Here is a 57671-nt window from a genome sequence, read left to right as displayed (position 1 = left end):
ATCATGGCGCGATTGCCTGCAGCCAGAGCCGAAATAAGCGGGCCGACGGATAGCATGATCGGGAAATTCCACGGGGCAATAATCCCGACGACGCCTTTGGGTTGATAAACCACCTCAACACGAGAGGTTGAAAGTAATGGTCCGGAATGACGAATTGAAGATGTTGACCAATGAGGCAAACACTCAATGCTGTGATCAATATTTCCGATACAAGGCAATATGTCAGCCATCAAAGTGTCTTGTCGGCTGCGGTGACCATAGTCCTCACTCACGGCTACACACAAACGATCTGTGTAATCGATTAGCGCAGATTTAAGTGCGAGCAGCTGCTCAATTCTCTCCGATATCGCTGGCATCGGTTTCTGTGCAAAAGCTCCCTGCATGCTGTTCAACGTCATGGTCATTTGTGTTGGCGTCAATTCGTGTTTCATACATCACCTCGTGGTTAAGATGAGCACACAATAATACACAACAGACCGGTCGGTCTAGTGTTTTATTGTCAGAGAATCGTCAATGGAGTTTTGATTACAATCCAATGAGGCGGCTACAAACGGGGCAAAAAGTCAGGGGGGATTTAAAATAAGAAGGCGTAACTAATACGCAGGGCAAATAGAGAATTTTAAATGACAGGATCAAAAATGGCCGCTTAGTGCGACCATTTGACAATTATTTAAGTTGTTGTTCTAAATAAATAATTTATAAATAAGGTTAGCTCTTGGCTACGTTTGCAATGCCTTCAAGTTGAAGTACTGGAGCGGCGTCGATGTCTTCTGCGTTCATCATTGATGATACTCGCTGCATTGAAGAAAGCAGTAAGCTTTGCTCCCACGGCTCTAGGTTTTGGAATTTTTTAACGAAGTTATCTTGCAGCGGTGGCGGCGCATTGTTTAGCAACTCTTGACCTTTTTCAGTCAGGTTTGCGTGTACTTTGCGTCGGTCTGACGAGCTGCGAACACGTTGTACATAGCCATTCAGTTCCAAGCGATCGATGATCGTGGTTGTGGTGGCTTGGCTTACATTGGTGTGATTAGACAATTCTTTGATCGTCACATTACCCATTTCTTGGATTGCTCTCATTAAGATTAATTGAGGGCCAGTCAAACCATACTCTTTACTCAGCTTTTTCGAGTGTAAATCGATAGCGCGAATAATTTGGCGAATAGCGACCAGGATTTCGTCATGTTTGTCCAAGATGCAGACCTTTGTACTAATATACTGTGAATGGTTTTACAGCGTTGAAGCGATGATATGTCCTGATTATTTACGTCAGGTGAGCTCGAATTACACTGTAAATTGATAAATTACTTCATTGATTTTTCCGCATTGTACTGATGTTCATACTATTCTCAATCTTTTATATGCCTCTGAATTTGCGCATGGCAACACTTTTGTACAATGGGCAGCGATATTCAGTCTTAAAGTGGCGAACAAGGTAAGAAAAAGCAAGAAGTTGATAGTAAATAAAAAGCCTGTTAGGTCATATAGGTAGCAAGATTTTAAACACCTCACTACCTATTTATTCGTTAGAGAACGAATTATTTCAGTTCAAACCACTAAGCGGCATTATTGAGTTGAAAATTACCCGTTAGTGCGTTGTAAAACTCGCTGTTATCCAAAATACCAACCAGTTGATTGTCTTCAACGAGAAGAATTGGGTGGTTACTGATCTGCTTGAGCTTAATCGCATCACGCATGCCAATTTCCGGACTTGCCACGACCACACTCGACGCGCTGATCGCGGTTAGGTCGTCAGATTCGCTCCACTCGACAAGCGCCAAAGTAGATTCACCTTTTACTGATAAAGCACCTTCGCTCTGTTCAATCCAGAGATCTTTAGAATCGCAGATCTTCCAGCTTTCATTCTCTTGCGTCAGTGAATCAAGAGGCTGCATCAAAGAGCGACCTTTAAGTACATTCAGTGGGTTGGTGTGAGCAACGAAGTCTTTTACGTATTCTGTTTTTGGCGTCAATACGATCTCTTCAGGCTTACCGTGTTGAATCAGTTTGCCGGACTCCATGATCGCGATGTTGTTACCAATCTTCAGTGCTTCATCTAGGTCGTGACTCACGAACAGAATCGTTTTGTTGAGTTTGTTTTGCAACGTGATCAGTTCATCTTGCAGTTGAGCACGAATCAATGGGTCAAGCGCCGAGAACGGTTCATCCATTAACAGGATATCGGTGTCCATTGCAAACGCACGTGCCAAACCAACACGTTGCTGCATGCCGCCAGAAAGCTCATGAGGGAATTTAGTTTCCCACTCCGCTAGGCCGACCATTTCTAATTGCTCACGCGCTTTTGCACGACGAACATCTTTTGCTACACCCTGCATTTCAAGGCCAAACGCCACGTTGTCTAATACGTTAAGCCATGGCATCAAAGCAAACTTTTGGAAAACCATAGATACACGGTGAGTACGAAGGTGACGCAGAGTCGCTTCATCACACTGTGCTAAATCGACTTGTTGGTCACCATCTTTGATTGTTAGTGAACCACGGCTGATCTCATTCAAACCGTTAACTGCGCGAAGCAAAGATGATTTACCAGAACCAGACAAACCCATCAATACACAGATCTCGCCTTCTTCCACCGTCAGCGACACATTGTCTACGCCGACAACTTGACCTGTTTCATCGATGATCTCTTGGCGAGTTTTACCTTGATCGAGTAGCTCAAGCGCTTGATTGGCTTTGTTACCAAACACAACATCAAGGTTTTTAATGGTAATCGCGTCCATTGCCTTTTGTTCCTGAGAGATAGACATGATTAAGCTTCCTTCTGGTTTGGTGTTTTGCACAAGCGGTCAAGGATGATTGCGACTAAAACAATCGCTAATCCGGCTTCAAAACCTTGTGAGATGTTCACTGTGTTTAATGCACGAACAACAGGTTTACCAAGCCCGTCAGCACCAACAAGAGCGGCGATAACCACCATTGAAAGCGACAACATAATACATTGGGTGACACCCGCCATGATGCTTGGCAGAGCGGCAGGCAGTTCGACTTTGAGCAGTAACTTCATGCGACTTGCACCAAAGGCTTTACCCGCTTCAATCAACTCTTCAGGGACTTTCGTTACCCCTAAGTAGGTCAAACGAATCGGAGCCGCGATAGCGAAAATAATGGTCGAGATTAAGCCAGGAACGATGCCCAAGCCGAATAAAACCAGAGTTGGAATCAGATAAACGAAAGTTGGAACGGTCTGCATTAAATCGAGAATTGGGCGCAACATCGTATAGAGCCAAGGACGGTGAGCAGCCATGATGCCAACCGGTACGCCAATTAATACGGAAATCGTTGTCGCCGCAAAGACGAGAACAAAGGTTTCCAGCATTTCTTGCCAGTAGCCGAGGTTAAGAATAGTCAGCAGTGCCGCGACCACAAAAATCACTAGCGAAGGTTTACGATGTAAGTACCACGCAATCGCAGCAGTAATCACGATTGGCAGTGCAGGCGGCATCCACTTAAATACATCGACTAAAAACATAATAACGGTTTCTAGAAAAATCGAAATAGCGTCAAAGAATCCTGCTGCATTGATTGTTAGCCAATCAACACCCGCTTCCATCCATTGTCCGACAGGGATTTTGTTTTCCGTAATAAAATTCACAATATTGCCTTTTATTATGGGTGGGCTACTTCAAGCCAATCGATAAATTGGCAAGCCCACCTTTATTATTTATGTAGCTGTTGAGATAGGTAGAACTAAGCTTTAACTTGTTTTAGGTATTCAGTAACCGCTTGAGTCGCTGATTCACCTTTATGCGTTTTTACGTTGTCTAACCAAGCTTCAACTTGTTGAGGGTTGTTGTTCAACCATTGTTGAGCCGCTTTTTCTGGCTTCACTTTTTGGTTAAGAATCTCTTCCATTAACTGGTTTTCCATCTCAAGAGTGAATTCTAGGTTTTGTAAAAGTTGACCAACGTTTGCACACTCAGACAGGTAGTTTGAACGAACGTTGGTGTAAACATTCGCGCCACCGTAGTTAGGCCCGAAGAAGTCGTCACCGCCTGAAAGGTATTCCATTTCAACATTGCTGTTCATTGGGTGTGGAGCCCAACCAAGGTAAACAATCCATTGGCTGCGACGTGCTGCACGAGATACTTGAGACACCATGCCCGCTTCGCTTGATTCCACTAAGCTGAAATCTTTCAAGCCAAACGCGTCAGAATCAATCATTGATTGGATTAGGCGGTTACCGTCGTTGCCCGGCTCGATGCCGTAGATGCGGTCTTTAAATTTGTCGGCATGTTTTGCTAGGTCTGCGAAGCTTTTCACACCAGAGTCGTACACGTATTTTGGTACGGCTAGTGTGTATTTTGCGCCTTCAAGGTTGGCACGAACGGTTTCAACCGTGCCCTCTTCGCGGTACTTAGCAATATCGCCTTCCATGGTTGGCATCCAGTTGCCTAGGAATACGTCAATATCGCCGTTCGCCATTGAAGAGTATGTCACCGGAACTGAAAGTAGGTCGGTTTTGGTTTTGTAACCAAGGCCTTTTAATAGTTCAGAAGTAACGGCGGTTGTAGCGGTAATGTCAGTCCAGCCTACATCAGCGAAGCGAACGTTTTCACATTGCTGTGGTTCTACTGAAGCATTGGCATAAGCACTGAACGCGAATGAACTGATTGCTAGCGTTACGAGCGCCTTTTTTGTAGCGGTTTGTTTATGTTGAGTCGTCATAATGATTCCTTTTTATCTTTCCTTTTTCTGCCCTAACTCATACTAATCAGGGCAGTTTTGCTGACTTTTGACTAATTTTGGATGTTACTTTTTTTATTTTTATTTCAATAACAGAGGCTTACGCATCTCTTACTGGTTTATTTAATCTTTGCTTGTCTTGCCATTCAGGTGCAATCCACACTGGAACGTCCTGCTCTTTGAGCATTGGCTTACCCAAAATCAAATCGGAAGCACGCTCAGCCACCATGATGGTCGGGGCGTTCAGGTTGCCGTTTGGAATAACTGGGAAAACCGACGAATCGACAACACGCAGATTATCAATACCGCGAACACGACACTCTTCATCAAGCACTGCCATTGGATCATCATCTGAACCCATTTTGCAGCCACATGAAGGGTGATACGCACTTTCCACGTTCTGTTTAACCCATTCGTCGATTGCTTCATCAGAAGTAACACTTAGACCCGGCTGAATCTCTTCGCCGCGGTAAGCATCCATTGCTGGTTGAGATAAGATCTCACGTGTCAGACGAATACAATCACGCCAATCTTGGCGGTCTTGCTCGGTCGAGATGTAGTTGAAAATGATCTCTGGCTTGGCATGCGGGTCAGCAGAAGTGATCGCAACCGTACCGCGACTTTCTGGCTTATTAGGCCCAACGTGTACTTGGAAACCGTGACCATCAAAGGCGGCTTGTCCGTCGTAACGCATCGCTGCTGGCAGGAAGTGATATTGAATGTTTGGCCACTTCAATCCTTTGCGAGAACGAATGAACGCGCACGATTCAAAGTGGTTAGTAGCACCCAGGCCTTTGCGAGTCAGAATCCATTCCGCGCCAATCATGCCCTTGCTGACCAAGCCAAGCTTGCTGTTGAGCGTGATGGGTTCGTTGCAGTGATATTGGAAGTACACTTCTAAGTGATCTTGAAGGTTTTCACCGACACCGCTCAGTTCATGTTTGAGCTCAACACCGGCCTTTTCAAGCACGGCTTTCGGGCCGATACCAGAAAGCTGCAGCAGTTGAACAGAACCGATAGAACCCGCAGAAGAGATCACTTCTTTACTTGCCACAGCCACTTGGGTATTGCCTGACTTTTCAAACTCGACACCAACCGCTTTCAAGCCCGATTGACCATTTGAGTCTTGTGCTTCAAGTAGGAAACGACGCGCCACGATGCCTTTCTTTAAGGTTAGGTTTGAACGCTTCAATGCTCGACGTAGATAAGCGTTAGAGGTTGAGGCTCTAACACCCTTATCTACCGTCATATGCATAGTGCCGAAGCCTTCTTGCTGGTAGCCGTTGTAATCGTTGGTTTCTGGATAACCGGCGTCTTTACCTGCATCGATAAACGCTTGGTAAAGCGGGTTGAGCTCCATATCGTTACCATTACATGTTCCTACAGGACCATTGTCGCCACGGTATTCATTACCGCCTTTATTCCATGATTCAGCACGGCGGAAATAAGGCAAGCATGCTTGGTAATTCCAACCCGCTGCACCCTCTTCTTCCCATTGGTCAAAATCACACGCGTGGCCACGAACATAAACCATACCGTTGATCGATGAGCTGCCGCCTAACACTTTGCCACGTGGGCAGTGCAGTTCACGTCCATCAAGACCCGGTTCTTGCTCTGTTTCAAATTGCCAAGCGTACTTTTCAGTATTCATTGGGTAAGAAAGCGCGGTTGGCATCTGGATAAAAATGCTCTTATCCGTACCACCAGCTTCCAGTAATAAAACGCTATGTTCACCGCTTTCCGTTAGCCTATCCGCTAACACACAGCCGGCCGAACCCGCGCCGACGATAATATAATCGTAGCGTTGTTCCATGTTTTGATTTCCCTGAGATGAGTCAGTAGGGCTAGCTCTGTTAAGCTAACCCATAAAATTGAGTGTTACGCGTTAGGCATAAGGGCTGGCGTAGTCGCCAAGTTCAATAAGAATGCTCTTAGTCTGCGTATAGTGGAGTAGAGTCTCTGGTCCATTTTCACGGCCAATACCCGAAAGCTTGTAACCACCAACTGGCATTTCTGCTGGTGAGTCGCCCCACGTGTTCACCCAACAAATACCTGCCTGCATTTGATGAATAACACGGTGCGCACGAGAAAGGTTTTGCGTGAACACACCAGCCGCTAGTCCATATTTGGTGTCGTTAGCGCGGCGAATCACATCGTCTTCGTCGGTAAACTTCAACACTGACATCACAGGGCCGAAGATCTCTTGTTGAACATGAGGCATGTTGTCTTCGCAATCCACAAACACGGTTGGGATAACAAAGTTGCCGTTTTCGAGGCCGTTATCTGTCACTTGATAGCCGCCCGTCAGCAAGGTTGCACCCGACTGCTTAGCTAGCTCAATTGCTTCAAGGACTTTTGAAAGGTGGTCTTTAGAAATCAACGCGCCGATCTGAGTATCCATATCCATTGGGTTACCAATGATCAGCTTCTCAGTGCGTGTTTTAAGTTGGTCGATGAATGCGTTGTAGATGTTTTCGTGTACATAAACACGGGTACCGTTAGTACACACTTCGCCTTGGGTGTAGAAGTTAGCCACCATAGAAGCCGACACTGCATCATCCAATTTCGCATCATCAAACACGATCATTGGTGACTTTCCGCCAAGTTCCATGGTGACTGATTTCAGCGTCTTAGCGCTATCTGACATTACCGCTTTACCGGTACCGGTTTCGCCCGTGAACGACACTTTAGCGATGTCTGGGTGCGCCGTTAGCATTTGACCTACACGGTAATCGCCCTGAACCACGTTAAACACGCCTTCAGGAAGACCAGCCTCGGTAAAGATCTCTGCAAGCTTTAGAGCTGTGAGCGGAGTCTCTTCTGAAGGTTTGAAAATCATCGCGTTACCCGCAGCCAATGCTGGAGCCGATTTCCACATCGCGATTTGAATAGGGTAGTTCCACGCGCCAATGCCCGCACAGATGCCTAGCGGTTCGCGGCGAGTGTAGAAAAATTGAGATTCACTCAGCGGCTGTTGATCGCCTTGTAGCGTTGGAGCCAAGCCAGCAAAGTATTCAATAACATCAGCGCCAGACGCCACATCCACTTCAATTGCTTCTTGCAGCGGCTTGCCCGTATCAACAACCTCAAGGTTTGCAAGGTCATTATTTCGAGCTCTAAGTATTTCCACTGCCTTCAACAGAATGCGGCTGCGTTCCACAGCGGTCATTGCAGACCATACCGCAAATCCGCGCTTCGCAGATTCAATAGCACTGTCGACATCTGCTGAAGATGCTTGGCCTAACGTCGCGATAGGTTCACCGTTGGCAGGGTTAATGCTATCAAAGGTTTCACCAGAGGTTGCTTTAACCGCTGCGCCATCGATGTATAACGAGTTCATTTCCATTTGAGATTCTGACTTAATTATTGTTGTTAGACTCTACTGGTCTATATGTGAGTATTGGTCGTTCTAGTGCTGTTCTAGTCCTAACATTGCGTTCTATTTGGTACTGCACGAGTAGAACGTAAGTTGTTTATCTAGATAATCATTGATGATGGCACGCGCCTTTTGAGCATCGATACCATCTGGGTTTAGTGTGCCTCTCAGCCACAAACCATCAATCAGAGACGCAATCCCGTGAGCAACGAGATCCGCTTGTTCATGATTCAAAATACCTTTCAACTCAAGACGTAAGTGTGAAATCAAACGTTTTTCATTCACACGCTGCAGTCTTTTCAGCTGCTCGTCATGCATTGAATATGACCAAAATGCCAACCACGCCTTCGCGACCTTATTTTCTGCTTGGTAACCTTCGAAGTTACCATCGATGATCGCGTTGATTCTCTGTTGGTGAGCATCAACAGGAAGCGCTTTTAGTGACGTGGTGATGGTATTAGAAAGTTGGCGAAGGATTTCACGCATGGTCTCTTCGAGCAGCCCATGCTTTCCACCAAAATAATGATTAATAATGCCAGTGGAGACTCCCGCTTCTTTGCTGATCAACGCAATACTCGCGGCATGCAAACCCACTCGATCAATCACCGTCATGGTGGCTTGAACAAGCTGTGGTTTACGTATATCAGGCATCCCAACCTTCGGCATTTCTCAGTCCTTTTATTTTATATTGAACGTTCAGTTAAATATAAAATGACAGAAATTTAGTTAGGGTTCAAATGATTATTTAAAACAAATCCGTAACAATACAGCATTCAAAACAACAAAAATCATTATAAAACAATAAATTAAATATCATTTAGAGCACTAACGAAAACAATTAAAGATTTGAGGTGTGATAGTTATTGGTCAAATGTTTTTGCTTATTCTGAACAAACTTCAACCGCTTATCTTTTGTGCCTAAACAGGGCGAGACACAGCGAATAGGCATCGTTATTTGTGCATTGGGAGGGAAAGTCGATGATGCGATTGATGAAGAGTAAAAATGAAAATCAGTTATAACGAGAGCACCATAAACGAGTTCGGTGCTCTCATTTTTATCGCCAATATTGAGATAATAAAGCGTGGTTGGTTCAACTAAAAAGCCAAGTGGTAACTATTGCTCGATTGATCCAGTGAAATTACCCAACTTTGCTCTTGTTCACTGCTGCTCATCGGCACCCAACGAGCGTAGATTTGATCCCAGTTCCCATTCACTTCTAATTCCACAACATCGATTTGAGTTGGGTATACCGTTGTGATTCTAGACAATGGGTCAGCGACAACATCACCGTTAGTCATCACAAATGCCGACTCGGAATACAAGTGCAGCGCTCCCGGAGTGGTTCCCGTGTAATCCATCGACAAACTGATCTTCTCACCGACATCAAACGAAAACCCAGCTTGCGCAACAATCTCCGAAGTGTCGGTTATCGCTGCAACGGCTGGCTGAGCAGGAGAAGCGGGCGTCTGAACCGGTGTTGGCGTGGCCGATGGTGTCTGAGCTGGCGCAGCACTTGAGCTTCCCCCACCACCTCCGCCGCCACAGGCAGCGACTAACAAAGGCAGAGAACTGATGGTGAATAGTTTGATTGTATAATTCATGGTGCTCTCCTACTCGTCCGTCGCTGAAATAACTTTATTGGTGGTCGATGCCTTGTACCACTCGCCATCTGTCTCACCACTACTGGTTACCCATGTAGGGAACGACGTATAAGCTTCACTGATGTCAATGTACTCGACAGGGTGGTCCCATTCATCACGGATGTTAATCACCCAAGGCATGTTGTTGCTGGTCTTAAACGATTCAGAGCCCGAAGAACGGTCATCGTGACTATTGAACAAGGCATTATTCATGTCACTGGTGCCAGAAAACGCTTTGAGGTGAGTTTGCCATGTCATACCTGGAGGAGTGCCAACAAAATCACCGTGGTACATATCTTCAGCCGCAAAAATGAATGAGTCATAAGGTGGATAGCCGATTTCATCACGCGATACTGGAGACGTAAACTCGACGTACAATTGATAGTTGAGAGCATCAGCATTTTGCTGTTCAGAGCAAGCGCTTTGTGTTCGGTAGAAGACACAGCTTTCGGTGAGTTCACCTAGGTTTTCTAGCTCCACTCTCAAATCTTCAGACACCATCAGAATCGTTTCGCTGCTCCCCTCTTTGAGAATAGTATGGCCAACGGCAACACCATTTCGAGTCAACGTTGTGGATGCCACGTTAGCAGGCAGAACGTTCGGCAGTTTCAATGCATAGCCATTGGAGTAACCAGCCCCCATCGCCTGAAGTGTGTAATCTATGGTTAAGTTTTTAAGCTCTCGCTGTCCATTGAGTTGCTCTGTCACTCGGTAACGCCACACCACATCATTGAAATCATAATCCCCTTTTAAGGGCCAATTATCTTCAAATGCGATCGTTGCGTAGCTGTTCGAGCTTGGATAGACCGATGTCACTGTCACATCCTCATTGTTCTCTTGCACAAGCACTTCGTATTTTGAATCTGTCGTGCCATCTTCATTGACCCCATCAACAGCCGCAAATGGCGTCACTTCAACAGTGAAGATCAAATCATTAAAGTCGTTGTCTCCGGTAGGGCGATAAATATCCTCAAAGCCAAGTACTAAGAACTCATTTTCTGTATCGAGGAAGGCAACATTGTGTCTTCGATATTCAGCGGTCGCCTCTGGGTTGAGCGATGGATAGCTGTAAAAAGGTGTTCCCCAACCGCCAAGCCACGGGATATTGTTATAAGAACCCTCCCAACCCCAACCATTAGAGATAATGAAGAAAGCCAATGTTTGACCAGCGGTAAGTTGGACACTTAGATCAATCGTGTCGCCTTCCTGCATCTCACCAACACTAGCAACGGACGTATTGGGAAACACAATCACATGCGCATTAATGTCATCTTTGGTCGCCGGTGGGTTGTTAGTGTCAAACACAAAATAACCGAGGGAATTTCGATAACCCGCCCCTTCATTCAAGAACGTGATTTTCGCCGTTGCGTACTCCGCACCATTCAACTCGTCGTCAATATCAATGCTCGAATAACGCTCCGGCGCAATAAATGCACTGTTCACCGTACTGCCTTCAGGGAGCATCGAATAGACGTTGGTCAGTACATCTTGTGGGAGTGAATCGGCTATTGAATAGGTATTGTTGGGTTTACCTTTTGCTGAATAGTTTGACGCATCTGCTCCAGATTCAAAGGTAAGATCTGCAGTTGTCAGCGCCATCGCAAAACACGGCATTAAACAACTGGGCAGTATGACTGAATTCCAATTTCTCATTATGTTCCCTCTTTCAACTAGCCATAAACGTGTAAAGAGGAATGGAGCAAGTATAGTGCCGAAAAATAAAACTATATTTAACAGAGGGTTATGATTATCTAGTTGAGAATTCTCATTTTGAGAATGAAGTTGAATGTAAAAACCGCTATTCAAATAGCGGTCTTAATTTGGGATGAATAGAAGGGTTAACAAAGTAACTAACTGCGGTTTATTCGCCTATAATCGGCATCGACTGCCAAGCTCTTTGATGCAGCATCTCGCAGCCAGATTCTGTGATGACGATGTTTTCCTCGTGCACTATCATGCGGTTTTTCGCAAATGCCATGCCCGGCTCAAGTGTTAACACCATACCCGGTTTTAAGATCACATCACCGTTAGGCACATGTGATGGCCACTCTGTAAGCTGCATACCTAAACCATGCCCCATACGACCCACATCGTTGCCGAGTGCGCCGTTCTTTTCGAGTACCGACCACATAGCTTGCCACACGTCTCCAGTGGTGCGTCCCGGCTCAGCAATCGCGAGCCCCGCTTCTGTCGATTGATAAACGGCATCGTAGGCAGCGATGGTATCAGGTGCTGCATGACCAAAGGCATAATTACGATCAAAGTCGCTGAAGTAACCATCAAAGTTAGCCCCCGTATCGATGATCAAAACATCCCCTTCAGAGAGTACACGATCCGTTGGCCCCATGATGATGTTGTCATAGCCACCTTGCCCGGATGCCGAGATCAAGTAAGGACACGCATCGGCACCCAAACGCAGCATTTCTAAATGCATGGCTTTACACGCCTGTCGCTCTGTCATGCCTATCGCTAAATTTTGGCGAAGATACTCAAAACCCGCCGCCGTGACTTGGCACGCAAAGCGTACTTTATCGATTTCGACTTGAGACTTAACACTGCGCATATCGCGAATCATCAGCGATACATCAACCACACTATGTTGGCTTAGCTTCTGCTGTAACAATGCATAGTTAGTGGCCGGCATACGCAGATGTGTTTCTGGGCCGACCATCGAACCGATTCGACGAGAACCTCTCGATACTTCAGACAACGTTGCCGCTAACAAAGAGATACCGTCGTCTTCTGGTCTTGGTGACGGCCAACTGCGCACGTCGTCAATCCATGTATCGTCGAAACCAGCGACACCAATCTCTGGCACCACGGCGATAGGCTTGCCAACCGCAGGAACAACCAAAAACCAAGGTCGAGTTGGACTTTCCCAGAACTGCGATTTGAAGCCACTGAAATAGCGAAATTCTGGTTCGGTCGTAAAGAACGCTGCATCGATGTTTTGAGCACGTAGACGTTGTTGTAACTCGACAGTACGTTGCTCTAGTTCTGCTGATTCAAACCCTCTCTGCGGAGGTGTTAACGGCAATATACTCATATTTCTATCCTTGATTGAATAAGGGTAACTCGACGAATTAATTGAATAAAATATCTCTTGGTAACAGTGCAATACTTGGGAAGAAAATCAGCAACGCAGACATCAATATCAAAATAAGGAAAAACGGTAATGTCCCACGGATCACTTCCATGTAAGGCCGCTCGAAAATCGCGATAGCCGTAAAGATGTCACAACCAAATGGAGGTGTTGCCGACCCAATGGCCATTTGCAGCGTTACCATCACACCGACCAAGATTGGATCGATCCCTGCGGCATTAACAATCGGCATGAAAATCGGCGTCAAGATCAGTAGAACGACCAATGAGTCCACGAACATGCAGCCAACAAAAAAAGTCAGTGCGATAACAAACAGAATGTATTCTGGTGAAGCATCTTCTAGATTAAGAGGAGCAAGTAACTCCTGAGGAATTTGTTCAAACGAGATGTACCAAGAAAACGCCTGTCCAACACCCACCAGCACAAAGACAACGGCAGTAATCAAACCGGTATTCAGCGCCGCGTCGCAGATGTCTTTTACGCCAAGTTTGCGATAGAAAATGCACTCAACAATGATTGCATACAACACGGCAAATGAAGCCGCTTCCGTAGGCGTGACCACGCCAGAATAGATACCACCGATAATCAAAGCAGGGAAGCCGAGAGGAAGAATCGCTTTCTTGATCGCTTCAATACGCTCAGCAGTGTTGGCCTTTTCAACCAAAGAGATGGTGTCGCTGTGTTTTACGCTGTAGGCATAGCTGTATAACGAGAACAGGCTAGCGAGCACTAAGCCCGGACCAATACCAGCAATAAACAACTCCCCTACACTGGCGTTGGCTAAAGTGCCGTATAGAATCAAGCCGATGCTCGGTGGAATAAGAAACGCGATGTCACTGGCATTGATGATCAACGCCATCACAAAGCTGTCTTTGTACCCTGCTTGCAGTAACTTAGGACGCATGATTTGCCCAACCGACACCACGGTCGCTTGAGTCGAACCGGAAACTGAACCAAACAAGGTACAGCTGATACACGTAGTAATCGGTAACCCGCCACGCAAGTGACCTACAAAAGCTTGAATCAAACCCAGTAGGTTATACGCAGTGTGACCACGCGTCATAATATCCGCAGCCAAGATGAACATCGGCACCGCAATCAATGCATTAGGCGAGATACCTGTCACCATTTGCTGAATCAGCACTCCCGGCTCAACCTGAGAGAAATGAATCAAGCCAATCAAAGCCCCAACCGCTAACGGAACAATCATAGGGAAGCTCAAAAACAGCAGAATCACCATCACAGAGACAAGAGTAAATGTGATGACATAAATATCTAATTCGCCGGCAATAATGTCCGAGAAAAACTGTGCAACATCGCTCATTCGAACTCACCTACTTTTGTATTTCTATTTTCAATTACGTCAAATGACACGTAGATCTCTTTGTGCAGCAGGTTCATCAAGAAACTCATGCTGTATTGCAGTCCGGCGATGAAAAAGCCGATAGGGATAATCGCGTATACCCAAAACACAGGGAATTGAAGAGCTGGGCTTAATCGATTGATGTCTTTCAACTCTTTGACGTAGAAGAACGCATGGTAGGTGAGATAGAACATCAACATGGCAGTGAGTAGCGCAATGATGGTTGTGAGAACTTTTTGAGCTTTTGTGCTTAGTGAATCGTAGACCGCAGTCATGCGTATATTTCGCCCTTGGCGCACTGCATAAGCGAAGCCAATAAAGGTCACAGACACAATCAGAAATTGATTGAGCTCTTCTGAAAAAAACAGGCTTTTGTTAAAAGCATACCGACCAATCGCATTGGCCGTAGAATTAATCATCATCGTGAGAATGGCGGTCATGATCAAAAAGCGCTCTAGCTTTTCCGTCACAACACTGATTTTATGTAGCAGTTCTTTCATAACAGGCAGTGCTCCATACTTCGTTCAGTGACAGGGGTCCATTGCCACAAATTGGAGAAGGTGGGAATAAGCTACCCGCCGCCAATGAACAGCGGATAGCATTCATCCTCACTAACGCTTTTTATTGCGTTGCTGAAGCAGCCTTCACTTCACCTAGGATTTCTTCGAGAATGTTTTTCGCACCCTCACGAGCTTCACTCTGCTGACCGGCTGGGTAGGCATTTGCCACTACGTCATAGTAGGTGGTGTGCAGTTTTTGGCTGAGTGTTTTAAAGCGCTCACGCTCTTCATCCGTCAACACAACCACTTGCATGTTTGGACGCTCTTTCAGGATCTTGTCCATGTTCTCTTTGTTGATGCGGATCTGGTAGTCATAAGCAGCTTGATCTGCGGCTTTGATCGCTTTGTCGACCATCGCTTGCTTCTCCTCTGACAAACCGTTGTACCACTTGCTGTTGGTCGAAACGGTGCTCACATAAGGTTGCTGACCTGGGAACATCAAGTAGTCTTGAACTTCATGCCACTTCGCGTTGTAGATGAAGTAGATAGGGTTAACCATGCTATCGATAGTCTTAAGTTGCAGTGAACCGTACACTTCCCCCCAAGAAAGAGGAGTAGGTGTTGCACCAAACGCTTTGTAGGTTTCAACAGGAATGGTTGAAGTGAAAGTACGGATTTTCTGGTTAGCAAAGTCCTCAGGTGTACGGATAGGTTTGTTACCACCCCACACCATTTCGCCTTCCGACATCATCGACAACAGCTTTAGGTTTACGCTCTCAAACTTGGGTGCCAACTTGTTGTAGATGGTTGGGCTTTCCGTTAAGACCTTATGCGTAATCGCTTCGTTAGTACCCAGCACATAAGGTAAGCTCACTGCCTGAACCTCGGGAACATAAGACCCTAAGTGACCCGCGCCTACAGACACGAATTGAATAGTGCCTTTAGCAGCCAATTCTACGATGTCGTTCTCTGTACCCAATTGTCCGTAGTAATAGATGCGAACACGGATATCGCCATCAGATTCCTTCTTAATCACTTCCGCAAATTTTTGCGCATAGATGTCTTGAACGTCTGTTTTGTCCTCTTCTGAAGCAAACTTCCATGTTTCGGCATGAACGCCAAAAACCATGCTCAAACTTAGCAGTGCTACGCCTAATCGTTTCATCCTGTCTTTCCTTTTATTATCCTAATTACGCGTTGATGACCCTGGTCACTTCACGCGCTTCAGTTTTGGCTGTGTCGACAATAAACTCCGTTTAAAGTCCGCCATCTTGCAGTGCCAAATGCGTCACTGCTGAATCTGTTTCTTTACTTATTGCTTCTAATTGAATTGTTACTTCTCATTGAGTTGCTTCTAATTCATTTTTCTAAATAAGTGTGTCTAAATTGATCTTGCCAAACGATCGTTCACCAACTGAATCCAGTAACTCGCACCGAGCTTTAAGATGCCGTCATTAAAGTCGTATTCAGGGTTGTGCAACGCGCAGCCACCGACCGATTCCGTACCGTTACCCAACAGCACATAACAGCCCGGTTTAACACGAAGCATGCTTGAGAAATCTTCCGAAATAGTCAGCGGGTCGCAGGCGTCATTAACGTTCTCTACGCCAAGCACTTTCTGCGCGGCGGCAACCGAATATTGGGTTTGTTGCTCACTATTGATGGTTGGGTAGAAGGTATTGATGAACTCGAAATCGTAAGTAGCGCCCGCAGCCTGACAAATGCCAGCCACAATCCTCTCCATGCTTTGTTTGATTCGATCGAGAGAAGACTCAGTGAAGCAGCGGCAGTCACCTTTAATGGTTACTTGGGTCGGGATAACGTTAACCGTGCCATCGGTAATAAACTCGGTCGCAGAGACTACAGCCGTGTCGTGGATCGCACTAAGGTTGCGAGATACTATGGTTTGCAGACCAAGGATGACTTGTGAGCCAACGACTAAAGGATCGACGCCTTGGTGTGGCAGAGCAGCATGTCCACCCACGCCATTGATGGTAATCTCAAAACTACTTTCACTGGCCATTAATGATCCGGGGCGAACCATCAATTCACCTTCCGCTAAGCCGGGGAAATTATGCACGCCATACACTTCATCAATCGAGAATCGCTCAAACAAGCCATCATCAATCATCGCTTGCGCGCCACAACCGTGCTCTTCATCGGGTTGAAAAATGAAATACACAGTGCCATCGAAGGTTGGGTTCCCTGCCAATAGGTTTTCTGCCAAATAGCTTGCAGCGCCAAGCAGCATTGCGGAGTGTCCATCGTGACCACAAGCGTGCATCTTTCCATCGTGTTGTGAGCAGTGTGCGAAGTTGTTTTGCTCGTGAATGTGCAGAGCATCCATATCAGCTCTCAGACCAATGCTCGCTTCACTCGATCCTGAACGAAGTATCCCAACTAATCCTGTTTTACCAATGTTACGCACCACCTCGATACCAAAACTGTGTAACTTGTCAGCGATAAAATCGGAGGTCAGATTCACATCAAAACCACACTCAGGGAAACGGTGTAAATGTTGACGCCACTCCGTCATGCTTTGAATAAGCTGCAAAGACAGTTGGTCTGGTTTGATTGAGAAAGTAGAAGGCATAGTAGTAGTCCCAAAGTGTCATTCTTTGTATTAACGTAAAATGTTGAGTTAGCTTGGCTGCTGAAAGTAAACACGAAGCAAGCAGCTTTAATCAAAGGTCGTTACAACGACTGTAACCTTCGGTAATTATCTGAGGTTGGCTCAAGATGGTGCTCTAGCAGTGCACCGAAACCTTTTATGGGTATGGGGTAGTTCATCAACTGAAGCGAATGCCAACCCAATACCTGATTGCTGCTAACAACGGGCTTATCTAATTCCACTTCAATGGATTCAATCACCGATGCTGCACGCAGTGCCGTGCAAGAGATAAACAGAAGATCCGCTTCAGGATCGCAAACTTGTAGTGCGGCATGTTTAATGTCCATTGGAGCAATGAACGTCATCGCGGTGTCATCTTCAAAGCCAAAACCAGCAATACTCAACACTTCAATGCCTTGCGATTCAAAAAATGCTGCGACGTCTTGATTCACGGCTTCGGTATAAGGCGTTAATACCGAGATACGCTTCGCTTTAAAGCAGTCGAAAGCCGCTAAGGCCGCAGTCACCGGATTCGTTACTGCCGCATTTGGGCAAGATTGATGAATAAGCTGGGTAATTCGTTCGCTGCCAATCGCTACGGTGCCGGAAGTACAAGCGTAAATCACCACATCCAATTCGGTACCCGGAAGGATGGTATCAGCGCAAGCAGCGATTCCTGGTTCCATCTTCCGCAGGTTCTCTATCGTCAATGGATTATAGTTTCGAACTCGGCTGGTGAACGACTGCACATCGTCTGGAAACAAGGTGTTTAAATCATGCTCAATATTGAAATCTGTCGCTAACGCAATCACACCGACGCGTCCTGCTGGTGCCAATTTTTCTAATTCAAACTGTAAAGTAGCAGTTGCAGATTTCATACTTTCCAACTCCTTGAGCTGCCAATATCAACACTCAACAAATGTTAACAACATGTATCACGCAAACTTCAAAACTCTGTCGATTTGAACTTTACATTTCGTTCACAAGGTTAATAATGCACCGATAACTTTAAGGATTATCATTAAACGAATACCTTATTGTGCGGAAATTCCGCATTTTTATTGCGTTATAGTGATTTTTTGTTCTCAAACCTCTGTGATTAATTATTGGAGCCAAATACCTTTAACTCGATCACACACTGGTTCAAAAGAAACAATTAATTTACAAATTGATACTGGGAAGTATGGGTATGACACAACAGCCTGCATTGGTGGTCGACAGTTTCGACAAGAAGATCCTCAACATCGTACAAGAATCAAATAGAGCAACATCAGACAAGATTGCTGAGAAAGTCGGACTCTCTCCCGCTGCCGTTCAGCGCCGTTTAAAACGCATGAGAGCACAAGGAGTAATTCAGGCTGATGTCTCAGTGATCAATCCAAAAGCGGTCGGTCACGGAATGACGTTTATCGTTCAGGTAACACTTGAACGTGAGCGCGTGGATTTGATGCACAACTTCAAAAAAGAGATGAGTTCGAACCGTTCTGTGCAGCAATGTTATTACGTCACAGGTAGCTCTGATTTTATCTTAATCGTCACGGCTGCAGATATGGAGGGATACGACAACTTTACTCGTGAGGCCTTCTTCGATAACGCCAATATCAAAAGCTTTCAAACCAATGTGGTGATGGATAACGTCAAGGTGGGGCTGACTATTCCGATTGATGAGCAGCGTGATTGATGACCAGATCGATTAGCAAACAAGGCGTGTCATGAGATGAAGTCAAAAAGAGAGTAAAAAAGACGGTATGAAGAAACGTTACATACCGCCAACTTTGGGGCTTACTTTATTATTCGTTGTTCGCGATTAGCTATTAACTGCTAATTACGTACTTTCGTTATTAGATTTTGTTGTCGATGATTTGTTGGTAGAGATCCGGGTCAGTTGCCCCTTCTGTACCAATTACTAGCACTCGGCTGTCTTGAGTTAAATTCAGTTTTTCAGCGAAATTCGACTCTTGTTTAGCGATGATCGCTGCGGCAAATCCTGGAACTGCAGATTCGCCTCCTTCTATTGCCACTTCCGTTTTCTCGCCACTCGCCAACATGCGCATCGCTTGCGGGATCGCCTCTTCACTCAGCGTCATAAAATCATCAGCGCCATTTTGGAGAATCGTCCATGCCAAGCTCGAAACCTCACCACAGGCAAGTCCAGCCATCAGCGTCTCTAGATCGCCCGTAACCACAATTGGTTTACCCGCTTGAGCGCTCTTCTGCAAACAGTTAGCTTGTTCAGGTTCGACGATTACAAAGCGTGGACGATCAACACCCCACAAATCCCAGAAGTAACCGCAGACGGCAGATGCCAAACCACCGACTCCACCCTGCACGAAAACATGAGTTGGAATTTCACCATCAAGTTGCTCGACAATTTCAGCCAACATCACTGTGTAGCCAAGTGCCACATCCTTCGGGATTTCCATGTAACCTTCATAAGAGGTATCCGACACAATCACACGGTTTTTCGCTTTGGCTTCAGAATCAGCCAAACGAACCGATTCATCGTAATTACCTGTAATGCGAACCACTTCTGCACCGAATGCTTCCATCGCTTGTTTGCGCCCTTCAGACACATCGCGGTGAATATAAATCACACAACCACAACCAAACATCTGAGCGCCCCATGCCACTGAACGGCCATGGTTTCCGTCAGTTGCACAACTCACAACGATCTCAGCAACTTCTGATTTCCATTCACCGTTGAGCAGCTCACTGATGGTCGGATTCTTCCCATAGCGATTAGCGATTTCAATCTGAAGCTGACGAGCCACCGCATAAGCGCCGCCCAGAGCTTTAAAACTCTTTAAGCCAAAACGCTGCGATTCATCTTTGTACCAAAACTTGTTTACGCCGATCTCAGCAGAGATAGCATTCAGTTCATGCAAAGGAGTCACAGAGTAACCTGGCCATTGAGAAATATCTTTAATCGCCTGTTGAGAGTTCGCGACACTTAAAATGTCACGCTGCTCACTTGAGTATTCCAATTCACGGCGTGCTTGGGGATTAGCGTAGTGTGTCAGAGTGCCTGCCAGTAACTGCATAAATGATCGTCCTTATTAGTCATTCACATGCTCCTTACATCGTTAGATTATAGAAACCTATTGGCCAGTAAGGTTGCGGATAATAAATACTATCGTCAAAAAAGTGCTGTGATTGTGCTTTCTAAAAACCAAATCTGCAGAAATTAGTTGTTACTTAGCGAATAAATGCGGTTTTTACTCACATCCATGTTTTCTCGTTGAATTCATGAGCATTACAAGCGGTACCGCCTTCAATTCCAGAACAAAAAAAGGCTGGTGATGACAAAGCACAACCAACCTTTCAACATACACACCTAATTTTTAATGCGAGCCTAAGCTACTCAATGCGTGTGATGAAACCGTATTTATCTGACTCAGCCTTAGTCACCCAGTGTTCGCCAGAAGCCGGAGCAGAATCCAACGTGAAGATATAGAAGTCGATTCCTTTGTCTCCCATTACCTTTTTAAAGTAGGTCGCTTGCTTGCGATGGCTTTCGTTCGTGTATGGGAAGTCTTTGGCTGTTTTATCATCTTCAGCCCAACTGTGCACACCAACCTGCTTATTAAGCTCAATGGCTTTATTGGTATCTGCTCGTTGCAAAACTCGTGGGTTACCCGCAGCGAAAAGATCCGTGCCGCCAGAGAACACCGACCCCATAGGCGTTACGATCGTCGTCATGTTGTTACTGTGGATCATGCGCCCGGTGTACATATTGATATCATCGTCAGCGCTGCCACCAATATGATTGGTAAACTTCAATGTCATCTCGCTGCCTTGATACAATTTCACGATATCAAAAAGCTGAGAATAGGTTGATGCACCCAGAGTCGACCGAATTCGATCAACAGCGCCAGTCTCGTTGAGCACATCACGGTAAAAAGCGTTGAAAGCAAACGAGGTGGTTATCGTTACCTTGTTCCCACTCTTAGTTTTACTCAGAATGGTAGACCCAAGGCTAGTCACGTATTGAACCAGTTCATTGTGATACTCAAGCTCGACGGGTTTATGAGTATTCGTTGTCGTGTTAACTAACGTGGTGTCATTCCCGACAGAGCGTTGAGACGCACCACAATCAAATGAATCAAAAAACTTACCCTCACTGTAAATCGCACAATCGTCAACCCCTGCATCAGGGAGGTACAGATCCACACTTTGACCTAAACTATCCGCAAGCCTAACCACTTTTTGCTTATCACTAATATCTTCCGCAAACAGAACGGTTTCATACTGCACACCGTCGTAATCAAGCTTTATGGCCTCTTGAACCTCTTGTCGCTCTTTATACAACTCACCCAGTTTCGCTGATGAAAATACGTAATCAGCTTGAGGTTTTGTTTGCGCTTTAGTCGCCGCTTTACCTGAGTTGGAGCTTGAATTACAGCCCGCTAACAGAATTAAAGGTAACGCCAGTAATGCTTTTCTATAGTCGTTCATACAGTTATTCCCAAAATGTTTGATGGGAAAATTCTATTATTTAAAGACCAAAACATCTGCCGTACGAATGTATGAGAATGTATATCGTTTTGAACATTGTTTTTTATTTTCACACAAATCCAAAAACATCATTGAACTAGCGTGCAAAGTGTTTAATCATTCATGTCAGGTATTTTACGTAAGGCCTGTAAATTGGGTATGCCACAATAACTAGATACTCAAAAAGGCTCCTTCACGTAATCTCAATAAATGAAACACACGATAAGGCTGAGAATGGAATGACAAAACCTAAAATGACCATCGTAGAAGACGATTTGAAACTTCAGCGAATGCTAAAGGATTACTTTGTTACGCAGGACTTTGATGTTTCCACACTCGATGATGGCAGTGATGCCGCGCAAACCATCCTTGCCGAACAGCCTGATATCGTGTTGTTGGATTTAATGCTCCCTGTAACCGATGGACTGACAATATGCCGACAGACGCGCACCCTCTTTAAAGGTAAGATTTTAATGCTCACCGCCAGCGATGATGATTTCGACCACGTTGCAGGCTTAGAGACAGGCGCTGATGACTATGTCACCAAGCCAATCAAACCAAGAGTTCTGCTGGCCAGAGTTCGTTCACTATTACGCCGCCAAGACACCAATACAGCTTCAGTCGATGACTCAGACAACCTTCAGTTTGATCAACTGGTTCTGAAAAACACCTATAAGAAGTGTGAACTTTCAGGTGCCGTTTTATCACTAACTGACAGCGAATTTGACCTGTTGTGGTTATTAGCGAGTAACCCTGATACTCCGCTATCACGTGACTATTTGACACAAACGCTACGTGGTATTGAGTACGACGGAATCGATCGAACGATTGATAATAAAATAGTGCGCCTAAGAAAGATTCTTGGCGACGACCACACACCAGCAGAGAAAATTCAGACCATTCGCGGGAAGGGTTACTTATTTGTTTCGACCGCCTGGCGTTAACCTCGCTCAATACGAGCGTAATAAAAGAGAGCGATTATGCGACGTATCTTTTTGGAGTCCTTAATAGGGCTGTTAGTTTGCTTTATGGCCGGCCTTGTCGCCTACGAGATTAGCGTCTATCAGCTCAATACCGACTACGAATACGTACTGGAAGATTACGAAGCGGCTGCCCACCAGCAATTGATCGAGAATATCGCTAAGAACCAAGGTCTTGAAGCGGCTCATCAAGCGATAAACCAGTTTGTAGAAACCACACGAAATAAATTGGTTACATTCAGCCCAGACGATGAAATACCTAGCCCCGTTTCAGAGTTCTTCAGTACGAACCCGAATACCTTTGTTTTTCACGATGATGAACGGGACCTATGGTTTCGCTTAGCAAGCAGTGACAATACCTATCACTACCTCCCCAACAGTGAAGCGTTCGTTAGGCAAAAAATCGAGTTGGAGGATGACCTCATTTGGTTATTCTTTTTAGCGAGCTTTATCTTATATGGGTTATGTCATCTATTTATCATCTTCCGCCGAGTTAAAAAGCTTGAGGCTGCCACTCTGCGTTTTGCTGAAGGGGACCTCTCGACACGAGCCGAGACTTCAAGTGGTATTGCGATTGGTTCACTGAACAAATCCTTCAACCTAATGGCCGACCGAATTCATCGCTTAGTAGAAAGTAATCGCTCACTCACTAATGCTGTCGCTCATGAACTGCGCACGCCAATATTCCGTATTCAGTGGCAAGCTGAAATGTTGAAAGACACCCAGCTAAACGCAGAGCAAGAGAGCACGATTGAGAGTATTGTCGAAGACACGGAAGAGATGGAAAAGATGGTCGATGAACTATTGTATTACGCCAAACTCGATAGCACTGACCTAGAAAACTTACAAAAACCATTAGAGATACGAGACTTTCTCGACCACGCAATGACGCGTTGGAATAAAGACACTCAGCTCAGCATCGACCTATCACTGCCAGAGCAACCTAGCTCGATAATGGCGGATGAAACGCTACTCAACCGAGCACTAGATAACCTAGTACGTAACGCAATGAAATTCGCACGTTCGCAGGTGTCGATTGAAGCAAGCGTGCATCAAGATAAGCTACATATCGCGGTACATGATGATGGTGATGGCGTGGCAAAGGAGCATCAAGCTCGCCTGTTTGAACCGTTTTACGTTGGCGACAAAGCGCGTAACAAAGCCAAGAGCGGCCATGGTTTAGGGCTTTCTATCGTCGAAAAGATCTGTGCTCAACATAGCGCGACCGTAGAGGTTGGTCAGAGCCAAACCTTAAAGGGGGCGGTATTCACCATATCCATTCAGCTATGTAATGATTCCGCAGACAAACCCATACAGTAACTACAAAACACCTCTGGAATAATGTTCAACATCGGTCGGGCGATACTGTCTCCCAATGAACCTATTGAATCTAAATTCCAATCTTTCTTAAGGTGTTTGTATGAAAAAATTATTAGTTGTTTTAGGCATTGTTTCTCTAGCGGGTTGTTCTGGTATTAGCCACAACGAAGAAGTTTACACAGCGCACGCGGAAAGCTTCAACATTGTCGGTTTCCAAGTTCCAGGTAACACTCAAGACCGCGCAATGGAGTTAGTACCTGAAGGTGCAACCGTTGATACGATTCGCTCAACAAACTCTGATACGAGCTCTGTTCTGGGTATCATCAACCGTATTATTGGTATCGACTACGTTCAAGTTGGCGGTAAAAAGCAATAATTCGCTTTAGTTACTTGCACACGCAAGTTACACACCTCACCTTCAATCAGTACTAAGTACATCTAAGCCAGTGGCCTCGTCACTGGCTTTTTTCATCCAGCAGATTTTGTTCTCTGTGCCAAAGAAGTGCCCTATTCACCTTCCCTCTTTTAACTAACAATTCGAAAAATAAGCCGAAAATTCTTCGATTTCTTATCAAAATTGCCCCTAAATTCGCTAAATGGCCTTCTGCTTAAAGTGACACTTTCAAATCGTTGATCCTTCTATCAACCCAGAATCCGTTAATTGAGGCACAGATCAATTTACGCGAAAATCTTAATTTCTAAGAGAAATTAACACTTAATAAAAGTGTCATGATTTTATAAATAAAACATATAGGTGCGTTCAAAAATAAACAGAAACGATAACTATCTGTAAATACGAGAAATATAAGTTTCATGAATAAAAGGGATCATTGCCATGCTACTAATTAATCAGATCGAATGATGTAAATTCACCGTGATAATTTTGTTACGTTTTCTTGGATTTTACATGGAAAGAGAAAACAACAATGAAAATAAGAAAGCGTTTAGTTGCCGTTGCTATAGCCAGTGCTATGTCTTTGTCAGTGCATGCAAGTGAATCCGTTCAAATCGATCAGCCGATCAACTTTACTAACTTCTCTGGGTTAAACGCTCAGTTAGGAGTCAGTAACGCCTCTAGCTTCAAGATGGTGAAAGAAGTAAACCTCAAAAAGCGTGGTATCTATAAAGTTAAGATCCAGCAGAACATCTGGGGTACCCCGGTATGGGGGCATTACCTAAATGCCACCCAAAGTGCGCAAGGTGGGGCGTTAAAGTCGGTTCAAGGGAGCTACCTTAAAACAACGACCTTAGAACGATCTTTTGTTAAGCCATCAATCAACAGCGCTCAAGCGGTTGAACTCGCAAGTAAAGATCTAAAGACTCAAGGCTTAACCAGCAAGTCTCTAGACAACGTTCAACATCAGCTATTTATCTATCAAGGCTCTGTGAAGCAAGGCATCGGACAACAAAGCGTAGATAAAACACGACTAGTGTACGTTGTCTCTTACCTAGTAGAAGGCAGTGAACAGCCGACTCGACCGTTCACCATGCTAGACGCGCACACAGGCGAAGTCATCGACCGCTGGGAAGGTATTGCCCATGCTCAGATCGGTACTGGCCCTGGCGGCAACGAAAAAACCGGCATGTACGAATACGGCACCGACTACCACTACCTTGATGTTCAAGAAGTGGGCACAGAGTGTGTAATGGAGTCTGAAAATGTCGTTACCGTTGACCTTAATGGCGCGACCGACGGCGACACCACTTACAGCTATGAATGTCCTCGTAACGAATATAAAGCCGTGAACGGCGCGTTCTCGCCACTCAACGATGCCCATTACTTCGGTAACATTGTGTTCGACATGTATAAAAACTGGTTCGACACAGCGCCACTCTCTTTCAAACTCATGATGCGTGTTCACTACGGTGAAAACTACGAGAATGCTTTTTGGGATGGCAGAGCCATGACCTTTGGCGATGGTGAAAGCTTCTTTTACCCGCTTGTTAGCCTAGATGTATCAGCCCATGAAGTGAGCCACGGTTTCACTGAGCAAAACTCAGGTTTGGTTTACGCGAACCAATCCGGAGGTATGAACGAAGCTTTCTCTGATATGGCAGGTGAAGCCGCAGAATACTACATGAAAGGCACCAACGACTGGATGGTCGGGCGCAATATCTTTAAAGGCGAAGGTGCGCTGCGTTACATGGACGATCCATCACGCGATGGCTCTTCAATCAACAATGCATCTGAGTACTACGATGGCTTAAACGTGCACTACAGCTCTGGCGTGTTCAACAAGGCGTTCTACCATCTTGCAACCACACAAGGTTGGGACACCAAGAAAGCGTTCGAACTGTTCGTGCTAGCCAACCAGATCTACTGGTCTGAAAACAGTGACTTTTGGCAGGGCGCTTGTGGCGTGAAAAACTCTGCAACCGACCTTGGCTACAGTGCTGATGATGTTGTTTCTGCGTTCAACTTAGTGGGCGTGTCACCGTGTGGCGAACCACCACTTCCACCAGAACCGGAATACCAACGCCTTGAAAATGGTGTTGAAGCCGCAGTTGCTGGTGAAACAGGTTCGAAAACTTACTTTGATATCGAAGTACCATCAGGTCAAGAGAAGCTGACGATTGATCTTGCTGTGTCTTCGGGTGACCCAGATCTTTATGTCGGCCTAGATTATGCGCCAAGCTCTCAAGAGAATATCTGTAAGAGCGAAACCGTGACCGATGAAGTGTGTGTGATTGAAAACCCAACTGCAGGTCGTTACACCGTTAACGTTTTAGGCTACTCAGATTACGCAGGTGCAAATCTGACAGCGTCGTACGAATCTGGCAGCGCTAACGTGCCGCCCGTCTCTTCTTTCGAACACACTATTGTCGGTAAAGAAGTCGAGCTACGCAGCACAAGTTCAGACAGCGATGGTCAAATCGTCTCTTACCAATGGAACTTAGGCGATGGCAACACGCAAACAGGTGAAGTAACTCGTTATACCTATGCTGAAGCTGGCGACTACGTGGTTACCCTAACCGTGACTGACGATGCAGGCGTTGCAACATCAACCAGCAAGTCGATCACGATTGAAGGTGACTCAGCAGAAGGCTTCCCATTAAAACTGAAGTTTGGTAACAAAAACCCGAACGGCAAAGCTCGCGTTAAGCTGGCATGGGATTACGAGACCAACGACTACTTCGTGATTAAGCGCAATGGCAAGAATGTTGGTGCAACAGACTTCAACTCATACGTCGACAAGTTCCGTCACAACGGCACCGTAGATGTGGAGTACCAAGTGTGTACCTCAAGCGATATCTGTTCAGAAACCAAGCATTATCGTTTCATTAAAACTCAATAATCGAAAGTAGATTCAGGGCTCCTTATGGGAGCCCTTTTCGCGATTGAGCTACTTGGCTTCTTGGTTAATGAGCTAATGAAACGCCTACATGAAAAAACCACGCATTACACAAAATTCACACCCATCAACATAACAATACTCACCATAAAAAGGACGACAAATGGCTATTCAAAAAAGCATGCTAGCTTTGGCAGTGCTCGGAGGCTCTTTAGCCTTAATCAACAGTACTGCGGCTTACGCATCCCTAGGCATCACACCACCAGCGAACGAAGAGGTTTGGATCACCACAGATGCGGACGCACAACATATTATGGCTCAGCATGGCGCGACGGTTTACCCAAGCGTGACTGGAAACAAGCATTCCATCGTCGCGAAAATCAACCAGAAAGAGCTCGCGAAACTATCCAGCCACATGCATGAAGAAACTCACCGTTGTGGTGGCTACATGGTGCACGAAGACAAAGCAAGCGCACTCAAAGCCGCAGCAATGCCACTGACAATGAGCACGTTCGAAAAGCCGGTGATCAGCCATCAAGATACGGTGAATGACCTACTCGCTCAGGTCGAGCCAAACAACATGGTCACAACCATCGAAAATCTAACCAACTTCACCAACCGTTTTTATACGACTTCTACTGGTGTCGCTGCTTCAGATTGGCTTTTAGAACGTTGGGAAACAGAAATTAAAGATGTGCCGTATGCGTCTGCACGCCAAATCACACATACTGAATATCCGCAAAAATCTGTTGAAGTGACACTGCTTGGCGCTAAATATCCTGAAGAGATCGTGGTGGTTGGCGGCCATCTTGATTCAACGGTAGGTTCTTGGACAAGCGAAGGCACCATCTCACCGGGAGCTGATGATGATGCTTCTGGCATTGCAACGGTAACAGAGTCGCTTCGCCTGATGATCGCCAGCGGTATTCAACCAGACAAGACCATTAAGTTCTATGGCTATGCGGCAGAAGAAGTAGGGCTGCGCGGCTCACAAGATGTCGCTAATGCATTAAGAGACGAGCAAGCCAACGTTGTGTCGGTATTGCAATTAGACATGACCAACTACAACGGTTCGGCGCACGATATCACTTTCATCACAGACTACACCGACAGCAACCTCACCGCCTACTTAAGCGAGCTAATCGACACTTACGCGAGCGACATCAGTTACGGTTTTGATGATTGCGGCTATGCCTGTTCTGATCACGCCTCTTGGCACAATGTTGGCTACCCAGCCGCCATGCCATTCGAGAGCATGTTCAATGATTACAACCCAAGTATTCACACTGAGCACGACACGCTTGAGAACTCAGATCCAACGGCGACACACGCGACCAAGTTCGCCAAACTGGCGATTGCTTACCTTGTCGAAACCAGCCTTGATTCGCCCGTTGCAGGCCCTAAAGAGCTGCAAAATGACGTGCCTGTTGAAGGACTTACTGCAGGATATGGTGAAGAGCAATTTTTCACATTTACCACGGAAAGTGCAGGTCAGTTAACCGTAACCTTGACCGGCCCTCGTAGTGGCGATGCCGACTTGTATGTGAAACACAACGGCACCGTATCAAAAGCGAACTACGACTGCCGTCCATACCAGAACAGCAGCAACGAACAGTGTGTATTGAACAAACCTGCGGGTGAATTCAGCATCATGGTGCGCGGTTACCGTAACTTTAGCGATGTCACTATCGTCGCTAACTTCGTCCCTGATTGGCTGTAAGATTAGTTAATTGACTAACAGTTAAACCGAGTAGACACGGCTAAAACTAAAAATCCGCAAGCCCATGATCATAAATAGATAGGAGCTTGCGGATTTTTTATTGTCTTCGGAGAGCATCTCAGCTTAATGACCCTTAGTTATCATCAAGCCGTCTTTTTTATTACCTTGCCACAGATGTACTCACCAATCGGCATTGCAGAAGTCGCAGCCGGTGATGGCGCGTTACATACATGCAAGCTTCTTGGGCTTTCAGCAAACAGAAAATCATGAACCAAGGTACCATCTTTGAGTACTGCTTGAGCACGAATGCCTGCTGGGTATGGTTTGAAATCTGACACCGTAATGCTCGGGCAATATTTGTTCACTAACTTTAGATAACCCGGTTTCCACCACGAGTTCTTAAACTCAACCAAACCGGTTTTAAGGTGATTCGCAGTCACTTTCCAAAAACCCGCAAAGCTCAGCATCTGCCAAGTGTCTTTGAAGCTAAAGTTAAGCTTGCCATAACCCTCTCGCTTCCAACCTTGAACCGCATTTGGCCCAACAGTCACCGAGCCATCAATCATGCGCGTTAAATGCACGCCCAAGAAAGGCAGCTCTGGGTCTGGGATCGGATAAATAAGGTGATTCACCACTTGGTTGTGCTTAGCGTCCAACCGATAATACTCACCGCGATAAGGCACGATTTGGAAGTCGGTTTCGATGTCTAACATCTTGGTCATTCTATCGGCCATCAAGCCAGAACACGTGATCAAGAATCGGCTATTGAGTTGAAGAGTCTGACCATCGACTTTGCACGTCAACTGCACCTCATCTTCCTGCTCATCGGCCATGATCACTTCCGTACCAAGGCTAAGCTTGCCACCCGCCTCAACAAACTCTTGAGCCATCACTTCGGTGACTTTTTTGTAGTCGACGATACTGGTGGTTTTGACATAAATCGCACCCAACCCCGTGATGTTTGGCTCGGCAAGTTTGAGTTGAGCTTGATCCAACAAATCGACATCAATATCGTTATCGTGGCAACGCTGATAGAGCGCATTCATTCGCTCGACTTCTTGCTCATTGGTCGCGACCAACAACTTACCGCAGTTTTCGACGGGGATATCGTGTTGGCTACAAAAGGCAATGGTGCGCTCTACACCACGTTTACAAAAATCGGCCTTTAAACTGCCCGGAGCGTAGTAAACACCAGCATGAATCACCCCGCTATTATGGCCAGTTTGGTGCTGCGCAAAACCACGTTCCTTCTCGACTAAAAGGATACTTTTATCAGGGTGAGCTTGCTGTAATTGCCATGCCGTCGACACGCCAACAATGCCGCCACCAACGATAATATAGTCGTATATTGAGTTCATAATATTCCTACATTCAGTCCTTTTAATTATAGGGAAGACGCGACAGTGTCAGACTCGGTTTGAGGCAAAGATACTTGCTCGTCTTCCGATTCCTTTTTCACTTGGTTGATGTCGTATTTACGACCGCTGTAGATGAAGATGCTCACAAATAGAGCCACACAAACCAAGCGAATCACAATTGACACATCAGGCCAAACCAAAGCGACACCCAGTGCAATCAACACGACACGAAGAGCGAGATTGATTTCACTTTCTAAGTAACCTTCAATCGCTGCGATAAACGCATACGTACCGATAATAGCAAAGCCACCCGTAACCAAAACGGAGGTCACATCCCAACTTACCAAGTTGGTGTAAGCAATCAGCAATGGCACCAAATACAAGCCTTTGGCTATCTTCCATGCCATTAAGCCAGTTCTCATCGGTGGGGTTTTCGCAATGGTCGCAGCTGCAAACGCCGTTAAACAAACAGGTGGCGTCACGTTGCTGTCTTGCGATAGCCAGAAAATAATCAAGTGGGCAGAAAGCAGTGCAAGGCTGATCGCTTCCAAGCCTAGGCTTTGCTCAAGCAAGGTTTCCACAAAATCAGCAGGGACTAACGCAATCATCTCTTTGGCTGTTTCGAGTGCCATTGGCGCGTTCAGTAAATCAAGCTTATCTGGCGCAGCCAACATGAAGATAGCTTTCGCCTGTTCAGGTAACTGTCCCGAAACCAACAAGTCGAGTAGCTGGCTTTCAGCAATCAGTTTGTACAAGGCTGGAGCAGACAGAGTGCCCAACACGATATAAGCCGCGGTTACTGGTAAGCCCATACCCAAAATCAAAGACGCCAGCGCGATCAAGGCGATCATCACCAACAAGTCGCCGTTCGCCCAGCTGTTGATCATCAATGAGAAGGTGTTACCAATGCCCGTGGTGCTGATCACGTTGATAACTAATCCAATACCCACCAACAACACCGCCGTGGTCGCCATGTTTTTCGCACCTTGAGAAAGCGCTTCAATGATCGCCTTTGGTCCCATTTTGTGATTTTTAGAAAACCATGAAGCCACTACGACAGACAGAATCGAAATACCCGCTGCGTAAGTCGGTGTGAAGCCCTTCACCAACAGAGTCACCAACACCGCTAGTGGGATCAGGTTGTGCCAGCCCGACAGCAATACCTTCAATAGAGGTTCACAGCCAGAAGTGACTTTTTGCACGCCACTACGTTTTGCTTCAATACGTACGAAAAATGCCACAGACAAAAAGTAGATAAGCGCAGGTAAGAAAGAAACCGCAATGATGTCGACATAAGGGATCTGCGTGTAAGACGCCATGATAAACGCACCCGCACCCATCACTGGTGGCATCAACTGCCCGCCCGTCGATGCTGCCGCTTCAACACCTGCTGCGAAGCGCGAAGGGAAACCAGCTTTTTGCATCAGAGGAATACTGATAACGCCCGTCGATACGGTATTTGCCACGCTAGAACCAGACACTGACCCCATTAAGCCTGAGCCAATTACCGCGATGAAGCCGGGGCCACCAATCACTTTTCCAGCTGCTGCGCGAGACACATCAATGATGTAATCACCGACACCCGAACGCACTAAGAATGCGCCAAATAAGATGAACATGAATACAAAGGTCCAGCTGATTCTTGAGATAGAACCAAACATCCCTTCTGATGAGTAAAAGCTTCGATAAAGCAGTGTTTCAAGGCTCAAACCTGGGAAATGGAAGATGCCGCTGGTCCATTGCCCCCACAGCACCACATAGCTCAAACACACCAAGATAAGCACCGGAATAAACCAACCCATAGTGCGACGAATCAGCTCAATAACAATGGCAATTGCCAAGATAGAGAAGAACCAATCACTGGCGATAAACTTCACGCCTCGCTCATAAAGTGCATCTTCTGCAAAAGGAATGTAAATAAGACAAGCCAGAGCCGCCAAGGCGATCCCGATATCGACAGCCAAAGCAATTTTGCTTCTTTTCAATGAGATATGGGCGGGATACCAAAGCGCACAAATGATCGCGAAACCGGCGAAGTGGGTCGCTGAGATCCAAAGCTCTGGCAAGGTAGATAAGGTGTTAAACCAAATGTGTAATAGAGAAAGTATCACTCCCATTGTTGTTATCGCTTTGCCGACCCACGGAAAATCCGTTCGGGTCGGCAGTTCAAATTTTTTCAGTTCCTGCTGCAGCGAATCGCTCATAGAAAACTCCTGCTCTCCACAGCAAACGCGCAGAGAAAATCCATAAAGTGAGGAGGTGCACGAACACATTCCTGAGCGAACGTGCACCAAGCAATTAAGTCACGAAGGGGTTAGTTGATGGCAAACTGTTAGTTCACAGACCAATAGCTCATAAACCAATAGTTACCTGACAACAGATAAGCTAGTTAACGATCAACTCAGAAGGGATATCGATGCCCACTTCTTGGTAGTAACGTGCTGCGCCCGGGTGAAGTGGAACAGGCAGACCTGCGATCCCTTTCTCGAGTGCCATTGCTTTGGTTGCTTTGTGGATACCTTGTAGGAAAGGTAGGTTTTCATAGATAGCTTTGGTCAGCTGATACACGTCTTCTTCAGAAATGTCTTCACGAACCGCTAGGAAATTGGGTTGAGCGATAGTGGTGATCGGCTTATCAACACCAGGGTAAGTGTTTGCCGGGATCTCGTACTTGGTCCAGATATTGTAATCGCCGTTCGCTTGTTTGATTTGCGCATCGGTAAATGACAGGATTTGAATATCTTCACCCAAGGCTGCAAACGCTTGAGTTACCGCGCCAACAGGCACGCCAGCGGGTGTATTCATACCATCGATGGTGCCATTTTGTAGTGCGCTGGCACTGCCGCCGTAACCCATAAAGGCAAGTTTAAATTGTTCTGGGTTAACCGACAGGCCTTGCATGATCTGGCGTCCTGAATTCTCTGTGCCTGAGTTCTTCTTGCCGATAGAGAATTTTTTGCCGTTTAGATTTTCTAAATCACTCATGGTGCCCGTTTCTGTCAGATCAGAGCGCACTATAAAGTGTTCCACGTTCTGCCAAAGCATAGAGACTGAACGTAGTTGTTTTTGGCTGCCTGACTTCTCATATGGACCTAGCCCTTGCCACGCCCATGCACCATAAAGACCTTGTAGAATGGCAAACTGTGCTTCGTTCTCATTGAGAAGTTTCACGTTCTCGCCCGATCCTGCAGAACTGATCGCCGCCAAAGAAAAGTGCTGCTTTGGCGCAAGCTTAACTTTGCTCAATGTCGCTAAAGCCACACCCACTGGATAGTAAGTACCGCCCGTTGAAGCCGTCGCTAAAATGTAGCTGCGATCTTCTTGAGCTGAGGCGTTACTGATAAAGCCAATAGAGGCCATTGCGATTGCTAAAGTTTTAACTAGCTTGTTGTATTTCATTGTTACTCTCCATGTAGAGTTATTCACGTTATATTTTTGTTAACAACAATTGCTAGATAGCAAGCGCAATGCCAATTTTTAAATATTTGTTTTAATTAAATTTTATTTTAAAAACCACTTAAGGTGAGCCATTTATTGCTTATTTAGTCGCTATTGGATGAGCTAATTTTTGCTTATCCAAAGCAAGCTTTAACATCTATTTAAAGATAGCTGAGTCACACTGCGTCATATTTATGTGATCAATATTTATAAAGTAACAAATATGAGGTGAGCCATTTTTTGCTCATTGATTTATACAGTTCCTCTCATCTCGTCATCACTTACGAATCGACATAATCGCTTCGGTTCAACGCATAGCGCACCATTTTTTGATTCAATGTTCGTCGGGGTAAATCCAAGTCTTGCATCACATCATTGATGCGCCCTTGATAACGCACTAGCGCATCGTGAATGACCTTCCTTTCAAAGCTTTGTACCTGAACCGCCAATGGAATGCCTGACGTTGTGGACTCTGTGACAGAGTTAGGTCGACACGCTAAAATATCGCCAACAGTCAGGCTTTCATCCAAGGCAAAACGAATCGCCACGTTACGCAATTCACGCACATTGCCCGGCCATGCATAAGACAACAAGGCATAGCGATCAGCCTCACTGGCGATTCGTGTTTCGGGATTGGCTTCCTGGGTGAAGTGTTCAAACAAAAGTAAGGCATCTTCTTCACGCTCACAGAGTGGAGGTAAATGCAGCTGTGCAACGTTCAAACGATAGAAAAGATCTTGGCGAAAATCAGGATGATTTAGCAGATCGCTTTTCGAGGCAGACACAACTCGCAGGTCGACGTTTTGTTGCTGATTACCGCCGACGCGTTCCACGATATTATCTTGCAGAGTACGCAGCACTTTGACTTGCATTGACAGCGGCATGCTTTCAATTTCATCAAGGAACACGGTGCCTTTGTCGGCAAATTCAAGCTTACCAATACGCCTCCTAGCAGCGCCAGTAAAGGCACCAGCTTCGTGTCCAAACAGCTCGCTTTCAAACAAGTTTTCAGGAATCGCACCACAGTTGAGCGGCACAAACGGATGGGCTTTACGTTGGCTGAATTCATGTAAGCAAGAGGCGACTAGCTCCTTACCACAGCCGGTTTCACCATAGATAATCACGTTGGTGTCTATTGAAGCCACTTTCTGTATTTGCTCTCGCAGTTCACACATCACTTTACTGCGACCGATCAACACCTGTTCAATGCCTTTCAAATTATCTAGATAACTTTGGCGACTGATTCTATCTTGGCCACTTTGATGTTTGTCGACGGCTTCAGATACCGTTTGAGACAAACGCTCTGGATCGAATGGCTTCTCAATGAAGTCATAGGCACCTTGCTGTAAGGCCTTGACGGCCATGTCGACATCGCCATGTCCAGTAATCAAAATAACAGGCACCTCTGGCACAAGACATTTGAAACGCCCTAGCAGTTCAACACCATCAATATCAGGTAAACGAACATCGGTGATAATGGTCTGAAAATCACCCTGCTCTACGGCATTTAACGCATCTTGCCCTACTTCAAATGCGGTGACATCGAAGCCCGCCAGCTGCAACCATTGGCTGGTTGCTTGACGCACAATCGCGTCATCTTCAATTAAAGCAATACGCTGCATAGTTTGGTTCCGCCGCTCTACATCTGATTAATGTCGTCCACGGTATGTAAAAAAACCGCAGACGAAAAGGAGCTAGCTCCCACTTTGAATAACACTCCTTTAACAGTTTTATAATGTTTGTTAGCTTCGATTTGTCCCACACTTCACCTTCCAAGTCGTGAAGCAGCGAAGCTTCGCATCTCGCTGATTTCAAAGAGACAAGCTACTAATTTTAAAAGGATTTAATCAAGAATGGTTAGTAACAATCGATATTGGTTATTCCTGTGTGCTTGTTTATTGATTGGTTTAGTGCAGGTAACCACCAAGAATGGAATCAGCCAATGGAAGCTTGAACAAGCGCAACGTTATGCGGAACAACGCTTTCTTGGATACATTGCTGAAGCAAGGCGCACGCTTAAACGTTTCTATTATTTGCCCTATCTGGTGACCAACGATGAGACCAGTGTCCGTTTCATTGATGGTGAACAACAACTCGAAAAACGTATCAAGAAGCAGCTGATTCAATTGGACAAAGCTGCCAACACTAAGGGCTGGTATCTGCTTTCTGGTAACGGTGAACTGTTGGTTTCTAGCGTAGAAAGAAGCAAGCTGAGCAAAAAGAACGCCAGCACAATCGTGTCTAAGATCCACCAGCAAGGTGGGGCGATTTCGGTGGTGACAAAAAACAAAGGCGTAACGCCCGATTATTTTATTGCCGCGCCCGTTTATCGAGCCTCTGATGTGGTGGGTATTGTTGCGGTACAAATCGATTTATCGTTGTTGACCGATCAATGGTTTGCCGATGGTGAAGCGATACTGTTCCAAAACCCTCGCGATCAGTTCTTTCTATCCAGCGATCACCGATTGAGTGCCGATTGGTTTAATGACACCTTCAATTCACAGCCAAGCACCACGAAGCGCGAACTGTATGATCAAACCCACATTCGAGTATGGCGACTGCAAGGCAAAGATTACCTGATTCAGTCCATCAAGTTGGACGATCTGAATTGGCGTTTAACCTATCTAACACCATTAACCAACCTTAATCAGACCACCAATTGGATCAGTTGGAGCGTTGCTGTTGGCTGTCTTTTCATTCTGTTACTGTTGGTGATTCTTTACCAAAGACGCCAGAAAAAGCTCAGCAATCTGAGAATCCAAAAGCTTATCGAGGAATCTGAGAAACGACTGTCTGGGATGATCAACAAAACCCATGTTGGGTTAATACTGATCGATAAACACGGACGCATTCACGATATCAACCTGATGGCGAAGAACTACTTTTCCCTATCTGATTCAATGATCAATAACATCAAGGCATGGCAGTTATTTGAGGCAGGGAACCCGAATTCAACCACCTTGCAGCTGCTCAAGAACTTAGAGCAACACCAAGAACTGGCCGAGATAACCAGCGTCGAAACCATGGCAAGACGCAGCGATGGCAGTTACTTCCCTGTTTTGTTCTCTATCAGTGCCTTTCCTTGGCATGCAACGACTTACTACCTGTGTACCGTAATCGATATCAGCAAACGTAAGAAAGCCGAAATTGCTGTACAAAACGCCAATAAAACGCTGCAGCTGCGAGTCGAAGAGAGAACTCAAGACCTAAAAGATGCACAACAAGAACTGGTCGAATCAAGCAAACTGGCCGCTCTAGGACGTATGTCGAGCGCAATTACTCATGAGTTAAATCAACCGCTTACTGGTCTAAAAACCCTGCTTTCAAGTAATCAATTGCTGATGGAAAGAGGCGAGACTAAGATGCTGAAAGCGAACATGGATCTCGTGATGAGCCTCATCGACCGAATGGCTAACATGACTAGCCAATTGAAGTCATTCGCCTTTCAAAGACTAGAAAAGCCATATCCAGTTTCACTCACCGAAGCACTGCAAGAAACCCTGCGTATTCACCAAGCAGAGTTAGACAGCGTCGATATCCGCGTGCGTGTCGCCTCGAATATTTCGATGGTGATGGGAGAAGAGGCTAGACTGCGCCAAGTGCTTGGTAACCTGCTTAGAAACGCCATCGATGCTACTCTGAATCAAACACCCGCGACCATTGTTATCAGTGCACATGCCGATCAACAACGTGTAATTATCAAGGTGCAAGATAACGGCTGCGGTGTATCAGAAGACCAACTCGAAACCATTTTCGAACCCTTCCACACCAACAAAAAAATGGGCGAAGGCTTGGGGCTAGGATTAGCCATCACAGCAAATAACGTGCGTGATATGCAAGGCACCTTAATAGCGAAGAACAATTCAGACCAAGGCATGACATTTACGTTAACACTGAAAAATGTCGATAGTGAGTAATCACTCATATAACTTAAACACCACATTTCATTTGAGTGCTACAACTAAAAAACCGCCCACAGAGGGCGGTTTTGATTCACTTATTGGCGTGTGACTTATCAGTTCATCAGTTAAAGACTTACTCAACCAACTGCTTCAAGAGTAGCTCTGTTGGGCGAACAATCGCGATGATCGATTCGTCGTAGATTTTCGCCGAATCAGACAGTATCGCTTGATAGGCATTCACGTCTGCTGCTCTTACTTTCTCGCCTGCTTGTGCTTTCGCAATCAAGGTTAGCGCCAAGTCTGCGACTTCAACGGTTTTCTCAGCAACCACCACGGTATCTACTGAAGACACGTTACCAGCGAAGATTGTCTCTGCCGCAAGTGCAGCCGATTTAGCTTGCTGATAATGCCCTGCAAGTTGCTTAAGTGCTTGTTGATTGCCAGTCGCCACGTCATTGACCAAGTCTTGCATCTCATACACGGCGTAGCTTTCCACAGGCAGCGCATCAACGAAGCGGTTTAAGCGCTCGTATTGGCTGTATAAAGTGCCCTTAGGTTCCGTAGAGTTCCACTTCTCCCAGTTACGTGCATAGTACTGTGCTGGCTCAGTGTATTTTGCTAGCACGCGCAGGTCGTGAATATCTTGGCCTTTGGCGATGCGTTTTAGCAACATGTCGGCATCCGCATGATGGCGTAGGCCTACCGATACTTCAGACCATGTATCCATCGCCTTCATGCGCTTGTACATGCTGCGCTCGTCAGTCAATTCCGCATCAGACCAGAAACGCTCTGCAATCGCATAGCTGCGCGGCCATAGGTAGTTTTCTACCGTGAGGCTGTCTTTGTTCTCTAGCCACATGGTGATCTCGCCACCTAGGATAAGTTCTTTTTCTTTATCGGTTAGCTCCGCAGGGTAACCACCATTTGGTTCAGGAATCACGCTGCCTTCAACATCACTGCTCGCCATCACTTCGCCTGTGGTTGGCCAGCGCACGTTACCTATCAACTGGTAGCTGCCTTCAGCAAACCCATTTGGATTCAGATTCAAGTTGAATTCAGTGTACGACATGAAGTTATCGAAGTGACCGACAAAGGTTTTACCCGGCACATAATCAAGGATGAAGATCTCTTCGCGAGACTTACCGTTGTAATCACTGAATGCGCGGAAAGTGCCGTCCTTAGCTTCAATGATAGTCAGCGTTCCCTTACGTGGGCCGCCTTTTGAACGTGGCTTCTCCCATTGATACGTCACGAACTTTTCGCCACTGTGCAGCTTATCGTCAACCGTGATGCCGCTTGGCATTGGATCATTGCGATAATGGTAACTAGTCGGCTGAGGTTGATCGAGGTAGTAACCGGTAGAAAGAATACCTGGGTAGCCCTCTTTTGCCGCACGGCCAATGCTGTCATGCCCTTGCCAGCTTTGAATCACGATCGAAGTTGGCAGATCTTTATGCCAAATCTCATCCCAACCCGTCATCTTCTTACCGCGCTCTTCGAGCATCTTCTCAACTTTTACATTGAGGTAAGACTGCAGGCCACGCTCACCATCTATATTATTCTCTTCAATGAACTGTTGGTGCTTTTCGCTGTTTTTCCACTGCGCATAGTTCGGCTCATCGCCACCGATGTGGAAATACTCGTCTGGGAACAGCTCGGTCACTTCATCAAATACGTCGCCCAGCATTTCATAGAGCTCTGGATTCAATGGGTCCATTAATGGTTCAAACACGCCCCAACCACGCTCTTGCTCATAGCTTTGGCCTTCACCACCCGACATTAGGCGCGGGTAAGCATAAGCAACAGCAGAAGAATGCCCCGGCAGCGACACCTCTGGAATCACACGAATACCGAGGTTACGCGCGTATTCCACTAAGTAACGAACTTGGTCTTTGGTGTAGTAGTTACCATCAGCGGTTTCAGACCACAAACGCGGCCAAGATTCCGTTTGAATACGAATGCCTTGGTCGTCCCAGAAGTGCCAATGGAAAACGTTCATCTTCGCCGATGCCATCGCGTCTAACTGACGAATCAGCACATCGAATTCGATAAAGTGACGTGAGGTATCGTAAGAAACACCACGCCAGCGGAAGCGAGGCTCATCGACAATCGTGACAGCAGGAATGTGGTAGCCTGTCGCTGTCGTTTCAACGAGCTGCAAAAGGGTTTCGATGCCGTGAATCGTGCCGTATGGACTTGGTGAACTCAGCGTGATTTGTTCGCCCTGAGTGGTAATTTTGTAGGACTCTACAGAGTCGATGTTTTGTACTTCAGATTTTGGCGCCGCGTCGATATCAATGATCAAGTTCGCTTGGTCTGCGCTATCAACCTGCCAGTTTAAAATCGGCACACCCGTCTGGCGCTCAAGGCGATCAATAAAGCGTTTCGCCGTGTATTCAACACGGTCAGAGTTAAAGCCTTTGATGTAAACCTTGAAGTTACCGTCGACATTAACTTGCCCAGCTTTCAGCTCGACTGTTTGCGGGTACGGCATTAAATTTAGATCGGTATTTGGAGCCATTGCTAACGCCATTGGGGACACTACTGAACCTGAAATCAATAGGGATAATATAGTTTTTTTCATTATTAGTTTTCCTATATAACGGGCGTTCTGTTTTGTTTATCGGAGGCAATTCACAAAACAGAACCATCAACCACTGCTGTTGTTTATCTTTATTTAAAACACTTATCTTTATTCCAAACGCTTGTCGTTAGTTCACAAGAGCGACCGCTTCTCGAACTAACTCCGCGATCTCGTCCCACTGTTCGTTCTCGATCATATTCGGAGATACCATCCAAGTACCGCCACAGCACACCACGCGATCCACAGCTAGGTAGTCATTAACGTTGTGTTTGCCGATACCGCCTGTTGGCATTAAAGACACGTCAACGTATGGCGCTAACAGAGATTTCACCATATTGATGCCGCCAGACGCTTCTGCAGGGAAGAACTTCAAGAAGTTAAGGCCAAGCTCTAGCGCTTGCTCTACTTGGCTTGGGTTGTTTACGCCCGGAACGATTGGAATACCGATTTCTTGGCAGCGTTTTACGGTGTTTGGATTCAGGCCCGGAGCCACGATGAATTCGCTACCCGACTCTTTCGCAAGGTCGATCTGCGCTGACGTTAATACTGTGCCGGCACCGATACACATCTCTGGGTACGCATCGCGCATCGCACGAATCGCACCTGCTGCCGCTTCAGTACGGAATGTTACTTCAGCAACGGGGAGCCCATTTTCTACTAACACTTTTGCCAGTGGAATCGCGTGTTCCACCTTATTGATTTGGATAACAGGGATAACTTTGAATTGCTTAAGTTTGTTGATCATTTCTTGAGACATAATAATTCCGCTTTTTAATTTTATTTTTTAATCAGTTTGCTCATAGCGCTCACGGGGATGATTGCGCCAGAGTATTGAATAACGATTGAAGCCAGTTGGTGGCCAAGTTCGGCTGCGTCAGTGGCGCTCTCGCCAGTAAGACGCGCAGCTAAATAGCCCGCAGCGAATGAGTCGCCCGCAGCACAGGTATCAACCACGTTAGAAACACGAGTCGCTGAGACATAGTTCTCAACAACATTGCCTTGTTCAACTTGAACAATTTTGCATGGCTCGCAGCCACGTTTGATGACGATCTCTTGGCAACCCAAGCGAAGGCAGCGTTGTTGAACGCTTTCTGAGTTGCCCCACACAAGCAGGTCGTCGTCTTCGGTAATCAGTGCGATGTCTACCAATGGCAGTAACTTGGCGTACCAGTGCTGAGCTTGCTCTGTGGTCCAAAGCTGTGGTCGATAGTTGTTATCGAAAATCACCTTACCGCCTTGGTTTGAGAACACGCCAATGGCTTTGAATAAACGCTCACGAGAGGCTTCATCCAAGATCGCGATGCTGATACCGCTGATGTAAATCGTGTCTACTTGCTTCTCTGTCAGAGCGATTTCAAGCTTGTTTAAGTTATCGATTTGAAAGTAAGATTTTACTGCCGCGTCGTTGCGCCAGTAGTGGAAATGTCGCTCACCTGTCTCGTCGGTTTCGACCATGTATAAACCGGGTAACTTGTTTGGGATACGTTCAACGAAATTGGTTTGAATACCTTCTAGCTGCCAACTATCAATCATGTTCTGAGACAGTTCATCACTACCTAAACCCGTCGCGTAATGAACAGAAAAGTTTTGATGTTGGGTTAAGCGAGAAAGGTAAAGCGCGGTATTGAGCGTGTCGCCGCCAAATTTTTTGGTTAATGGAGAGCCGCTGATTTCGACCATACATTCGCCGAAGAAAGCAATATTGAACAGAGAAGATGCTGACATAGCCGCTCCTAAAAATAGAGATAATTGACTTTAGAAAAGGCCCTACCGTTAAGCAGGGCCTGAATTAAGCAAACCAGTTGTGGAGACTAGGTTTAGCTTGTTTGATTTGCAGGGCGTTGAGGTGCAGCGTCTTCTTCAATTACACCTGAGTCAGACATTTCCATCTCCATCAGAGCGCGTTCATCATCAAGAATCGCTTTCGCCATTTCTGGTGTTACTTGGTTAGCTGGAGTACATAGGCTCACTGCCACACCTGCAGCTAGAGCAAACAGACATGAAGGAATCACAGGGTTGCCCCAAAAGGCTGTGTAATCAGCGTTTAGCATCACTACGAATGAAGCCACAGAAGCACCCGCTAGCGTTGCAAGCGCACCTTGCCAGTTGTAGCGTTTCCAGAATTTACCCAACATACCGCACACGAACATGCCCGACATTACCGTTGAAATCATCTTAGTGATGTAGCCAATGATGTCGTTCGACGTAAGCGCAAATAGCAGTGCAAAACCAATCACCACAATCAGTGCCAAGCGAGAGTAGTTCAGCATCGACTCTTTGTTTGGTACGCGGCCAGTGAACATCACGTAAACGTCACGCAGTAGGATAGACACGCCCGCAATCGCATCTGAGCTTGCGCTCGACATGGTTGCAGAAAGGCCTGCGATAAGAACAATCATGCCAACACCAACAGGAAGAACCGTTGCAGCTACGTAAGGGAACGAGTAGTTCGGGTTATCCAATGATGGGTCGATTGCGTGTGCAGCCATACCAATGATTGCAGGGATGATAGAGAAGAAAAGGTACAACACACCCGATGCCACAAATGAGCGACGAATGGTTTTAACGTCTTTGCCAGAGTAGATACGTTGACGGAATGAAGGCGTCGCCAGTACACCCACACCGATAACTACAGCCAAAGAAACGGCAGGAAGAATGCCCAGTTTATCGATTGCTAAAAAGCTCGTAGCAGCAGGGTCCATCGCAGCGTAAAGGTTATCCATGCCACCGATGTGATCCACAGACATAACCGCCATCAAGATGAAGCCAGCAAAAAGGATGATAGCTTGGATAGTATCGGTCCATACAACCGCAGTGTAACCACCGATCACCACGTAGATAGTGAATGCCGCAGCAATAATAATCTTCGCAAGGTTAAGGTCGATGTCAGCAATCCACGCTAGGTACATGCCGCCACCTAGAATGTGCGCACCCAACCAACCGATTGACGCGATAAAGATAAGCAGACCAACCACGTTTTTCACGATTCGGTTAGCGCCAACATAGTAAGCCAGCTCTTCACTCATGGTCATGAAGTTCAATTTACGAACCGGAGCAAACCAAAGGGCTAGCAATAGGATACCGATAGCACCGCCAATTCCGTACAGAGCACCTGCCCAACCATTCGCGTAACCGAAGCCAACCGCCCCCATACTTGAGCCAGTGCCGACCATAGTCGCGACGGTTGTACCCAGTACTAAGAATAATGGCAGGCCACGGCCGCCTAATAAGAAATCTTCGCCAGATTTTTGATTACGCGAGACAAACCAGCCTAACCAAATTAAAAATAATACGTACACGCCGAAGCCTGTAAGAAAAAGTGTGCTGTTCATTTGACACCTCTCAGTGAAATATTAAGTTCATTCCTGAACTTTATTTATGATTCATTCATTTTATATTTCATATAATTACTTTATTGGTTTTGTATATTTTTTAATTAAAGTAATTTTTATAAATGTAGGGTGAGAGTATTAAAGGATAATAACAGGGATGCTTACCCCCTAATACTCTCTAAGTAGGTTATTGTGATTAGGTTATAACTAAACGCGATCAGCGCGGTAGCAAGTCACATCTACTTCAACTTTCACGTCTACCACTAGGTCACAGACCATGCAGATACGTGCTGGTGGATTAGCACCGAAGAACTCTTTGAATACCTTATTAAAAGATTGGAAGTAACGAGAATCCGTTAGCACAACCTTTACGTGCATTACGTCTTCTAGGCCGTAGCCCGCTTCAGTCATGATATCGACACAGTTTTGGATCGCTAGGCGAGACTGGTCAACAATGCCACCCTCTACCACTTCACCATCTGTCATCGGTGTCTGGCCAGAAACGTACAGGAAACCACCCGCTTCAGTTGCGCGTGCAAATGGTAAATGTTGTCCGCCTGTACCTGTACCGCCTTCAACACCGTAACGTTTAATAGTCATTTTTCAACTCCACTTCTTTATAGATAATATTGGTTCTGTTCCAATATATTTAAATTAATTCGTCATTTTTATATTTACCGTAAATTTAATTTGATAATTAAAATCTAGTTTCGGTAAATAAAAACGCCTGAACGATTATTTTTCACTTTTCCTTGCTGGTAAGTTAACTCACCATTTACAAATACGCTTTCTATTCCCTCAGCAACTGAAATAGGATTTTCAAATGTTGCTGTGTCTTTAATATTCTTTGGATCAAATAAAACTAAATCGGCAAATGCACCGCAGCGAACTTCGCCTCGGCCGGCTAAGTTGTAACGCTCTGCCGACATTCCGGTCATCTTGTGAATCGCTTCTGGCAACGAGAACAGTTTTTCATCTCGGCAGTAGTGACCCAATACTTTCGGGAAGGTGCCCCACAACCTTGGGTGCGGATGCGGGTCATTTGGCAAACCATCAGAACCAACCATGGTCAGCTTGTATTTCAAAACGCGCTTTACGTCGTTCTCATCCATGCAGTGATACACCGCACCCGCTGGTTGAAGTGCTTTCGCCGCATCCATCAGGGGTAGATTCATTTGATCAGCAATCTGCTTAAGCGTTTTTCCTGCATGTTCTGGCTTTGCTTCAGACCAAGTGATGAAGATGTCGAAATCATCCGTCACCTGCTTCAAATCCAGTGTTGAAGAGCTCGCTGAATATGGGTAGCAGTCACAAGACACATCTTGGTGCTCAGAAACCTTGTCCATCAAATCAAGTACTTCAACGGTTCTGCCCCAGTTGCCCGCACCTGCACATTTAAGGTGAGAGATAACTACTGGCACTTTCGCGTATTGTCCTGTCTCAAACGCCTCTTCCATCGCGCTTAAGATCTCTTCGAATTCGGTACGCATATGCGTGGTATAGATGCCGCCGTGGCTAGACAGTACCTTTGCTAACTGCATCACTTCGTTGGCATTCGCTTGTTTCGCACTTGCGTAAGCCAAACCTGAACTCAAACCTAATGCACCTTGCGCCATCGCTAAATCAAGGTTGGTTTGCATCACTGCAATTTCATCTTCGCTTGCAGTGCGTTGTAGGTCGTCCATCACTTGGTTACGCAGTGTGGTGTGGCCAACCAACGCTGCTACGTTTACTGCGGGTTGAGCTTGCTCTACCGCTTGTGCATACGCCGCAAAAGTTGGGTATTTAAAATCAGCCTGCGCACCTAAAAGATTCATTGGGTCAGGTGGATCACCAGCCAAAACCGTTGGTGATGCGCTGATGCCGCAGTTGCCAACAATCACGGTTGTCACACCTTGGCTGATCTTCGGTAGGCAGTCTGGGTAACGAATTACGTTGGTATCGTCATGTGTATGTACATCGATAAATCCAGGAGCCAATGCTAAGCCTGCTCCCTCAACCAACTGGCCACAATCTTCGTGATCGACTTGACCAATTTCGGCGATTTTTCCATCAAGGATTGCTACATCGGCACAAAACGATTGTTCGCCGGTGCCGTCAAACACCTCTACATTTTTGATTATCGTATCGAACAACATTTTTCACTCTCTCAATCCACTGTGTTGATGGAGCTATATTAAGAATCCAGCCGATTATTTTCAGTGACAAAACACACATAATATTTTAATTTGTGTGATAGTTTCTACCGCAAATTAGATTACAGATACATTTAAAGATTAAATAACAACAACTTAAATAATGTTAGGAATCAGCAATGAAACATAACCCTGTACAAAAAGATGTTATAAAGTATCAAAAAGATAGTTTCGTCTTGACTGAAAAAGGCCAAAAAGGGAGAGCAGTATCACAATCTGAGAACGGTATTTACCGACTGGTTGATGAAGATATTTCGCTTCCGGTAGCAATTATCAAACAATCTGCCTTGACCAATAACCTGAATTGGATGCAATCATTCGCCGATCACCATCAGGTTAAATTGTCACCGCATGGCAAAACATCAATGACCCCTGCTTTTTTCCGCCAACAACTAGAAAATGGCGCTTGGGGTATTACAGTAGCGACACCTGCACAAACAGAAGTTGCCGCTATGGCGGGTGCAAAACGAATCATCATGGCCAACCAGTTGGTGGGTAAAACCAACATGGCGATCGTTGAACAGCTGATCAGTGAATTTGATGTCGACTTTTACTGTTGTGTGGATTCATCGGTAAACGTGCAGCAACTTAACCAGTATTTCGCCAACACCAAACAGACACTAAAAGTACTGATCGAATTTGGTGTACCGGGCGGTCGCTGTGGTTGTCGTTCACCGGAAGAAGTTCTAGAACTGGCACAAACCATCCAAGACACACCTGCCCTTTCGCTCGCGGGTATTGAGGTGTATGAGGGTGTGATTCACGGTGACAACGCAGAACAAGATATTCGCACCTTCTTGAAACAGGCACTGACTTCGGTCGAAAGCCTCGCATCAGATGGCCTAATTGTAGGGCAACCTATCATCACGGGTGCCGGCTCTGCTTGGTATGACGTGGTTGCAGAATGTTTAGCGAACCTAACCGATTACTTGGCGATCATCCGCCCGGGCTGTTATGCCATTCACGACACAGGCATCTACCTAGACGCTCAAAGCAAGGTGTTGCAGCGTGCCCAAGCAAACCAAGGTTACGCGTGTGAATTGGGGGGAGACCTGGAATCGGCACTTGAGGTGTGGGCGTATGTCATATCTCGTCCGGAGCCTACCAAATTAGTGGTTGGGTTAGGCAAGCGTGATGTGGCCTTTGATGCGGGTTTACCTATTGCCGAACGCGGCTATCGCAATGGCGAAGCTATCTCTGTGAAAGGGCTGACTGCGACCGCCGTGATGGATCAGCATACCTTTGTTGAAACGGACGGTTCTTCTGAAATTGAAGTGGGCGACATGATTGCATTCTCAACCTCACACCCGTGTTTAACCTTCGATAAATGGCGCTACATTGCCATCAGCGATGACGACCATCAGGTAACAAACTGGGTGGAAACCTGCTTCTAGTTCGATTTTTCAATAAGCTAGAATCAGCGAAGCAATAAGATATACTAACGGGGCTAAGCTTTAGCGACCAATCACTAGGTATTAGCAAATAGCCCCATCAACAAAGGATCAGGATTCTTGAGTTTAGAAGTAGATATCATTTCACAGATAACGGAGCGTTTTCCCGCTCTTCGTGATGCAGAGAAAAAAGTCGCTAAGCTGATCATGGACGACATTGATTTTGCTGCCAATGCCAGCATCACAGAGCTTGCTGAAAGCGCTCAAGTGAGTGAAGCCACCATTACACGTTTTGCTAAGGCGATTGGCTGTAGCAACGTACGTGATATGAAGATCAAGCTTGCTCAAACACTGACAGTCGGCCAACGTTTTATTCTCGAACCGGTTGACCAAACGGGTTATCAAGGTATCTACGAATCGATCAAGCAGAGCCTAGACATCAACCGCACCTTGTTCAAAGAGCAAGACGTTGAAATCGCAGTCAGCTGGCTGCATAACGCCAGACAGATCATCGCTATCGGCATGGGTGGTGGCTCGACCATCGCTTCTCAAGAGCTGCAACACCGACTGTTCCGTTTGGGCTATCCCGTGGTGTCGTACAACGATGGCTTAATGTCACGTATGGTTGCCGCGACAGCAGATGCTAATGACGTGATGGTGATGATCTCCGCGACCGGTTTCACGCCTGTGATCACTGAAACCGCAGAGCTGGCTAAGCAGTATGGACTTAAGATCATCGCGATTACGCCACAAGATACACCGCTGGCAAAGATTGCCGATATCTTGTTACCCATCAAGCATATGGAAACTGACTTCATCTACAAGCCATCAGCTTCTCGCTACGCAATGTTGGCGTTAGTGGATGTGCTTTCTATGGGGATCGCAGTCAATCATAAGAATCGCTCTCGCGACAAGCTGCGTCGCTTGAAGGTTGCGTTAGATTCCTACCGAGGTGGGGGCGACAGACAGCCTCTCGGTGATTAAACGTTATCGCGACTAAGCTCCTCGCTGCTAAATCACCGCAAAATGAATCTGAATAAAAAAGCCCCGCAGTATTCACTCCATCGAGTCGATACTGTTGGGGCTTCTTTAGTTCGGTTTTTTAATGAAATCAATTATTTGAATTAATGGAATTTAAAATGAACTCGACGCGTTCCTCAACAGATAATTTAGGCACTTCCACCAGCTGATAACCAAACTGGGTATAAGCTTCCACCATCTTTTCGTAAGTGGCGATCGCTTCATCGAAATCTTGTTTGCGCTCTTGGTCATTGATGAAAATCGCCTCCCAAGGAGGAAAGATAAATACCTTGGCGTTGTATTCAAGCTCATTGCATTGATTCAACAGAGATTCAGAAATCGGCAAAGATTCCAACAAGCTGTAACCGTATGAATCTACGATACTCCTATCAAAGAAAACGGGTTGTTCACTTGCCTCAAATACTTGGTAATTAACTAACTCTTCTCGCACCATTTCATCACGAAAAGCCGCTTTATCTAACCATGGCAAAGCACTCCCTTTTCGCTCGACTTGGTGTTGAATCACTTTACGCCCAACCTCTGGTGCGCAGCGATAGCCACGACTTTTCAACGCATCGATAACCGAGGTTTTTCCTGAGCCCGGGCCACCGGTAAACACGATTAGATTGTTCAAATGAACCTCTTCAAAGGGGAAAATTAACGAATCGGGCCTTAACGAAACCCAAGTTAACGAATTAAGGCTAGGATCGGCTTAAATTCTGGTGCGCGACAATCTTTCACTAGCTCGTACAGGCTCATTTCCAACCCAGTTATTTGGACACCAGCATCTGTTAATCGGCGGATTGCCAGATCCTTGTTAAGTGCTGTTCGCGAACTAACACAGTCACCAACTACCTGAACCTTGTACCCAAGATCTAACAACCCCATTGCGGTTTGATAGACACAAATATGAGCCTCAATACCATACACCAACCACGTATCTACATCCTTAGCTTGTTGCACCGCCTCAACAAATTTAGGTTCGTCGCACGCGTTGAACGTGAATTTAGGTATCGGCTTAATATCGTTCAATAAGCCATTTAGTTCGCTAACTGTCGGCCCCAACTTCTCTGGGTTCTGCTCCAAACGAATAATTGGCAGACCCAAAACCTGCGCTCCTTGAACCAACTTTCCGCAATTAGCAATCAGCGCATCACTGTCATCAACAAGGCGTGCGAGCTTACCTTGCACGTCCACAATCACCAAACCTGTGTTTTGTCTCATTAGCATGTGTATTCCTTGTTTTTGGCCGCCTAACTCACTACGCAATCTGATGGGTACGTTTTCTACTATGTAACGATTTAGCTTACAAAGCCATACAGTAATAGGTATAAGACTACGGAATAATACTCACCAACGGTCGAAAGACCGCAAAACAAAAAATTGATACCGGCATGACATTAAAGAGTGAGTAAGAACGATGAACAAATTAGCGAAATCAGCATTAGCACTGGGCTTAATCAGCGCAGTTTCTCTTCCAGCTTTAGCTGCAGGTACTGATGGCGGTGCATACATTGGTGGCGGACTTAGTGTCTACCAAGATTCTGATACAGACGGCCACGGTAGCTTAGATTCAGATGGCATGGGCTACAACCTATACGGCGGCTACCAATTCAACCGTATCGTTGGTGTTGAACTTGGCTACAACGATTACGCAGACTACAAGCAGGGTACTACCAAACTATCGCCGACATCTGTATCTGTATCTGCAAACCTAGGTTATACGTTCGACAACACAATCCGTCCATTCGTATTGGCTGGTTTAAGTTCTGTTGATCTACATGCAAATAGCGCAGCTTTGTATGATGACGATAGCGGTACCGGTTTCCACTTTGGTGTTGGTGTTGAATACACGCCAATCGAACACCTAACGCTACGCTTGATCTCGCAAGCAGACGCAGTAAGTGTCGATAACTACTCTTATGGCAATGGGTCACTCAAAAACGATGATCACACGTTAGCATTCAACAGTATTAGCTTCGGTGGTTCATACAACTTTTAATGTGATTGAACCACATAGAATAAGCTGAACATACTAATTCACTTTGCTGTTCCACCTTGTCATGAAGGTCACTCAGTAAAGTGAATTTTTTGTTTCTACACGCCCTAAAGCGTCATTTCACTTTAGCCGGTTTATCGCTCACCATCACTTATTAAGCTTTATGCGTTGATATTAGAGCTTTCTTGGTAGCGAGACTAAAATAAAGGAATAAGAGGCGCAGGAAAACAAGACCTATGAATCTACCAAGCTTAAACATGTCGATAAACAAGCTGCCTTTTGTGTTGGCCGTGTATTATCTGCTTGTCGTCAATCTACCTCTCTCCCAAGAACTGTTTAGTATTGTTCAGGCATCGAAATCTGAAAGCGTTGCGTTTCTTATCTCCATTCCTATCTTCTTCCTTGCTGCCTTTAACTTCATCTTCCAAGTCTTCAACTGGCCTATCTTCTCTAAGCCGTTTTTCATCTTATTGCTGATCACCTCAACCTTAGTCAGCTACAGCATGTTCAATTACGGCATATTCGTCGACTACGGCATGATAGAGAATGTGTTTGAGACCAATAGCGGTGAAGCAGCCAGCTATATCAGTGGTCACTCGATCTTATGGCTCCTAGCCATGGGCGGTATTCCATCTTTCACCCTGTTGTTTACCAAACTTGAAAAAGAGTCTTGGAAAGATTTCTTTGTCTGGAAATCGATTGGCTTGCTCTCTTCCTTGATCGTCATTGCGATTATTGCCGGGCTTTTCTACAAAGATTACGTATCGATTGGTCGCAATAACTCGCACATCAAAAAGATGATCATTCCGACCGAGTATGTGGCATCAACGGTCAAATACATCAATAACACCTACATCAAACAGCCCATCCCCTATCAAGAATTGGGGTTAGATGCTCAACTCAAACCACAAGCAAAAGCGGCCACCAAACCGACCTTATTGGTGTTTGTGCTTGGCGAAACCGCTCGCGTGTATAACTACCAATATTATGGCTATGAGAGAGAAACCAACGCTTATACCAAGCCTTATAACCCGATATTTTTCTCTGATGTTCAGTCGTGCGGAACAGCCACTGCAGTTTCTGTGCCGTGCATGTTCTCGAACATGAATCGCAGCAACTATGATCGCGACAAAGCCTACAACCAAGATAACGTGGTCGACATTATGAACCGCGCGGGTATTCACTCCATTTGGAGGGAGCATGATGGTGGAGACAAAGCCGTCGCACAGCGAATCAAAGAGATGACACTCGTCGCCAAAGACAGCGACCCATTGTGTAATAACGACGTATGCTACGACACAGCGATGCTAGAGAACTTCGAACAAGATACGCAAAATCTCAAACAAGATAGCATCATTTTCTATCATATTTCGGGATCCCACGGCCCAACGTACTTTGAGCGTTATCCGGAAGAACATAAGAAATTTACGCCTGATTGCGCTCGCGCCGATATTGAAAACTGCACCAAAGAGGAAGTGGTTAACACCTACGATAACACCATCTTGTACACGGATTTCTTTCTCTCACAGGCTATGCAGAAACTAGAGAAACTCACCGATAAGTACAACGTGGCGCTGATGTACATTTCCGATCATGGTGAATCTTTAGGGGAGAACGGCGTCTACTTGCACGGCATGCCTTATTCATTGGCACCGAAAGAGCAAACCCATGTGCCTATGATCATGTGGATGTCTGATGGTTTTGCCGAGCAGAAAGGGATAAACCAAACCTGCTTGAGAAAGGCAGGCAAAGAACAGAGCTTCTCCCAAGACAACCTGTTCGACTCACTGCTTGGCCTAATGGACGTACAAACTAAAGAATACCGAGAGAACCAAGATATCTTCGCTGCGTGTCGCTAGTTTTATAGGTGACTTATGTAAATTAATTTCCAAAGGTTCGTTTACATAAGCACCATTCGGTCGCCATTACAGCGAAATCAATGGCGGCAAAGGAGTCAAGTTAACCAAAGGAGTACTTTGCCAGTGACTTTCACTGGCAAATAACCACATTGGAGCAACCGTATTCTGTTTGAGTGAAGTAACATCCACTAACACCAACAGGGCGTAAAAACGATGTACATAATCAACCGTCTCTTTGGGTAACCTTAAATCGGAAAACTGCCGACTACCCGCCTTTTTTACTGCTCGTTGTACCCGTCCTTCTCCAGCGTTATATGCCGCAAGAGTCAGGTTAATATCACCATCAAACTTACGATATAAAAAATCGAGATACTGCATCGCCGCATGAGTGCTAGGCTCAATCTCAAACCTTTGATCTTGCCTGTCATTGACGGTCAAGCCAAACCTTTCAGCAGTGGCTGGCATCAGCTGCCATAAGCCTGCCGCTTTAGCGGGAGATATAGCATTGGAGTTATACGAAGATTCCAGCATAGGCACCAACACAAAGCTGTCAGGGAGTGATCGCTCAGTAAGCTGTCTAAAGATTTCGTTAACCAGTGGGTCAAACTCTTCTAGCTTTTTCAGTATTTGGTTTTGGTATGGTTTAAGCGTGTTTATGTGGGGTTGGATGACATTTTGGGATGGACGGTTTTGCGCATAACTGGAGCTACTTTGAAAGCACATAATTAATAACACCAGTCCTAAAAACCAGTGCACCAGAAGTTGAAAGCCAAAGCCTTTAGCCAAAACATCGCTCCATCATCGTATTGTTTTTATACGTGTTAATTGTTCTTATCCCTGTTTATACCCAACTGTCAGCCTTGAAAGCACACCTATAAATCTGTTCACTCAAAGAATCACCAAAAAAAGGTTAATACCACGATGGTGCAACCCAAAAATACCGCGAAACAAATGGGAATCACTAAATGCTTATCCTTCTCGAGAGAGATAAAACCTTGTGGCTGTTGAACGATAAACATGACTAGCAAAATATTGTAGATAGCAATCAGCAAACCTACGATAAAAACATCGAAATACAGCAAACTCGTCGCTAAATAGACGTAATAACCAATTAAAATATAATCAATGAGTACTAACCAAGCCAGGCACTTCCGTGAATTAAACATGACGTTGATTGATTCAGTCATAACGACTTAGCACTTCAAAAGAAGTGACAGGTTGGTTCAACTCCGCTTGTCTAACGGCTCTTCTCTTACTTTCGGGCAACACCTTATCTAACTCATGCTGACCAAGTGGAGAAGCTCTTGTGGCACTGCCTATCGAAAACGACTTATAGACTTTATTCAGCTGCTCTAGGGTATTTGCGGTCAATATATACAACTCTATACGACGGTTGACTCCAGATTTCGTATTCTCATTGTCAACAGGAGCGGTATCACTCATACCCGTGACCTGAAAGATATGGTGCTCTTGAAGCCCCCCTTTATTGAGATAGTAACGCGCGCTGTTTGCCCTATTGCTTGATAGTTCCCAGTTCGTCATGCGGCTACCCTTATAACGACTGGCATCTGTGTGACCAGTAATGATCATCTTGTTCTCGATTTTTTCGAGTAGCCTTGCGAGGTTCAATAACAGGTCTTGATAAAATGGCGTCACTTTAGCTCCGCCTCGGAAAAACATCGGCCCTTTGTCTGAATCAGCAATCACCAATTTGGCTCCCTGAGGCGTAACGAAAACACTGACACTACCTAATGCATCAATACCTGAAAGCTCTTGGGTTATACGTTGTGCCAGCAATTCAAGCTCCTGTTGGCTATTAAACTCGCCTTCTAACACTGAGGTATCATTAATTCGATGAAGATCGGCATCATAGTGAGAGGTCGCGACATGAGGCAGTGGCAATGGGTTTATGGAATTACCACCACTTTCACTGGTACCTAGGTGCATGATTGGATCATTTCCGTAAGCAAAGTAGTTAAGCAGTTTCTTCTGATCATCCACATCCACCACCTGCAAAATCCACAGCACCAAAAAGAGACACATCAACGAAATCATCAGATCCGCCATTGCGACCTTCCAACCACCATGTTGCAGTTCATTGCGCTTACGGCGACCTTTTTTCTGAATAATGACTTGAGGTTGCTGCATCATCGTCTCCTTAACTTGATGACGGCTGTTGTCTTAACACTTCAACCGCCTTCTCAAGTTCAACAAATGATGGTTTGTAGCGAGTCTCGATATTTTTTCGACCTGCATTAGCACACATGTGAGCCGACTGGCCTTGAGCATAAGCTGACAATATCGACTTAACACAAAACAGTGGCGCGAGCTGATTCTCAGACACATCTTTAATGCTGCTCGACATCGGACCTAACACACAGTAACACCCAAAAACGCCAGTGAAGGTACCCACCAATGCGCCAGCAATGTTCTTACCAATTTCGGTTATCTCACCATCCAGCCCCTGCATAGTGAGGATTATTCCCATCACAGCCGCTAAGATCCCTAACCCTGGCATCGCCTCAGCAGTGGCATGTAGCTTCTCCGACGGCTTAGTATATTCGTCTTCCAAATGTTCGATTTCTTCTTCAAGAAAAGCCTCGAGCAAATGCTGAGATTGCTTGCCCGTAATCACCTGACGAAATGAATCGATAATGAATTGTGTGGTTAACGCGTCTTTGGTAATTCGAGGATACCTCGCGAAAATCTTGCTCGATTCCGGGTTCTCAACATGAATATCCAACGCTTTGATGTTCTTCACTCTCGCGGTATTAATCAGCTCAAACATCAAAGACAGTAACTGCTGATAATAGTCCTTGTTGTAAGGAGTAGAGCGAAACGCAATACCAATCTGTTGCACCATCAATTTGAGGGTTGAAGAGGTCGTAGACATCAGCAAGCTAGCGAAGGCTGCACCAAAAATAATGATGATCTCTGACAGCTTAAAGATGAACTCAAACTTACCACCAAGGAAAATGAAGCCACCAAAAATCACACTTAATACGACAACAATGCCGATTAACTTTTGCATACATCACTCTCCTTAATTCTGCTTTTGAGAATGTCTAAGCCTCGATGTTTGAGCCTGTGAACCTTAATCTCATTGATATCGAGGACTAACGCCGTCTCTTTGGTGCTCAAGCTCTTCACGTAAATCAGATACAAAATCCGCTGTTCCATTGCTGGAAGTGAGTTCAGTACCAGCTTCACTTCGTTAAACAATACTTCTTTATCGGTTTCGGGCACTGCAGTAACTACAGATTCCAACTCGATATCATCAAAGACATCCACGAGGGTCATGGCTTGCTGGTAATCATCCGCTTCTACCCCTAAGTGTCGACAGACTTCATTACTGGTTGGCTCCCTGCCGAGTTGCTGGAGTAACTGCCGCTCGGCATGTTTGATGCGGTTAACAAGCTGGCGTTTATCACGCTCCATGTAATCACGTCGACGCAATTCATCGATCAGTTCACCACGAATGCGCACCGCAACGGCACGGCGAAAATCATCATTTGTAACATGGTCAAACTTTCTCAGTTCAATCACTAAGGTCATCATGGCGGTTTGTTTAAGGTCCTCAAACGTCCCCTCATCAACCGCATAGCGATATTGATACAGCAGCCCATTAATCAACTTAATGTTTTGCTGCAATACCAACTTCTCGAGCTCCTGTAGCGTCGCTTGGTCATCGGTTTGGGTATGTTGATACTTAGGCTGCATTAACATGATGACGACCTATTGAAATACCGCTTTCGTCACAAGCACATCACCCACTTGTAAGCTGGGTAACTCGTCCAAATCGTCTTTTAAATCGTCTTGAATGACATAAATAAACTGCTTGTTATAGAAGTAAGACGCCTCCTTCACACTGAATTTTTTTATGATTCGATTTTTGATTCGGCTGAGCTGCTCGTGCACGTAACCACTGTTCCGCTCTGGCGTAAACATAGATACATCCAGCAACAGTAGGCTTTGTCGGTTACCTAGGTTAATCGGTACGAGTACATTTTCTAACTGAACCTCGATCTGTTGCGTTGGAGCCGGTTCTGGCTCACTTGGGGTTAACCATGAACTCAACAGTCCCATATTCAGTTGATTGGTTTGATAAAACCAAAATCCGGTCACACATAATGCGAGAGTTAAAGCAAAGGTGATGAAAACTTTAATCATGTTCAGACCCTCGCTATGTATGCTTGGTATTCCAAAACATACTCTGGTTGCTCTTGCGCGTGATCATCACTGGAGGACAGACGTTCTTGTTCGAACGGCTGATTTTGTTGCTTCGACTCTGGTTGATGGTGGCTAGGTTGGTCAAGACTAATGTTCACCTCAGACAACTCTGAATTTTGCGAAGTCAATTCGTGTCGCAAACGCTCCGATGTGGCTAAGATCGCCTCTCTGGTTAGCGCAGATGACGCACTCATTTGGATGTTTACTTTGTCACCTTCCATGCGAATGTACATCTCGACCTTGCCTAGCTCAGGTGGATCAAAACGTATTCGAGCCGCCTGATTTAACGTATCGAATTGAAGCTGGATCTTGTCTCTCAAGACTTGATGTATCTGCCTTTGGCTCTCTAAACTAAGCTCTTTGGTCGCTTCTACCATCGGGGCCATCGCCCTAACATGGCTACTATCACTGGTAGTATTAACCGCTTCAATTATCGGCTGCCCCATTAACAATGGAGTGGTGGAAGTAGCCCCTAACTTGAGGCTTGCTGGAGTGGCATTGAACATTGAACTGGCTAGCTGATGATTAAACGACAAGGCCAACTCTGAGCTGGTATACCTATTGGGGGTGTGGCCAACAAATGAAGGCGTGCTCGCTTGCCAATCAGCCCCTGAATGATCCACTCCTTTAGAAGATAATAGCGAGCTGCTTTTTAAACTGAATTCAGAACCCGCTCCCCGTCTTTGATTCATCAATTCCAACTGCTGGGTAACAAAATGAGCAATCGTACTTAACTGCGGCAGTTGAACCTGTGACTGCTGCACGAAATCTTGTGGCGAGTCGAGTGACTGCACCACAGCTCTATCACCCAAATTCAACCCTTCCCCTGATGCCTCCAATCGAGTTAGAGGTGAGTGAGAATGAGTAGTATCAAACTCAGGACTCAATAGTTCAGGATTAGATAGTTGTGAGTAAGAAAGTACCGAATGAGAAAAACTAGCCGTGCTTTCAGAGACACTCATATTAGGTATCAAAGCGGAATCTGGAGAAATTGCAGACATAGACGAACTCACCTCAGCAAGCACCGAAAATAGCGACTGAAAAGACTGCGCAAGCGGCGTCATACGTATCTCGCCTAGTTCTGAAGCCAATGGTTCAAAAGCTAAAGCTTCAGAGGCTAAGGTTTCAGAAGCTATAGGCGTCGCTAACGTAGTCGCGGTGTTACTTTTCACTGAAGGACTTGCCGTCGACAGTAAATCCAAACTGCCCCGATAAGGCGACGTTTGTGCTTGCAATTCCATAATTACTCTCCCGCTCTGAC

The 57671-nt window shown here is 45.8% G+C and carries 48 protein-coding genes (2 of these 48 cut by a window edge); 11 read left to right on the top strand and 37 right to left on the bottom strand.

Features of this window, described 5'->3' with window-relative positions; all coding sequences use genetic code 11:
- The 16 genes from AB4484_RS05975 to AB4484_RS05900 all read right to left on the bottom strand — a co-directional run.
- Positions 1–431, bottom strand: the 5' end (the start) of a protein-coding gene (locus tag AB4484_RS05975; protein ID WP_372076954.1) for a coniferyl aldehyde dehydrogenase. 985 nt of this gene lie to the left of the window's left edge; 431 of the gene's 1416 nt are visible here — the first part of the coding sequence; it begins with the start codon at positions 429–431; its stop codon lies beyond the left edge, outside the window.
- 277 nt (positions 432–708) lie between these two features.
- Positions 709–1191 (bottom strand): MarR family winged helix-turn-helix transcriptional regulator, encoded by a 483-nt coding sequence (locus tag AB4484_RS05970; RefSeq protein ID WP_017061075.1) that lies wholly within the window; start codon positions 1189–1191, stop codon positions 709–711.
- A gap of 362 nt (positions 1192–1553) precedes the next feature.
- Positions 1554–2765: a choline ABC transporter ATP-binding protein gene (choV, locus tag AB4484_RS05965; RefSeq protein ID WP_372076951.1), complete on the bottom strand. Its 1212-nt coding sequence runs from the start codon at positions 2763–2765 to the stop codon at positions 1554–1556.
- Positions 2766–2767: 2 nt separating this feature from the next.
- Positions 2768–3610, bottom strand: a complete 843-nt coding sequence (choW, locus tag AB4484_RS05960; protein WP_019824535.1) for a choline ABC transporter permease subunit — start codon at positions 3608–3610, stop codon at positions 2768–2770.
- Positions 3611–3705: 95 nt separating this feature from the next.
- A complete protein-coding gene (locus AB4484_RS05955) occupies positions 3706–4683 on the bottom strand; it encodes a choline ABC transporter substrate-binding protein (protein WP_372076948.1) in 978 nt (325 codons plus the stop codon).
- Positions 4684–4801: 118 nt separating this feature from the next.
- On the bottom strand, positions 4802–6514 hold the full coding sequence (betA, locus tag AB4484_RS05950; RefSeq protein WP_372076946.1) for a choline dehydrogenase: 1713 nt from the start codon (positions 6512–6514) through the stop codon (positions 4802–4804).
- Positions 6515–6586: 72 nt separating this feature from the next.
- Positions 6587–8047, bottom strand: a complete 1461-nt coding sequence (gene betB / locus AB4484_RS05945) for a betaine-aldehyde dehydrogenase (protein WP_372076943.1) — start codon at positions 8045–8047, stop codon at positions 6587–6589.
- Between the two features lie 93 nt (positions 8048–8140).
- On the bottom strand, positions 8141–8743 hold the full coding sequence (gene betI, locus AB4484_RS05940) for a transcriptional regulator BetI (protein ID WP_048610022.1): 603 nt from the start codon (positions 8741–8743) through the stop codon (positions 8141–8143).
- Between the two features lie 429 nt (positions 8744–9172).
- Positions 9173–9679: a hypothetical protein gene (locus tag AB4484_RS05935; protein ID WP_372076940.1), complete on the bottom strand. Its 507-nt coding sequence runs from the start codon at positions 9677–9679 to the stop codon at positions 9173–9175.
- Between the two features lie 9 nt (positions 9680–9688).
- Positions 9689–11371: an LruC domain-containing protein gene (locus AB4484_RS05930; protein ID WP_086968947.1), complete on the bottom strand. Its 1683-nt coding sequence runs from the start codon at positions 11369–11371 to the stop codon at positions 9689–9691.
- A gap of 208 nt (positions 11372–11579) precedes the next feature.
- On the bottom strand, positions 11580–12764 hold the full coding sequence (locus AB4484_RS05925; RefSeq protein ID WP_048610028.1) for a Xaa-Pro peptidase family protein: 1185 nt from the start codon (positions 12762–12764) through the stop codon (positions 11580–11582).
- Positions 12765–12801: 37 nt separating this feature from the next.
- Entirely contained in the window at positions 12802–14145 is a 1344-nt protein-coding gene (locus tag AB4484_RS05920) for a TRAP transporter large permease (protein WP_048610030.1), read from the bottom strand.
- The gene (locus AB4484_RS05915) at positions 14142–14684 is read right to left on the bottom strand and encodes a TRAP transporter small permease (RefSeq protein ID WP_332409120.1); all 543 of its coding nucleotides are present in this window, start codon (positions 14682–14684) and stop codon (positions 14142–14144) included. The genes AB4484_RS05920 and AB4484_RS05915 overlap by 4 nt, the downstream gene beginning before the upstream one ends.
- A gap of 121 nt (positions 14685–14805) precedes the next feature.
- Positions 14806–15849: a TRAP transporter substrate-binding protein DctP gene (gene dctP / locus AB4484_RS05910; protein WP_239718648.1), complete on the bottom strand. Its 1044-nt coding sequence runs from the start codon at positions 15847–15849 to the stop codon at positions 14806–14808.
- 216 nt (positions 15850–16065) lie between these two features.
- On the bottom strand, positions 16066–17277 hold the full coding sequence (locus AB4484_RS05905) for a M20 aminoacylase family protein (protein WP_372076935.1): 1212 nt from the start codon (positions 17275–17277) through the stop codon (positions 16066–16068).
- Positions 17278–17378: 101 nt separating this feature from the next.
- Complete coding sequence (locus AB4484_RS05900) at positions 17379–18173, bottom strand: Asp/Glu racemase (RefSeq protein ID WP_372076932.1); 795 nt, start codon at positions 18171–18173, stop codon at positions 17379–17381.
- 311 nt (positions 18174–18484) lie between these two features.
- On the opposite strand from AB4484_RS05900, the gene AB4484_RS05895 reads away from it, so the two are divergent.
- The gene (locus tag AB4484_RS05895) at positions 18485–18976 is read left to right on the top strand and encodes an Lrp/AsnC family transcriptional regulator (RefSeq protein ID WP_059018320.1); all 492 of its coding nucleotides are present in this window, start codon (positions 18485–18487) and stop codon (positions 18974–18976) included.
- Between the two features lie 160 nt (positions 18977–19136).
- Here the strand turns inward: AB4484_RS05895 and AB4484_RS05890 are convergent, their stop codons facing one another.
- Both AB4484_RS05890 and AB4484_RS05885 read right to left on the bottom strand, forming a co-directional pair.
- On the bottom strand, positions 19137–20336 hold the full coding sequence (locus AB4484_RS05890; RefSeq protein ID WP_372076929.1) for a diaminopropionate ammonia-lyase: 1200 nt from the start codon (positions 20334–20336) through the stop codon (positions 19137–19139).
- Between the two features lie 316 nt (positions 20337–20652).
- Positions 20653–21750 carry an alpha/beta hydrolase gene (locus tag AB4484_RS05885; protein WP_372076926.1) on the bottom strand — a complete coding sequence of 366 codons (1098 nt, stop codon included), beginning with the start codon at positions 21748–21750 and terminating at the stop codon, positions 20653–20655.
- Between the two features lie 278 nt (positions 21751–22028).
- Here AB4484_RS05885 and AB4484_RS05880 point away from each other — a divergent pair, with 278 nt between their 5' ends.
- The 5 genes from AB4484_RS05880 (at position 22029) to AB4484_RS05860 (ending at position 29102) form a co-directional block, all read left to right on the top strand.
- Positions 22029–22733 (top strand): response regulator, encoded by a 705-nt coding sequence (locus AB4484_RS05880; RefSeq protein ID WP_372076923.1) that lies wholly within the window; start codon positions 22029–22031, stop codon positions 22731–22733.
- A gap of 36 nt (positions 22734–22769) precedes the next feature.
- Positions 22770–24089 carry a sensor histidine kinase gene (locus AB4484_RS05875; RefSeq protein ID WP_372076920.1) on the top strand — a complete coding sequence of 440 codons (1320 nt, stop codon included), beginning with the start codon at positions 22770–22772 and terminating at the stop codon, positions 24087–24089.
- 100 nt (positions 24090–24189) lie between these two features.
- A complete protein-coding gene (locus AB4484_RS05870; protein ID WP_017065177.1) occupies positions 24190–24465 on the top strand; it encodes a hypothetical protein in 276 nt (91 codons plus the stop codon).
- A gap of 550 nt (positions 24466–25015) precedes the next feature.
- Entirely contained in the window at positions 25016–27385 is a 2370-nt protein-coding gene (locus tag AB4484_RS05865; protein ID WP_372076917.1) for a M4 family metallopeptidase, read from the top strand.
- A 160-nt stretch (positions 27386–27545) separates the two neighbouring features.
- Positions 27546–29102: a M28 family metallopeptidase gene (locus AB4484_RS05860; RefSeq protein ID WP_372076914.1), complete on the top strand. Its 1557-nt coding sequence runs from the start codon at positions 27546–27548 to the stop codon at positions 29100–29102.
- A gap of 143 nt (positions 29103–29245) precedes the next feature.
- On the opposite strand, the gene lhgO is transcribed toward AB4484_RS05860, so the two are convergent.
- The 4 genes from lhgO to AB4484_RS05840 form a co-directional block, all read right to left on the bottom strand.
- Positions 29246–30460 carry an L-2-hydroxyglutarate oxidase gene (gene lhgO, locus AB4484_RS05855; RefSeq protein ID WP_372076911.1) on the bottom strand — a complete coding sequence of 405 codons (1215 nt, stop codon included), beginning with the start codon at positions 30458–30460 and terminating at the stop codon, positions 29246–29248.
- A 26-nt stretch (positions 30461–30486) separates the two neighbouring features.
- Positions 30487–32664 (bottom strand): TRAP transporter permease, encoded by a 2178-nt coding sequence (locus tag AB4484_RS05850; RefSeq protein WP_372076907.1) that lies wholly within the window; start codon positions 32662–32664, stop codon positions 30487–30489.
- Positions 32665–32845: 181 nt separating this feature from the next.
- On the bottom strand, positions 32846–33859 hold the full coding sequence (locus AB4484_RS05845) for a TAXI family TRAP transporter solute-binding subunit (protein ID WP_050632668.1): 1014 nt from the start codon (positions 33857–33859) through the stop codon (positions 32846–32848).
- A 320-nt stretch (positions 33860–34179) separates the two neighbouring features.
- Positions 34180–35520: a sigma-54-dependent transcriptional regulator gene (locus AB4484_RS05840; RefSeq protein WP_372076903.1), complete on the bottom strand. Its 1341-nt coding sequence runs from the start codon at positions 35518–35520 to the stop codon at positions 34180–34182.
- 231 nt (positions 35521–35751) lie between these two features.
- On the opposite strand from AB4484_RS05840, the gene AB4484_RS05835 reads away from it, so the two are divergent.
- Positions 35752–37815, top strand: coding sequence for an ATP-binding protein (locus AB4484_RS05835; protein WP_372076900.1), 2064 nt, complete (start codon positions 35752–35754; stop codon positions 37813–37815).
- A gap of 118 nt (positions 37816–37933) precedes the next feature.
- Here AB4484_RS05835 and AB4484_RS05830 read toward each other — a convergent pair whose 3' ends face one another.
- From AB4484_RS05830 to AB4484_RS05805, 6 genes are all read right to left on the bottom strand, one after another.
- On the bottom strand, positions 37934–40384 hold the full coding sequence (locus AB4484_RS05830) for a family 20 glycosylhydrolase (RefSeq protein ID WP_372076898.1): 2451 nt from the start codon (positions 40382–40384) through the stop codon (positions 37934–37936).
- A gap of 127 nt (positions 40385–40511) precedes the next feature.
- On the bottom strand, positions 40512–41141 hold the full coding sequence (locus AB4484_RS05825; protein WP_372076896.1) for a bifunctional 4-hydroxy-2-oxoglutarate aldolase/2-dehydro-3-deoxy-phosphogluconate aldolase: 630 nt from the start codon (positions 41139–41141) through the stop codon (positions 40512–40514).
- A gap of 20 nt (positions 41142–41161) precedes the next feature.
- Positions 41162–42109: a sugar kinase gene (locus tag AB4484_RS05820; RefSeq protein ID WP_372076894.1), complete on the bottom strand. Its 948-nt coding sequence runs from the start codon at positions 42107–42109 to the stop codon at positions 41162–41164.
- Between the two features lie 92 nt (positions 42110–42201).
- The gene (locus tag AB4484_RS05815) at positions 42202–43716 is read right to left on the bottom strand and encodes a sodium:solute symporter family protein (protein ID WP_048610233.1); all 1515 of its coding nucleotides are present in this window, start codon (positions 43714–43716) and stop codon (positions 42202–42204) included.
- A 207-nt stretch (positions 43717–43923) separates the two neighbouring features.
- Positions 43924–44316, bottom strand: a complete 393-nt coding sequence (locus tag AB4484_RS05810) for a RidA family protein (protein ID WP_017065166.1) — start codon at positions 44314–44316, stop codon at positions 43924–43926.
- Positions 44317–44420: 104 nt separating this feature from the next.
- Positions 44421–45854, bottom strand: a complete 1434-nt coding sequence (locus AB4484_RS05805) for an amidohydrolase family protein (protein ID WP_372076892.1) — start codon at positions 45852–45854, stop codon at positions 44421–44423.
- A 176-nt stretch (positions 45855–46030) separates the two neighbouring features.
- Here AB4484_RS05805 and AB4484_RS05800 point away from each other — a divergent pair, with 176 nt between their 5' ends.
- Both AB4484_RS05800 and AB4484_RS05795 read left to right on the top strand, forming a co-directional pair.
- Entirely contained in the window at positions 46031–47305 is a 1275-nt protein-coding gene (locus tag AB4484_RS05800; protein ID WP_372076890.1) for an amino acid deaminase, read from the top strand.
- Positions 47306–47422: 117 nt separating this feature from the next.
- Positions 47423–48286, top strand: a complete 864-nt coding sequence (locus tag AB4484_RS05795; protein WP_372076888.1) for a MurR/RpiR family transcriptional regulator — start codon at positions 47423–47425, stop codon at positions 48284–48286.
- 127 nt (positions 48287–48413) lie between these two features.
- Here AB4484_RS05795 and AB4484_RS05790 read toward each other — a convergent pair whose 3' ends face one another.
- Both AB4484_RS05790 and AB4484_RS05785 read right to left on the bottom strand, forming a co-directional pair.
- Entirely contained in the window at positions 48414–48956 is a 543-nt protein-coding gene (locus tag AB4484_RS05790; RefSeq protein ID WP_372076886.1) for an AAA family ATPase, read from the bottom strand.
- Between the two features lie 53 nt (positions 48957–49009).
- Entirely contained in the window at positions 49010–49552 is a 543-nt protein-coding gene (locus tag AB4484_RS05785) for a hydrolase (protein ID WP_372076884.1), read from the bottom strand.
- Positions 49553–49742: 190 nt separating this feature from the next.
- Here AB4484_RS05785 and AB4484_RS05780 point away from each other — a divergent pair, with 190 nt between their 5' ends.
- Together AB4484_RS05780 and AB4484_RS05775 are read left to right on the top strand one after the other, a co-directional pair.
- Positions 49743–50324: a porin family protein gene (locus AB4484_RS05780; protein WP_372076882.1), complete on the top strand. Its 582-nt coding sequence runs from the start codon at positions 49743–49745 to the stop codon at positions 50322–50324.
- Positions 50325–50557: 233 nt separating this feature from the next.
- Positions 50558–52180 (top strand): phosphoethanolamine transferase, encoded by a 1623-nt coding sequence (locus AB4484_RS05775; protein WP_372076881.1) that lies wholly within the window; start codon positions 50558–50560, stop codon positions 52178–52180.
- 66 nt (positions 52181–52246) lie between these two features.
- Here the strand turns inward: AB4484_RS05775 and AB4484_RS05770 are convergent, their stop codons facing one another.
- The 7 genes from AB4484_RS05770 to AB4484_RS05740 all read right to left on the bottom strand — a co-directional run.
- Positions 52247–52903 carry a transglycosylase SLT domain-containing protein gene (locus AB4484_RS05770; RefSeq protein ID WP_050643769.1) on the bottom strand — a complete coding sequence of 219 codons (657 nt, stop codon included), beginning with the start codon at positions 52901–52903 and terminating at the stop codon, positions 52247–52249.
- Between the two features lie 456 nt (positions 52904–53359).
- A complete protein-coding gene (locus AB4484_RS05765) occupies positions 53360–54331 on the bottom strand; it encodes an OmpA family protein (protein WP_372076879.1) in 972 nt (323 codons plus the stop codon).
- A gap of 7 nt (positions 54332–54338) precedes the next feature.
- Positions 54339–55211, bottom strand: coding sequence for a flagellar motor stator protein MotA (gene motA / locus AB4484_RS05760; protein WP_372076877.1), 873 nt, complete (start codon positions 55209–55211; stop codon positions 54339–54341).
- Complete coding sequence (locus AB4484_RS05755) at positions 55199–55906, bottom strand: sigma-70 family RNA polymerase sigma factor (RefSeq protein ID WP_372076875.1); 708 nt, start codon at positions 55904–55906, stop codon at positions 55199–55201. Before AB4484_RS05755 ends, motA begins: the two co-directional genes overlap by 13 nt.
- Positions 55907–55915: 9 nt before the next feature.
- Complete coding sequence (locus AB4484_RS05750) at positions 55916–56350, bottom strand: flagellar biosynthesis sigma factor (RefSeq protein ID WP_050643529.1); 435 nt, start codon at positions 56348–56350, stop codon at positions 55916–55918.
- A 2-nt stretch (positions 56351–56352) separates the two neighbouring features.
- Positions 56353–57651 (bottom strand): flagellar hook-length control protein FliK, encoded by a 1299-nt coding sequence (locus AB4484_RS05745; RefSeq protein ID WP_372076873.1) that lies wholly within the window; start codon positions 57649–57651, stop codon positions 56353–56355.
- 2 nt (positions 57652–57653) lie between these two features.
- A protein-coding gene (locus tag AB4484_RS05740; protein ID WP_059017864.1) for a hypothetical protein crosses the window boundary here: on the bottom strand, positions 57654–57671 show its end. 282 nt of this gene lie beyond the right edge of the window; only the last 18 of its 300 coding nucleotides appear in the window; its start codon lies beyond the right edge, outside the window — the gene reads right to left on this strand; the stop codon is at positions 57654–57656.

Source organism: Vibrio sp. 10N.261.46.A3 (assembly GCF_041472995.1).
In the GTDB taxonomy this organism is placed as follows: Bacteria; Pseudomonadota; Gammaproteobacteria; order Enterobacterales; family Vibrionaceae; genus Vibrio; species Vibrio coralliirubri.
This window is presented reverse-complemented; position numbering and strand designations above follow the sequence as displayed.

What these genes read in the sequence shown, in the direction of transcription:
- AB4484_RS05805 (WP_372076892.1), bottom strand. Translation starts at nt 45,854, where the DNA reads ATGTTGTTCGATACGATAATCAAAAATGTAGAGGTGTTTGACGGCACC.
- AB4484_RS05935 (WP_372076940.1), bottom strand. Translation starts at nt 9,679, where the DNA reads ATGAATTATACAATCAAACTATTCACCATCAGTTCTCTGCCTTTGTTA.
- motA (WP_372076877.1), bottom strand. Translation starts at nt 55,211, where the DNA reads ATGCAAAAGTTAATCGGCATTGTTGTCGTATTAAGTGTGATTTTTGGT.
- AB4484_RS05765 (WP_372076879.1), bottom strand. Translation starts at nt 54,331, where the DNA reads ATGATGCAGCAACCTCAAGTCATTATTCAGAAAAAAGGTCGCCGTAAG.
- AB4484_RS05840 (WP_372076903.1), bottom strand. Translation starts at nt 35,520, where the DNA reads ATGCAGCGTATTGCTTTAATTGAAGATGACGCGATTGTGCGTCAAGCA.
- AB4484_RS05875 (WP_372076920.1), top strand. Translation starts at nt 22,770, where the DNA reads ATGCGACGTATCTTTTTGGAGTCCTTAATAGGGCTGTTAGTTTGCTTT.
- choV (WP_372076951.1), bottom strand. Translation starts at nt 2,765, where the DNA reads ATGTCTATCTCTCAGGAACAAAAGGCAATGGACGCGATTACCATTAAA.
- AB4484_RS05815 (WP_048610233.1), bottom strand. Translation starts at nt 43,716, where the DNA reads ATGAACAGCACACTTTTTCTTACAGGCTTCGGCGTGTACGTATTATTT.
- AB4484_RS05830 (WP_372076898.1), bottom strand. Translation starts at nt 40,384, where the DNA reads ATGAAAAAAACTATATTATCCCTATTGATTTCAGGTTCAGTAGTGTCC.
- AB4484_RS05870 (WP_017065177.1), top strand. Translation starts at nt 24,190, where the DNA reads ATGAAAAAATTATTAGTTGTTTTAGGCATTGTTTCTCTAGCGGGTTGT.
- AB4484_RS05885 (WP_372076926.1), bottom strand. Translation starts at nt 21,750, where the DNA reads ATGAACGACTATAGAAAAGCATTACTGGCGTTACCTTTAATTCTGTTA.
- AB4484_RS05820 (WP_372076894.1), bottom strand. Translation starts at nt 42,109, where the DNA reads ATGTCAGCATCTTCTCTGTTCAATATTGCTTTCTTCGGCGAATGTATG.
- AB4484_RS05930 (WP_086968947.1), bottom strand. Translation starts at nt 11,371, where the DNA reads ATGAGAAATTGGAATTCAGTCATACTGCCCAGTTGTTTAATGCCGTGT.
- AB4484_RS05845 (WP_050632668.1), bottom strand. Translation starts at nt 33,859, where the DNA reads ATGAAATACAACAAGCTAGTTAAAACTTTAGCAATCGCAATGGCCTCT.
- betB (WP_372076943.1), bottom strand. Translation starts at nt 8,047, where the DNA reads ATGGAAATGAACTCGTTATACATCGATGGCGCAGCGGTTAAAGCAACC.
- betI (WP_048610022.1), bottom strand. Translation starts at nt 8,743, where the DNA reads ATGCCGAAGGTTGGGATGCCTGATATACGTAAACCACAGCTTGTTCAA.
- AB4484_RS05745 (WP_372076873.1), bottom strand. Translation starts at nt 57,651, where the DNA reads ATGGAATTGCAAGCACAAACGTCGCCTTATCGGGGCAGTTTGGATTTA.
- AB4484_RS05780 (WP_372076882.1), top strand. Translation starts at nt 49,743, where the DNA reads ATGAACAAATTAGCGAAATCAGCATTAGCACTGGGCTTAATCAGCGCA.
- AB4484_RS05890 (WP_372076929.1), bottom strand. Translation starts at nt 20,336, where the DNA reads ATGCAGTTACTGGCAGGCACTCTGACACACTACGCTAATCCCCAAGCA.
- AB4484_RS05880 (WP_372076923.1), top strand. Translation starts at nt 22,029, where the DNA reads ATGACAAAACCTAAAATGACCATCGTAGAAGACGATTTGAAACTTCAG.
- AB4484_RS05750 (WP_050643529.1), bottom strand. Translation starts at nt 56,350, where the DNA reads ATGATTAAAGTTTTCATCACCTTTGCTTTAACTCTCGCATTATGTGTG.
- AB4484_RS05775 (WP_372076881.1), top strand. Translation starts at nt 50,558, where the DNA reads ATGAATCTACCAAGCTTAAACATGTCGATAAACAAGCTGCCTTTTGTG.
- lhgO (WP_372076911.1), bottom strand. Translation starts at nt 30,460, where the DNA reads ATGAACTCAATATACGACTATATTATCGTTGGTGGCGGCATTGTTGGC.
- AB4484_RS05900 (WP_372076932.1), bottom strand. Translation starts at nt 18,173, where the DNA reads ATGAAATCTGCAACTGCTACTTTACAGTTTGAATTAGAAAAATTGGCA.
- AB4484_RS05755 (WP_372076875.1), bottom strand. Translation starts at nt 55,906, where the DNA reads ATGTTAATGCAGCCTAAGTATCAACATACCCAAACCGATGACCAAGCG.
- AB4484_RS05800 (WP_372076890.1), top strand. Translation starts at nt 46,031, where the DNA reads ATGAAACATAACCCTGTACAAAAAGATGTTATAAAGTATCAAAAAGAT.
- betA (WP_372076946.1), bottom strand. Translation starts at nt 6,514, where the DNA reads ATGGAACAACGCTACGATTATATTATCGTCGGCGCGGGTTCGGCCGGC.
- AB4484_RS05860 (WP_372076914.1), top strand. Translation starts at nt 27,546, where the DNA reads ATGGCTATTCAAAAAAGCATGCTAGCTTTGGCAGTGCTCGGAGGCTCT.
- AB4484_RS05825 (WP_372076896.1), bottom strand. Translation starts at nt 41,141, where the DNA reads ATGTCTCAAGAAATGATCAACAAACTTAAGCAATTCAAAGTTATCCCT.
- AB4484_RS05865 (WP_372076917.1), top strand. Translation starts at nt 25,016, where the DNA reads ATGAAAATAAGAAAGCGTTTAGTTGCCGTTGCTATAGCCAGTGCTATG.
- AB4484_RS05770 (WP_050643769.1), bottom strand. Translation starts at nt 52,903, where the DNA reads ATGTGCTTTCAAAGTAGCTCCAGTTATGCGCAAAACCGTCCATCCCAA.
- AB4484_RS05915 (WP_332409120.1), bottom strand. Translation starts at nt 14,684, where the DNA reads ATGAAAGAACTGCTACATAAAATCAGTGTTGTGACGGAAAAGCTAGAG.
- AB4484_RS05850 (WP_372076907.1), bottom strand. Translation starts at nt 32,664, where the DNA reads ATGAGCGATTCGCTGCAGCAGGAACTGAAAAAATTTGAACTGCCGACC.
- AB4484_RS05810 (WP_017065166.1), bottom strand. Translation starts at nt 44,316, where the DNA reads ATGACTATTAAACGTTACGGTGTTGAAGGCGGTACAGGTACAGGCGGA.
- AB4484_RS05920 (WP_048610030.1), bottom strand. Translation starts at nt 14,145, where the DNA reads ATGAGCGATGTTGCACAGTTTTTCTCGGACATTATTGCCGGCGAATTA.
- AB4484_RS05835 (WP_372076900.1), top strand. Translation starts at nt 35,752, where the DNA reads ATGGTTAGTAACAATCGATATTGGTTATTCCTGTGTGCTTGTTTATTG.
- AB4484_RS05925 (WP_048610028.1), bottom strand. Translation starts at nt 12,764, where the DNA reads ATGAGTATATTGCCGTTAACACCTCCGCAGAGAGGGTTTGAATCAGCA.
- AB4484_RS05955 (WP_372076948.1), bottom strand. Translation starts at nt 4,683, where the DNA reads ATGACGACTCAACATAAACAAACCGCTACAAAAAAGGCGCTCGTAACG.
- AB4484_RS05895 (WP_059018320.1), top strand. Translation starts at nt 18,485, where the DNA reads ATGACACAACAGCCTGCATTGGTGGTCGACAGTTTCGACAAGAAGATC.
- AB4484_RS05905 (WP_372076935.1), bottom strand. Translation starts at nt 17,277, where the DNA reads ATGCCTTCTACTTTCTCAATCAAACCAGACCAACTGTCTTTGCAGCTT.
- AB4484_RS05785 (WP_372076884.1), bottom strand. Translation starts at nt 49,552, where the DNA reads ATGCTAATGAGACAAAACACAGGTTTGGTGATTGTGGACGTGCAAGGT.
- dctP (WP_239718648.1), bottom strand. Translation starts at nt 15,849, where the DNA reads ATGAAACGATTAGGCGTAGCACTGCTAAGTTTGAGCATGGTTTTTGGC.